Annotated in this window: 54 protein-coding genes and 3 pseudogenes (2 of these 57 running past the window's edge); 34 read left to right on the top strand and 23 right to left on the bottom strand. The window is 63.5% G+C overall.

The window, feature by feature from the left end:
- Both SIL87_RS03730 and SIL87_RS20135 read left to right on the top strand, forming a co-directional pair.
- A protein-coding gene (locus SIL87_RS03730; RefSeq protein WP_319612868.1) for a glycosyltransferase crosses the window boundary here: on the top strand, positions 1-2,305 show its 3' portion. Its footprint begins 371 nt before the window's first position; only the last 2,305 of its 2,676 coding nucleotides appear in the window; the start codon falls outside the window, past its left edge; the stop codon is at positions 2,303-2,305.
- Positions 2,305-2,538, top strand: a pseudogene (locus SIL87_RS20135) (hypothetical protein); the annotation flags it as partial. The gene SIL87_RS03730 and the pseudogene SIL87_RS20135, both read left to right, overlap by 1 nt.
- A gap of 274 nt (positions 2,539-2,812) precedes the next feature.
- Here SIL87_RS20135 and SIL87_RS03720 read toward each other — a convergent pair.
- Genes SIL87_RS03720 through SIL87_RS03710 form a run of 3 tightly spaced genes read right to left on the bottom strand, consistent with a single transcriptional unit; the run spans position 2,813 to position 5,951 of the window.
- Positions 2,813-3,805 (bottom strand): tyrosine-type recombinase/integrase, encoded by a 993-nt coding sequence (locus SIL87_RS03720; RefSeq protein WP_319612726.1) that lies wholly within the window; start codon positions 3,803-3,805, stop codon positions 2,813-2,815.
- A complete protein-coding gene (locus tag SIL87_RS03715; RefSeq protein ID WP_319612725.1) occupies positions 3,802-4,743 on the bottom strand; it encodes a tyrosine-type recombinase/integrase in 942 nt (313 codons plus the stop codon). The genes SIL87_RS03720 and SIL87_RS03715 overlap by 4 nt, the downstream gene beginning before the upstream one ends.
- Positions 4,740-5,951, bottom strand: coding sequence for a tyrosine-type recombinase/integrase (locus tag SIL87_RS03710; RefSeq protein ID WP_288006472.1), 1,212 nt, complete (start codon positions 5,949-5,951; stop codon positions 4,740-4,742). Before SIL87_RS03710 ends, SIL87_RS03715 begins: the two co-directional genes overlap by 4 nt.
- On the opposite strand from SIL87_RS03710, the gene SIL87_RS03705 reads away from it, so the two are divergent.
- The 3 genes and pseudogenes from SIL87_RS03705 to SIL87_RS03695 all read left to right on the top strand — a co-directional run.
- Complete coding sequence (locus SIL87_RS03705; protein WP_319612866.1) at positions 5,950-7,404, top strand: AMP-binding protein; 1,455 nt, start codon at positions 5,950-5,952, stop codon at positions 7,402-7,404. The genes SIL87_RS03710 and SIL87_RS03705 overlap by 2 nt on opposite strands.
- 354 nt (positions 7,405-7,758) lie before the next feature.
- A pseudogene (locus SIL87_RS03700) lies at positions 7,759-8,853 on the top strand (IS1634 family transposase); the annotation flags it as partial.
- Positions 8,854-9,881: 1,028 nt separating this feature from the next.
- Positions 9,882-10,673 (top strand): annotated as a pseudogene (locus tag SIL87_RS03695) (IS1634 family transposase); the annotation flags it as partial.
- Here SIL87_RS03695 and SIL87_RS03690 read toward each other — a convergent pair.
- Together SIL87_RS03690 and SIL87_RS03685 are read right to left on the bottom strand one after the other, a co-directional pair.
- Positions 10,663-11,652, bottom strand: coding sequence for a WcbI family polysaccharide biosynthesis putative acetyltransferase (locus SIL87_RS03690; protein ID WP_319612863.1), 990 nt, complete (start codon positions 11,650-11,652; stop codon positions 10,663-10,665). The pseudogene SIL87_RS03695 and the gene SIL87_RS03690 overlap by 11 nt on opposite strands.
- Positions 11,652-11,921: an acyl carrier protein gene (locus SIL87_RS03685; RefSeq protein ID WP_319612862.1), complete on the bottom strand. Its 270-nt coding sequence runs from the start codon at positions 11,919-11,921 to the stop codon at positions 11,652-11,654. Before SIL87_RS03685 ends, SIL87_RS03690 begins: the two co-directional genes overlap by 1 nt.
- Positions 11,922-12,421: 500 nt before the next feature.
- Between SIL87_RS03685 and SIL87_RS03680 the strand changes: the two genes are divergently transcribed.
- From SIL87_RS03680 to SIL87_RS03660, 5 genes are all read left to right on the top strand, one after another.
- A complete protein-coding gene (locus tag SIL87_RS03680) occupies positions 12,422-13,603 on the top strand; it encodes an IS256 family transposase (protein WP_319612316.1) in 1,182 nt (393 codons plus the stop codon).
- Entirely contained in the window at positions 13,596-14,186 is a 591-nt protein-coding gene (locus SIL87_RS03675) for a class I SAM-dependent methyltransferase (RefSeq protein WP_319612861.1), read from the top strand. Before SIL87_RS03680 ends, SIL87_RS03675 begins: the two co-directional genes overlap by 8 nt.
- A 58-nt stretch (positions 14,187-14,244) precedes the next feature.
- A complete protein-coding gene (locus tag SIL87_RS03670; RefSeq protein ID WP_319612860.1) occupies positions 14,245-14,631 on the top strand; it encodes a class I SAM-dependent methyltransferase in 387 nt (128 codons plus the stop codon).
- Positions 14,632-14,641: 10 nt separating this feature from the next.
- Positions 14,642-15,415, top strand: a complete 774-nt coding sequence (locus SIL87_RS03665) for a glycosyltransferase family 2 protein (RefSeq protein WP_319612859.1) — start codon at positions 14,642-14,644, stop codon at positions 15,413-15,415.
- A gap of 298 nt (positions 15,416-15,713) precedes the next feature.
- Entirely contained in the window at positions 15,714-16,640 is a 927-nt protein-coding gene (locus SIL87_RS03660) for a sulfurtransferase (RefSeq protein ID WP_319612858.1), read from the top strand.
- Here SIL87_RS03660 and SIL87_RS03655 read toward each other — a convergent pair.
- Complete coding sequence (locus SIL87_RS03655; RefSeq protein ID WP_319612857.1) at positions 16,618-17,154, bottom strand: PEP-CTERM sorting domain-containing protein; 537 nt, start codon at positions 17,152-17,154, stop codon at positions 16,618-16,620. The genes SIL87_RS03660 and SIL87_RS03655 overlap by 23 nt on opposite strands.
- A 352-nt stretch (positions 17,155-17,506) precedes the next feature.
- Between SIL87_RS03655 and SIL87_RS03650 the strand changes: the two genes are divergently transcribed.
- Complete coding sequence (locus SIL87_RS03650) at positions 17,507-18,871, top strand: purine-cytosine permease family protein (protein WP_319612856.1); 1,365 nt, start codon at positions 17,507-17,509, stop codon at positions 18,869-18,871.
- A gap of 10 nt (positions 18,872-18,881) precedes the next feature.
- On the opposite strand, the gene SIL87_RS03645 is transcribed toward SIL87_RS03650, so the two are convergent.
- From SIL87_RS03645 to ilvC, 3 genes are all read right to left on the bottom strand, one after another.
- A complete protein-coding gene (locus tag SIL87_RS03645; RefSeq protein WP_319612855.1) occupies positions 18,882-19,499 on the bottom strand; it encodes a DedA family protein in 618 nt (205 codons plus the stop codon).
- Positions 19,496-20,428 (bottom strand): cysteine synthase A, encoded by a 933-nt coding sequence (gene cysK / locus SIL87_RS03640; protein WP_319612854.1) that lies wholly within the window; start codon positions 20,426-20,428, stop codon positions 19,496-19,498. The genes SIL87_RS03645 and cysK overlap by 4 nt, the downstream gene beginning before the upstream one ends.
- Before the next feature lie 81 nt (positions 20,429-20,509).
- A complete protein-coding gene (ilvC, locus tag SIL87_RS03635; protein ID WP_319612853.1) occupies positions 20,510-21,529 on the bottom strand; it encodes a ketol-acid reductoisomerase in 1,020 nt (339 codons plus the stop codon).
- 169 nt (positions 21,530-21,698) lie between these two features.
- Between ilvC and cueR the strand changes: the two genes are divergently transcribed.
- Positions 21,699-22,124, top strand: a complete 426-nt coding sequence (cueR, locus tag SIL87_RS03630; RefSeq protein ID WP_319612852.1) for a Cu(I)-responsive transcriptional regulator — start codon at positions 21,699-21,701, stop codon at positions 22,122-22,124.
- Here cueR and SIL87_RS03625 read toward each other — a convergent pair.
- The 3 genes from SIL87_RS03625 to SIL87_RS03615 form a co-directional block, all read right to left on the bottom strand.
- Positions 22,097-24,298: an Orn/Lys/Arg family decarboxylase gene (locus SIL87_RS03625; RefSeq protein WP_319612851.1), complete on the bottom strand. Its 2,202-nt coding sequence runs from the start codon at positions 24,296-24,298 to the stop codon at positions 22,097-22,099. The genes cueR and SIL87_RS03625 overlap by 28 nt on opposite strands.
- A gap of 267 nt (positions 24,299-24,565) precedes the next feature.
- On the bottom strand, positions 24,566-25,969 hold the full coding sequence (locus SIL87_RS03620; RefSeq protein WP_319612850.1) for a sensor histidine kinase: 1,404 nt from the start codon (positions 25,967-25,969) through the stop codon (positions 24,566-24,568).
- Positions 25,970-25,982: 13 nt separating this feature from the next.
- Complete coding sequence (locus tag SIL87_RS03615) at positions 25,983-26,912, bottom strand: patatin-like phospholipase family protein (RefSeq protein WP_319612849.1); 930 nt, start codon at positions 26,910-26,912, stop codon at positions 25,983-25,985.
- Between the two features lie 202 nt (positions 26,913-27,114).
- Here SIL87_RS03615 and rpmH point away from each other — a divergent pair, with 202 nt between their 5' ends.
- The 6 genes from rpmH (at position 27,115) to argB (ending at position 31,508) form a co-directional block, all read left to right on the top strand.
- Complete coding sequence (gene rpmH / locus SIL87_RS03610) at positions 27,115-27,249, top strand: 50S ribosomal protein L34 (protein ID WP_211845547.1); 135 nt, start codon at positions 27,115-27,117, stop codon at positions 27,247-27,249.
- 65 nt (positions 27,250-27,314) lie between these two features.
- The gene (rnpA, locus tag SIL87_RS03605) at positions 27,315-27,686 is read left to right on the top strand and encodes a ribonuclease P protein component (RefSeq protein WP_319612848.1); all 372 of its coding nucleotides are present in this window, start codon (positions 27,315-27,317) and stop codon (positions 27,684-27,686) included.
- On the top strand, positions 27,683-27,940 hold the full coding sequence (gene yidD, locus SIL87_RS03600; protein ID WP_319612847.1) for a membrane protein insertion efficiency factor YidD: 258 nt from the start codon (positions 27,683-27,685) through the stop codon (positions 27,938-27,940). The genes rnpA and yidD overlap by 4 nt, the downstream gene beginning before the upstream one ends.
- Positions 27,933-29,723 (top strand): membrane protein insertase YidC, encoded by a 1,791-nt coding sequence (yidC, locus tag SIL87_RS03595; RefSeq protein ID WP_319612846.1) that lies wholly within the window; start codon positions 27,933-27,935, stop codon positions 29,721-29,723. The genes yidD and yidC overlap by 8 nt, the downstream gene beginning before the upstream one ends.
- An 8-nt stretch (positions 29,724-29,731) precedes the next feature.
- Positions 29,732-30,391, top strand: a complete 660-nt coding sequence (gene yihA, locus SIL87_RS03590) for a ribosome biogenesis GTP-binding protein YihA/YsxC (RefSeq protein WP_319615897.1) — start codon at positions 29,732-29,734, stop codon at positions 30,389-30,391.
- Positions 30,392-30,608: 217 nt separating this feature from the next.
- Positions 30,609-31,508, top strand: a complete 900-nt coding sequence (gene argB / locus SIL87_RS03585) for an acetylglutamate kinase (RefSeq protein WP_319612845.1) — start codon at positions 30,609-30,611, stop codon at positions 31,506-31,508.
- A gap of 30 nt (positions 31,509-31,538) precedes the next feature.
- Here argB and SIL87_RS03580 read toward each other — a convergent pair whose 3' ends face one another.
- Positions 31,539-32,039, bottom strand: a complete 501-nt coding sequence (locus tag SIL87_RS03580; protein WP_319612844.1) for a DUF2147 domain-containing protein — start codon at positions 32,037-32,039, stop codon at positions 31,539-31,541.
- Between the two features lie 277 nt (positions 32,040-32,316).
- Between SIL87_RS03580 and SIL87_RS03575 the strand changes: the two genes are divergently transcribed.
- The 3 genes from SIL87_RS03575 to clpA all read left to right on the top strand — a co-directional run bounded on the left by SIL87_RS03575 (position 32,317) and on the right by clpA (position 36,339).
- Positions 32,317-33,330: a lipid A deacylase LpxR family protein gene (locus SIL87_RS03575; protein WP_319612843.1), complete on the top strand. Its 1,014-nt coding sequence runs from the start codon at positions 32,317-32,319 to the stop codon at positions 33,328-33,330.
- Positions 33,331-33,464: 134 nt separating this feature from the next.
- Positions 33,465-33,794 carry an ATP-dependent Clp protease adapter ClpS gene (clpS, locus tag SIL87_RS03570; protein WP_319615896.1) on the top strand — a complete coding sequence of 110 codons (330 nt, stop codon included), beginning with the start codon at positions 33,465-33,467 and terminating at the stop codon, positions 33,792-33,794.
- Positions 33,795-34,008: 214 nt separating this feature from the next.
- Entirely contained in the window at positions 34,009-36,339 is a 2,331-nt protein-coding gene (clpA, locus tag SIL87_RS03565) for an ATP-dependent Clp protease ATP-binding subunit ClpA (RefSeq protein WP_319612842.1), read from the top strand.
- A 63-nt stretch (positions 36,340-36,402) separates the two neighbouring features.
- On the opposite strand, the gene SIL87_RS03560 is transcribed toward clpA, so the two are convergent.
- The 5 genes from SIL87_RS03560 to ykgO form a co-directional block, all read right to left on the bottom strand.
- Positions 36,403-38,142, bottom strand: a complete 1,740-nt coding sequence (locus tag SIL87_RS03560) for a hypothetical protein (RefSeq protein WP_319612841.1) — start codon at positions 38,140-38,142, stop codon at positions 36,403-36,405.
- Positions 38,143-38,265: 123 nt separating this feature from the next.
- On the bottom strand, positions 38,266-39,636 hold the full coding sequence (glcF, locus tag SIL87_RS03555; protein ID WP_319612840.1) for a glycolate oxidase subunit GlcF: 1,371 nt from the start codon (positions 39,634-39,636) through the stop codon (positions 38,266-38,268).
- 12 nt (positions 39,637-39,648) lie between these two features.
- Positions 39,649-40,827 carry an FAD-binding protein gene (locus tag SIL87_RS03550; RefSeq protein WP_319612839.1) on the bottom strand — a complete coding sequence of 393 codons (1,179 nt, stop codon included), beginning with the start codon at positions 40,825-40,827 and terminating at the stop codon, positions 39,649-39,651.
- Positions 40,824-42,287, bottom strand: coding sequence for an FAD-linked oxidase C-terminal domain-containing protein (locus SIL87_RS03545; protein WP_319612838.1), 1,464 nt, complete (start codon positions 42,285-42,287; stop codon positions 40,824-40,826). Before SIL87_RS03545 ends, SIL87_RS03550 begins: the two co-directional genes overlap by 4 nt.
- Positions 42,288-42,413: 126 nt before the next feature.
- The gene (gene ykgO, locus SIL87_RS03540) at positions 42,414-42,539 is read right to left on the bottom strand and encodes a type B 50S ribosomal protein L36 (RefSeq protein WP_076454557.1); all 126 of its coding nucleotides are present in this window, start codon (positions 42,537-42,539) and stop codon (positions 42,414-42,416) included.
- A 150-nt stretch (positions 42,540-42,689) separates the two neighbouring features.
- Between ykgO and SIL87_RS03535 the strand changes: the two genes are divergently transcribed.
- From SIL87_RS03535 to rseP, 8 genes are read left to right on the top strand one after another with little or no spacing between them, the layout of a single operon-like run.
- Positions 42,690-43,139 (top strand): hypothetical protein, encoded by a 450-nt coding sequence (locus tag SIL87_RS03535; RefSeq protein ID WP_319612837.1) that lies wholly within the window; start codon positions 42,690-42,692, stop codon positions 43,137-43,139.
- The gene (locus SIL87_RS03530; RefSeq protein WP_319612836.1) at positions 43,136-44,080 is read left to right on the top strand and encodes a D-amino-acid transaminase; all 945 of its coding nucleotides are present in this window, start codon (positions 43,136-43,138) and stop codon (positions 44,078-44,080) included. Before SIL87_RS03535 ends, SIL87_RS03530 begins: the two co-directional genes overlap by 4 nt.
- Positions 44,081-44,089: 9 nt before the next feature.
- Entirely contained in the window at positions 44,090-44,824 is a 735-nt protein-coding gene (gene pyrH / locus SIL87_RS03525; protein WP_319612835.1) for a UMP kinase, read from the top strand.
- A gap of 10 nt (positions 44,825-44,834) precedes the next feature.
- Positions 44,835-45,401, top strand: coding sequence for a ribosome recycling factor (gene frr, locus SIL87_RS03520; protein ID WP_319612834.1), 567 nt, complete (start codon positions 44,835-44,837; stop codon positions 45,399-45,401).
- Between the two features lie 8 nt (positions 45,402-45,409).
- Positions 45,410-46,147, top strand: coding sequence for a polyprenyl diphosphate synthase (uppS, locus tag SIL87_RS03515; protein WP_319612833.1), 738 nt, complete (start codon positions 45,410-45,412; stop codon positions 46,145-46,147).
- Positions 46,144-46,833 (top strand): phosphatidate cytidylyltransferase, encoded by a 690-nt coding sequence (locus SIL87_RS03510; protein WP_319612832.1) that lies wholly within the window; start codon positions 46,144-46,146, stop codon positions 46,831-46,833. Before uppS ends, SIL87_RS03510 begins: the two co-directional genes overlap by 4 nt.
- Positions 46,824-47,999 (top strand): 1-deoxy-D-xylulose-5-phosphate reductoisomerase, encoded by a 1,176-nt coding sequence (gene dxr, locus SIL87_RS03505; protein ID WP_319612831.1) that lies wholly within the window; start codon positions 46,824-46,826, stop codon positions 47,997-47,999. Before SIL87_RS03510 ends, dxr begins: the two co-directional genes overlap by 10 nt.
- A 20-nt stretch (positions 48,000-48,019) precedes the next feature.
- Entirely contained in the window at positions 48,020-49,108 is a 1,089-nt protein-coding gene (rseP, locus tag SIL87_RS03500) for an RIP metalloprotease RseP (RefSeq protein ID WP_319612830.1), read from the top strand.
- Positions 49,109-49,131: 23 nt separating this feature from the next.
- Here the strand turns inward: rseP and SIL87_RS03495 are convergent, their stop codons facing one another.
- Both SIL87_RS03495 and SIL87_RS03490 read right to left on the bottom strand, forming a co-directional pair.
- On the bottom strand, positions 49,132-49,641 hold the full coding sequence (locus SIL87_RS03495) for a DUF1269 domain-containing protein (RefSeq protein ID WP_319612829.1): 510 nt from the start codon (positions 49,639-49,641) through the stop codon (positions 49,132-49,134).
- Between the two features lie 105 nt (positions 49,642-49,746).
- Positions 49,747-50,307, bottom strand: coding sequence for a nucleotidyltransferase family protein (locus SIL87_RS03490; RefSeq protein WP_319612828.1), 561 nt, complete (start codon positions 50,305-50,307; stop codon positions 49,747-49,749).
- 109 nt (positions 50,308-50,416) lie between these two features.
- On the opposite strand from SIL87_RS03490, the gene SIL87_RS03485 reads away from it, so the two are divergent.
- From SIL87_RS03485 to SIL87_RS03465, 5 genes are all read left to right on the top strand, one after another.
- Positions 50,417-50,971, top strand: a complete 555-nt coding sequence (locus SIL87_RS03485; RefSeq protein WP_319612827.1) for a type 1 glutamine amidotransferase domain-containing protein — start codon at positions 50,417-50,419, stop codon at positions 50,969-50,971.
- 71 nt (positions 50,972-51,042) lie between these two features.
- Complete coding sequence (locus SIL87_RS03480) at positions 51,043-51,501, top strand: DoxX family membrane protein (RefSeq protein WP_319612826.1); 459 nt, start codon at positions 51,043-51,045, stop codon at positions 51,499-51,501.
- 12 nt (positions 51,502-51,513) lie between these two features.
- The gene (locus SIL87_RS03475) at positions 51,514-51,960 is read left to right on the top strand and encodes a cupin domain-containing protein (protein WP_319612825.1); all 447 of its coding nucleotides are present in this window, start codon (positions 51,514-51,516) and stop codon (positions 51,958-51,960) included.
- Complete coding sequence (locus SIL87_RS03470) at positions 51,957-52,862, top strand: SMP-30/gluconolactonase/LRE family protein (protein WP_319612824.1); 906 nt, start codon at positions 51,957-51,959, stop codon at positions 52,860-52,862. The genes SIL87_RS03475 and SIL87_RS03470 overlap by 4 nt, the downstream gene beginning before the upstream one ends.
- Positions 52,859-53,614, top strand: a complete 756-nt coding sequence (locus SIL87_RS03465) for a VOC family protein (protein ID WP_319612823.1) — start codon at positions 52,859-52,861, stop codon at positions 53,612-53,614. The genes SIL87_RS03470 and SIL87_RS03465 overlap by 4 nt, the downstream gene beginning before the upstream one ends.
- Here SIL87_RS03465 and SIL87_RS03460 read toward each other — a convergent pair.
- From SIL87_RS03460 to ugpE, 3 genes are all read right to left on the bottom strand, one after another.
- Complete coding sequence (locus tag SIL87_RS03460; protein ID WP_319612822.1) at positions 53,595-55,163, bottom strand: GMC family oxidoreductase; 1,569 nt, start codon at positions 55,161-55,163, stop codon at positions 53,595-53,597. The genes SIL87_RS03465 and SIL87_RS03460 overlap by 20 nt on opposite strands.
- Before the next feature lie 74 nt (positions 55,164-55,237).
- Positions 55,238-56,317, bottom strand: a complete 1,080-nt coding sequence (locus tag SIL87_RS03455; RefSeq protein ID WP_319612821.1) for an ABC transporter ATP-binding protein — start codon at positions 56,315-56,317, stop codon at positions 55,238-55,240.
- Positions 56,317-56,482: the 3' portion of a sn-glycerol-3-phosphate ABC transporter permease UgpE gene (gene ugpE / locus SIL87_RS03450; RefSeq protein ID WP_319612820.1), read on the bottom strand. It continues 671 nt past the right edge of the window; 166 of the gene's 837 nt are visible here — the last part of the coding sequence; the start codon falls outside the window, past its right edge — the gene reads right to left on this strand; it ends in the stop codon at positions 56,317-56,319. The genes SIL87_RS03455 and ugpE overlap by 1 nt, the downstream gene beginning before the upstream one ends.

The following is a 56,482-nucleotide window of genomic DNA, read 5'->3' as shown; positions in this document are numbered from 1 at the left end:
CGTGATGGATGCGTCCTCCTACACGGCGCGCAAGGGCAACGATGTCTTCCGCACCGTCGCGACGCGCATGGCGGCGGAAGCGCCGGGGGTGTTCCTGTTCGTGCTGAAGACCCATTCGCGGGATGCCAGCGCGCGGTCTGCCGCCCGGATTCCGCCGGATACGCTGGTGATCGATACCGTGATGGATGCGGCGGAACTGGTGGCGCTCAAATCAGCGGTCGATCTGTATTTCTCGCCGCATCGGAGCGAGGGGTTCGGGCTCAATATATTCGAATCCCTCGTGCTGGGCGTGCCGGCACTGATTTCGTCCCATGCCGGGGCGCCGGAATTGCTCGGCGAGGAGTATCCGTTGCTGATTCCGGGCCAGGCGCGCGAGGTGGGTGAGGAGCGCGGGCCTTACCGTGCGCATGCGATCTGGTTCGAGCCCGATATCGATGCCATCGTCGCGGCGCTGCATGCGTTTCCCAAGCGCGATAGCGTGGCAAAATCCGCCATGGCGGAGACCTGCGAGCGCGTTGCGGCCCGGCTCTCGCTCGATGCGGTGGGGGATGCGCTGCGCCGGGTGCTGACCGAGCGGTGCGCGTTCGGCCTCGATGTTTCGGGCTTCATGCCGGTGATCGCGTCGCCGCGCGATGAGCTTCAGGCCTTGCCGCAGGTGATGGAGCAACGCACCGCAGCGCACCGCATTGCCGAAGACCTTGTGAGGCCGGCCTTCTCGGTGATTACGCCGACCTATAATACCGATCCGGCCTGGCTCGATGATCTCTACGCCGATCTCGCGGCGCAGACCTGTCCTTCGTGGGAATGGTGCATCGCAGATGACGGATCGAGCAAACCGGCCACGATTGCGGCGCTGAACGATCTTCGGCGGCGGGATTGCCGCATCAAGGTTTCGTTTACCACGCGCAACGGCGGCATTTCGGCGGCGACCAACCGTGCTGTCATGCTGTCCTCGGCGCCCTACGTGGTGATGGTCGATCACGACGACCGGCTGGCCCCCGGGCTGCTGGCGGCCTACCTTGCCGAGACCGCGCGCCCGGCGCCGCCGGATGTGTTGTATTGCGATGAAGACAAGATTTTGTCCGACGGGCGGCGGGGCGATCATTTTTTCAAGCCCGATTTCGCGCCCGAGCATTTGATGAGCGTGATGTACGTGCTGCATTGCCTGTGTGTGCGCAAGGCGCAGTTTCTCGACCTCGGCGGTTACCGCAGCGCATTCGATGGTGCGCAGGACCACGATTTCGCCCTGCGCGCCGCCAGCGCCGGTGCGTCCTTCGCCCATGTCAGTGCGCCGCTCTATCATTGGCGGGCGGTTGAAAGCTCGACCGCCTCAAGCGTTACCGCGAAGCCCACCGCCGATCATGCGGGGCGCCGCGCGGTTGCTGCGCATCTCGAACGGCTCGGGGTCAAGGGCGTGGTCGAACCCGGTGCGTTCACCGGCAGCTACCGGGTCCGCCCGAAATTGCCCGCGGAGCCGGTGACCCTGCTGATGCTGACCCGCTTCGCCCAGGGACCGGCGGGGACGACGAAACGGGTGTGCTACGCTGAACACTTCATTGACAGCATTCTCGCGCATGATCCCGGCGCGCCGTTCCGGCTGACGCTCGTGATCGACGAGGGCGGCGAGGCGATGGCGAGCGTGCTGGCCAAGCGTGACAAGCGGATCGATGTGCTCGTGCATCGCCGCAACGGCGCTCCGTTCAACTTCGCGGCGAAGGCGAATTTCGCGGTGGAATCGGCCACCACCGAGCGGGTGGTGCTGCTGAACGACGATATGGAGGCGCTCGACGATGGCTGGCTCACCGCGATTCTCGAACCGCTGGAACTCCCCGGCGTGGGCATCGTCGGCGGGCGGTTGCTCTATGCCGATGATACGGTGCAGCACGCCGGCATCGTGCTCGGCCTGCACGGGGCGGCGGGGCATTTGTTCGCCGGCAGCAACGATGATTATATCGGCTATAACGGGTTTACCCATATCATTCGCAACTATGCTGCCGTGACCGGCGCGTTCATGGCATTCCGCCGCCGGCTGTTCGATGCGATCGGCGGCTTCGACGAGCGTTATCCGATCGATTACAACGACGTCGATTTCTGCCTGCGCGGCCTCGAAGCCGGGGAGCGCGTGGTCTATACGCCGTTCGCCCGGCTGCGGCATTTCGAATCCCGGAGTGCGCCGCGCAGTGCGGCGGATACGATCGACACCGAGCGGTTCACCAGCCGGTGGAAGGCGCTGATCGAGCGCGATCCGTATTACAACCCCAATCTGTCGCGGCATTCGTCGCTGTGCGAACCGGCGGTGGTGTGATGGGCGAGCTTCTGACCCGCGGGAGGAGTTTGGTCGACCGGCTCAGCCATGTCGCGCGCGAGCGGGCCGATCATCCGTTCATCATTCTGCATGATAATCCCGGGCATCCGGTGACGTTTGGTGAGGTGCATCGGCGGGCGGTGGGGTTTGCGGGGGCTTTTGCGGCGCGGGGGGTGCGGCGGGGGCAGGTGGTTGCTTTGATGCTGCCCACTCATCGCGATGCGGCGCCGGCGTTTTTCGGGGCGATGATGATCGGGGCGATTCCGGCGTTCTTTCCGCCGCTCAGCCCCAAGCAGGATGCCGGGATATTCTGGGCGTCGCACGGGACGTTGTTCGCGCGGATCGAGGTTGCGCTGATTGTCGCGGATGGTTTCAATATCGGGTTGATCGGTGAGTATCTGGCTGATTTTCATGATCTTTGTCATAATGCCGCGATCCGGATTATGCCGCATGGCCTCAGCTGGAGGCCGGATAGCCCGGCATTGGCCATGCGGCTGTTCGGCATAATCAGAGCGCTTCCAGGAACGCGAGGAGTTGATCGTCGGGCCGGAACCGGCCTGGCGGCGTGGCTGGGGCGGCGACGCGAGCGAGCGCCTTTTCTTTCATCCGCATGTCGGCATGGATGTAGATCTGGGTGGTCTCGATGTTTTCGTGACCAAGCCAGAGCGCGATCACCGCTTGATCGACGCCGTGGTGAAGCAGGTCCATCGCCGTGCTGTGGCGCAGCGTATGTGGCGTGACCCGCTTGGTGCCGATGCTCGGGCAGGCGCGCGACGCCGTGAGGCAATGTTTGCGGACCAGATGTTCAAGAGCGTCACGGCTCAGCCGTTCGCCCCGGATCGAGGGGAACAGCGGCTTGTCCGCATCTTTGTCGTTGCCAATCCACGCTGCCAGCAGCTTGGCTGTCTCGCGGCGAAGCGGGGTGGCGCGCTCCTTCCGGCCCTTACCCATGCAACGGATATGCGCGCCGGTCCCCAGCACGACATCGCCCTGCGTGAGACCGACCAGTTCGGAAGCCCGAAGGCCTGTCTGGATCGCGAGCAGCAGCAGAGCATGGTCGCGCCGCCCCGCCCATGTCGTACGATCCGGGGCCGCCAGCAACGCCGCCATTTCCTCGGCATCGAGGAACGTGACCGCACGCTTCACATAGCGCTTGTTGGGCATGGCGAGGATACGCTGGCAGTGCAGCAGCCAGGTCGGATCGGTCATCGCGACGAAGCGAAAGAACGATCGGATGGCGGCGAGCCGGGTGTTGCGGCTACGAGCGCTATTACCCCGCGCGGTCTCGGTGTGGGTGAGGAAGTCTGCGACCAGATCGGCGTCGATGTCTTCGACCGTCAGGTTGACCGGCGGCTTTTTGCGGCGGGCGCTCGCATATCTGAGCAGCAGCCGGAACGTATCGCGATAGCCGGCGACCGTATGTCGGCTCGCCTCCAGTTGCGTGCAAAGCCGGTCGGTGAAGAAGCGCTGGATCAGCGCGGGCAAGGTGACGGCGTTCATTGTGCCAACTCCCCGCCGCTCGCGGTGGCACGGGCTATCGCCAGATCGAGCAGTTCCGGGACCGCCTCCAGATACCAGTATGTTCCAGAGGGACTGCTATGACCCAGATAGGTCGTCAACCGGATCATCTCGCGCGCCGGATCCTTGCCGGTCCGGTACCAGTCGATCATCGTGCGCACGGCGAAGGTGTGGCGCAGATCGTGGATGCGTGGCCCTCGGCCATGCCGATGGTACTGCTGCTCGGATCGCAAGCCGATCTGCTGGCACGCCTGCGCGAAGTTGTAGCGGGCCGTGCAGTCGGTGAGCCGGGTCGCCTTGTCGGTTACGAACAGCGGCACCGCCGGATGACCGATTAGCCGATCGCGTTCGATGCGATAGTTGAGCAGTCGCTCGACGGTGCTGGGGTCGAGCGGCAGCAACCGCTCCTTGCCGTTCTTGCCCTGTCGGACGCGCAGCACACCATTATCGGCGTCGAGGTCGTTCCTATCGAGCGCGAGCGCCTCGCTGATGCGCAAGCCCGTGACCGCGATGAGCGCGAACAGCGTCGAGCAGGTCAGCCCGCGCAACCCGCAGATCGACGGCAGCGCCTTTGCGGCCGCGATAATCGAAGCGACCTCGGCATTGCTGTAGATATGCGGACGCGAGCGCATGACAGTGTCCGGCAACAGGCTCCGTGGTGGGGGTTCATGCGCCGGATCGAAGCTGCTCAGCCACTGCGCGAAGAGGCGCACGGCGGTAAGCCGCGCCGCTCGCGTCATGCCGTTGGCCTCGCCGAGCGTAGCGTGCCAACGCAGGAACAGCGCCGTGTCGATATGCGTCACACGCTCGCTGTCGGCGAACCGGGTGAAGCGGCGAAGGATGCGCTCGCTGGTGCTCAGGTCGTAGCCGAGGCGGCGCCGCACAGCCAGATAGCGGTCGAGTTGGGAGGTGAGGCTCATTGCGCGCCTCCCGCCCCGGGCCAAGGCATTGCCACTGACCGCAGCCCATCGATGTCGAGACGGGCATATATCATCGTTGATGTGCGTGAGCGGTGCCGCAGCACATCGCCCACCTCGTCGAGCGATGCACCCGAGTTCACTAACTGGGTGGCAAGGCTATGACGCAGCAGGTGCGATCCCACATAGGGCGTTACCGGCTTCTGGCCAGTCGCCTTCAGCGCATCCTTGAGAACGGCGTTGACGATCTGGCTGTCCTTGAACGGACGGTACGGCGCGCGATGGGTGACGAACATCGTGCGGCAGGACGCGGGTCCGCGTTCCTCGCGCAGATAGCGGCTGAGGGCCTCGCCAACCTCCGCGCTGATCGGCACGCGATCGTGGAGCTTCCCCTTGCCACGCACCAAGAGTTCGCCCGCGCGCCAGTTGATATCGTCCAGCTGGATCGCGATGACCTCGGCAGCGCGCAAGCCGAGCCGGGCCATGATGAGCAGCATCGCATAGTCCCGAGCGCCGTGCCGGGGGCTGTCGCGCACGCAGGCGAGCACCGCCTCGACGCCCTCGGGCGACAGATGGCGCGGCAGTCGTGCGCCCCAGCGCTTCGCCGCCCTAGGTACGCTCAGCGCCAGATTGGTCGCTGTCGCGCCGCTGCCGAACAGATATTGCAGGAAGATACGAACATGCGTTGCCACCGTTTTGTCGCGACGCGCGCCTGCCAACACATGCTCGATGAAGCTGATCACGTCGGCAGGCCGCAACCGCCCCGGATCAACTATCGCATCACCAAAGCGATGATCGAGGAACCGGTTGGCGAACCGCAGCGTGTGATAGATCGTCCGCGGACTCAGGCCGCGATGCTTGACCAGATAGGTCTCGAAGTTCGCCAGCAGGATAGCGCGCGCCTGCTGCGCCTCGGTCAACGGCACCGGCTGCGTGACGCCGATATCGAGCAGATGCTGCGCGAACCGTCGGGCCAACCTATACGGCCATACCGAGCCCGTCTTCTTGCGCGGCACCTTGCGTCCCAGATGCTCGGCCATGTCGAGCGTCAACGCCGAAGGACTGATGCCCTCGACATCCATCGCGTGCCCCACCTTCCGCAGGATCGATTGGTAGGTCTTGACCGTGCCGGCGGTGTAATTCTCCGCCGCAAAGCTCTCGGCGAACGAGTCCAGATACGGCTCGATGCAGGTCTGCAAATATTGAGGCATGATCGTCGTGCTCCATGGTTGTTGGAGCGACGAAGATTATGCCGAATGGGATTGGTGCGATCATACCGTCAACCGCGCCCTGCCGAGCAGATGCGGCATAATCCGGATCTCGGCATTATGGCCCTTATGCCGATGTCGGCATAAGAGGCATGATATCGAAACGCCGCTGCCGCCGTTCGATCCTGGGGTTGTCGTTTCGCCCGACCGGCGGGACATTGCGTTCCTGCAGCATAGTTCGGGCACCACCGGGCTCAAGAAGGGGGTGATGCTGTCGCATGGCACGGTGCTCGATCATGTCGATGCGATGGCGGAAACCCTTGGCATGACCGGGGGCGATGTGATTGCCTCGTGGCTGCCGATTTATCATGACATGGGGTTGATCGCCTGCTTCGTCGCCCCTGCCCTGCTCGGCATCAGTGTGGTCACGATCGATCCGTTCGCGTGGGTGCGCTGGCCGGCGAGCCTGCTGGAGGCGATCGGCGATTTTCGGGCGACGCTCTGCTGGTTGCCGAATTTCGCGTTTCACCATCTGATCCGGATGACGCCGCCCGAGGCGCGGTATGATCTGTCTTCGTTGCGGGCGGTGATCGATTGTTCGGAACCGTGCAAATCGGCGACGCTGGAGGCGTTCGGCAGGCATTTTGCGCCGCACGGGCTGGCGGCTGCGGCCCCGCAGGTCAGCTACGCGATGGCCGAGACCGTGTTCATGGTGACGCAGACGCGGCTTGGCGAAGCGCCGCGCATAATTTGTGCCGACGCGGAGGCGCTGGATCGCGATGGGGTGGTTCGCGCTGCGGCACCCGACGCCGCCGGACGTGATATGATTTCGTGCGGGCCGCCGATGTCAGGGGTGCGGCTGCGGATTCTCGATGCCGATGGGGCCGCCTGTGCGGATCGTGAGGTCGGGACTGTCGTGATTGCGAGTGCGACCATGTTCGACGGGTATTTCCGGCTGGAGATGCCGCCGGGCAAGCTGGAGGCCGGGTGGTATCATACCGGCGATCGGGGCTTTCTGGATCAGGGCGAGTTGTTCATTACCGGGCGCACCGATGATTTGCTGATCATTCACGGCAAGAATATTTATGCCCATGATGCCGAGTTCTGCATCAATACTCATTGTGATGTGAAACCGGGGCGGGTGGTGGCGATTGCGCCGTTCAACCCGCAGACCGGGAGCCAGTCGCTCGTGGTGATCGCGGAGGCGGATACGATGGATGTGACAGCCCGGAGCGCGCTGAGCCGCGCGATCAAATCCGCGATCAACGCCGAATTCGCGGCGACGGTTTATGAGGCGTTGATCGTCTCGCCGGGGTGGCTGATCAAGACCACCAGCGGCAAGATTTCGCGGGCGGAGAATCTGAGGCGGTATGTGGCGGAGCGGGCGGTGTTTCAGGCGGCACACGGCTCGCTGGTGAGCGCTGCCGTCACCTCGCCCGGAGAGCCGGTCTCGTAAACGCGTCCCGCCTGGCGCATCAGAATACACAGGAAATCCGCCCACTCCGACTGCGTTTTGTCGGTTTCCAACGCGCGTACCGCGACATCGATGGCTCGGTCGAGCTGACCTGTCTTCCACAGCGCAATGGCGAGGTTGATCAGGATGTCGCCTGTCGCCCCGTGGAACGCGACGATCCGTTCGATATCCGTGATTGTCGTATTAACCCATCTTTAGCACTAAAACGATCATAATTTGCAACCAAAGCGCATAACATATTGATATTGTATACTTTATGTTTTGCTTTTATTTGTAGTGCCATAATATTATTGATGATCCCTTGACCCCCCACGGCACCAGCCTCATGTCTCGGCAATGTTTATCCGCAAAACAAAAACCCGGAATAAGTCCGATAACGAAACATACTTCACCTATCGCCTCGTCGCCTCCGAGCGCATCGGTAAGCAGGTCCGCCAGATCACCCTGCTCAACCTTGGCCGCCAGTTCGACCTGCCACAGAGCGACTGGCAGGCCCTGTGCGCCAGGATAGACGCCTTGCTTGCCGGACAGGTCGGTATGCTCGCAGAACCCGAGATCATCGAGACCTTGGCTCAACGATATGCCGCCCGTCTTATTGCGGCCCAGCCAGGGGCAGCCCGATCGGATGCTGGACACCAAGCTCCACCGACCCCGTCGACCGCCGTTCAGGCATCCTTATTCCCATCACCTGCCGCGCCATCTGCAGTTTACGCCGAGGTCGACATCGCCTCGCTGCAACTCATCCGGCCCCGGTCGGTCGGGGTCGAAGCGGTCGGCCTTGCAGCGATGAACTGGTTGGGAATCGATCAGATTCTCCGCGATCTCGATTTCAATGGTGTCCAGCGAGCCGCGGTGGTCGGCAGCCTCATAGGTCGCATGGCAGCGCCGGGCAGCGAACTCGCAACCTGGCGCTGGCTGCGCGAGCGCAGTGCCCTCGGCGAACTGCTGGACGTGGACTTCGAAGCCATGCCGTTGATCCGTCTGTATCGGACCTCCGACCTTCTTGTGCGACACCGTGACAAGATCGAGACCGCACTGTTCAGCCGGATCCAGGATTTGTTTGGACTGCCGGTTACCGTCACCCTCTACGATCTGACCAACACGTATTTCGAAGGTACCGCCAGCGGTAACGCCAAGGCTGCTCGCGGTCGATCAAAGGAGAAGCGAACCGACTGCCCTCTGGTTACCCTCGGCCTGGTCCTCGATGGCAGCGGCTTCGTGCGCCGCTCAAAGATGTTCGCCGGCAATGTCGGTGAAGCCACGACCCTTGAGGAGATGCTCGACGGCCTCACCGCTCCCAAGGGGGCGCTGGTCATCATGGATGCCGGCATCGCGACCGCAGCCAACGTCGCCTGGCTCATAAAACACGGATACCGTTACTTGGTGGTCAGCCGCGAACGCACCCGCCAGTTCGATCCGGATCAGGCTGTTGGCGGCGGTGAGAATCCGCGCATAAACGGCGCGGGATAGTTACCATAGTGAATTGACTTAATGAGTGCGGGGCAGTTTGACACGGTGTGGGAGAGTTGGCGGAGGAGGCAGTGGCAGTGGGTAGCTGTCCCTCTGCTCTGAGGCTGCTGCCGTGCTCGCAGCCGTCAAGGACGCTTCGCGCCGCGCAAGAGCGCGGTGGCCTTCGGCCATCCTTGACCGCCGCTGCGCGCGACAGCGTCGGAATTCGCAGGTCGGGACGACAGGATGGCCGTGCTGATCGAACTACAGGATTGGTGTTGTATCAGTGGCGCTGGCGCTTTCAGGGTGGGCGTCGCGCGCCGGTGTCGTTTTGATCAATCCTGGCAATCCGGCTCGGGCGACGTTGAGGCCGGAGACCTGTCAAGCGCACGAAAGGTGAAACGGAGCGACCGCAACGATGACAGAGGTGATGTCCTGGGGGAGTACTGCTGGTCCAGGGCTTTCGCGAAGCCCCGGCGATTGCCAATCCACGCGAAAGCGCGGTTTCCGGTTGCTTAGCAGGACCATGATCCGTCACGCGGACCGCCCGAGCGCGGTAATGGCGATTTCTCGCCGCATGCATGACACGTCCTCGCGGGGTTGCCTGATAACGTCGGCGAGCTTCTCTTTGCCGTTCACGACGAGCTTCCCGGGCGCAAGTTCGCATGCAGTAGATCTGACCTCGGTCGCACTGTGGGCAGACAAGCACTTGGCACAGACAGCGACTGCAAACGAACATTCTGCAGATTATTCCATCAACGCCTGCGGCCGAGCATGACCTGCTGACGCAATTCACACTGTCTTTGGTCATCTGGTCCAACAACTGCTCACTTCCCCAGCTGATTCAAATCCTCGAACGTTCTGCGTTTCCTGACGGACCTCGTACCCGGCCGATCTGGTTCTCGTGTGATTTAGGCGCCGGGTCCAGGTTGCCGTAAAGGCCGGTCAGTGCCGTCCATTTAAATGGACTCGGCAGCTACGCGCCGTTTATGCGCGGATTCTCACCGCCGCCAACACAGGCGATCAGCACGCTGACCGCGTCGAACGAGACGGTCCAATTGCAACGTGTGCTGAGCGAGGATGGCACGGAGGTTCGGCTCTATTGCCATTCCGAGGGGCGCAAGACCAAGGAGACCGCAATCACTGATCGGTTCATCACCCGGTTCGAGGCCGGTCTCACCACGCTCGTCGACGGACTGGCAAAACCCCACGGACAGAAAAACCTGGCTGATATCCAGCGACGCATCGGCCGATTGATAGAGAAGAGCAGCGGCATCGGGCAACACTACGAGATCATCGTGACTCCCGATGAGACCGGAACCAAGGCCGCGTCGATCACCTGGGTCAAGGTTCCACTCGAGGGTTCAATGCTGACACATCCCGGGGTCTATTGTCTGCGCAGCAATGAAACCACCTGGGACGCCGCCACCTTGTGGCACACCTACACCATGTTGACCGATCTGGAGGCGGTGTTCCGCGGTCTCAAATCGGAACTCGGCCTCCGACCGGTGTTCCATCACAAAGCGGACCGCACCGAAGGGCATCTGTTCATCACCGTGCTGGCCTATCAACTGGTCCAGGCAATCCGGCATAAACTGAAAGCGGCAGGGGAGCCCCTGTCATGGACCCGATTGCGCGAAATCATCTCGGTGCAGCAACGGATCACCGCAACCTTCCAGCAGCGCGACGGTCGCACCCTGCATGTCCGCAAGGCCACAGTCGCCGAACCAGCCTTGCGCCGGATTTATGATGCGTTGGCACTCAATGCCTCGCCAGGAGGGATCCAGAAACTCACCGTCTGATCCCCTTTGGATATGTTTGTAGTGCCACTCGGATTTTTTTAAGAGTGTAAGATGCTGATATTATGCGGTTTATTCGAGGCACTGCTAAATATGGGTTAAGCTCGATATTGTTATGAATGTTGAAAATCAAGCGGTTGAGATCATCGTTATGTTCGAAAGTGACGTATCGGAGCGCGAACTCGCTGACGGTGAAACGCCCCTCCGGCATCATCCGGTAACGATAGCGCGGCGTCGCCCATTCAATTCCGAAATGCCGCACGATGCTGGGATGAATTGGCATATGCGCAAATCCCAAAGGTTCCTTGACGGTATCAACCGCCGCCTCGATTTCAACTTCACTCAGGCTTACGTCGAGCTGGCGCAGCGCATGGCGGCAGATATCTCGCAATAACGAACCGGCAGGGTGAAGGTAGGTCCAGAACAACGGCACATAACGAAACATGGCTTCGATCTTGGGCCACAAATCCATCGATGCCGCAGCGCCGATCCTTTGCGACTTGATCCGGTTCATTTCGAAGATCCGGTCGAGATCGACGATTTTCGCGTAATCCGCGTCCAGATAGCGCTGGACGAGGGAAGCGCTGGAATCGTGGGGGTATTCAGTCATCAGCCTGATCAATAGCTGATCACTGACCTGTCCTTCGAAATAGCCGCTCGGACAATAAGGTGTGCGGCTTTCGCTTGCACGCGGATGGGGTTTTCCTGCCCCTGGATAGAGAAAATTCACCGCGACGAGAGGAAAATAACCCGGATTGCGATAGTTTATGGCTTGATCTTGCGCACCGGGACGGCTGTTTTTGAAATCAGTGACCTGGATCAATGTCCGATCTGCTTCTGCGATGAACTGCTGGTCCACCGCGGTCGTGCTTTCATAACTCACGATGTGGCGGCAATCCAAGGACTGCGAGGATCGCAATGCCATTCGCACAACCTGTGCCACGATATCCGCATGGCAGTTGCCAATGACCGCAACACGCATCAATTTTTAGCCTCAAGCGGGGACTTATTTTTAAGCTCAATTTCGACGCAATCGATCAAATCGCCGACATTCTCTACGTCGAAGACACGATCGAGATCGAGGCGAATGCCGAAATGGCGCTCTATGGAGGACAGTAGCACTGCATGAGAGAGTGAATCCCAACCATCCACATCGGCAGCCTGAGTTTCGCGTGAAATTTTGCCGGGGTCGATGCCGAAGGTTTTGCTGATCAATCCGATGACGTCGGCGGCTACCAGATCGTGAGTCATCGACACCGTTCCTTCCCTATACCTAATTTATATATAACCCAACCGAGCATCATGAACACGACAAATCGCCGAAATAAGCAATTTTTAGTTGTGTTTGAGACCGCGTCGCGATACTGATTCATTAGCTCAAAAAACCACATACCGGCAGGAATTTTCGATGAATGTGATAAACTCCGCCTCCCATATGCCCCCCGAAGATCTACGCGCCCGTGTCAGTGGCAGTCGTGATCCTGCGTGGTTCGATCAATCGGGGAGCCTTACGGTCGGCGAATGGCAGCGCATCCTTGCCAGCCAGGGTAAAGAACTTGCGGATTTCGGTACAATCGTCGATTTTGGTTGCGGGTGCGGGCGCGCGCTGAGGCATCTCCGTGGTGGTGTAACCTGACGTCTGGAAATTCATTTTGGGTTGGGAGTTGGTGCCCTTGCCGGGGCATGCCCCGGCAAGGGCTGTTCATTCTGGTATTCCATGCAGTTGTTCACACCAACATGGAGACCGATGAATGGACGCCAAAAAGGATACGATTATCGAGGCACTTTTGGAACATCTGATCGAAAACGGCGCAGGCGATATCGCCACGGTATTTGCCAGGACCTTCGAACTCGCCATGCAGATCGAGCGCGAACGCTTCCTCCACGCCAGTCACTACGAGCGCAACCCCGATCGTCAGGGTTACGCCAATGGCTACAAGCCCAAGCGGATCGATACCCCGGCCGGGTCGATCACCGTCGATGTCCCCAAAACCGCCGGTCACGTGGGCGAACCCTTCTACCCACAGTCCCTCGAACGCGGCCGACGCTCGGTCCGCGCCGTCATGGTCGCCGTCGCCGAAATGTACATCAAAGGCGTCTCCACCCGCGACGTCGAGGCCGTCATGCGCGAATTCGGCATCGAAAGCCTCTCCTCCGCTCAGGTCAGCCGCGCCAGCAAGCTGCTCGATGACGAACTCGCCGCCTGGCGCACCCGACCCCTCGCCGAGATCCGCTACCTCATCCTCGACGCCAGATATGAAAAAATGCGCGATAATGGCGTCGTCCGCGATGCCGCCGTGCTCTCGGCCATCGGCATCGGACCCGATGAACGCCGCCGTGTCCTCGGCGTCTCGGTCGCCCTTTCCGAGGCCGAAGTCCATTGGCGTGCCTTCCTCGAAAGCCTCCATCAGCGTGGCCTGCGAGGCGTCGAATTCATCGTCTCCGATGACCATGCCGGATTGCACGCCGCACGCCGCGCCGTCTTCGGCGCCGCACACTGGCAACGATGCCAGTTCCACCTCGCCCAAAACGCCATCCACCACGCCCCCAACCACGCCATCCGCAAACGCATCGGCGCAGAACTCCGGACCGTCTGGAACGCAAATTCCCTCGCCGCTGCCCAGATCGCTCTCACAACCCTCGTCAATGCCTATCGCGACACCGCACCAAAGCTCGCCGATTGGCTCGAACGAAATATCCCCGAAGGCCTCACCGTCTTCACACTGCCAGAACCCCACCAGCGCCGGCTTCGCACTTCCAACCCCATGGAACGCGGCATCCAGCAGGAACTCAAACGCCGCACCACCAAAATCAGGGTCTTCCCCAACGAAGCCTCCCTCGAACGCCTCGTCAGCGCCGTCCTCGTCGAAATCGATGAAAAATGGGCCGCCGACACCAAGGGCTACATCAAGTGGGACTACCAGGATGCCTGACCCCCGCTCGCCCTATTTTCCAGACATCAGGTTGCTCAATCATCTCCGCCAGCTTGTGAGCTCGGAACAACGCCTTATTGGCCTTGATCCGGATCATGAAGCGATTGCATGGTTGGCAGAGAATCTGCCCGGCGTTGTTGTGCACCCGCTCTCCGATCTGCCACCCGCTGGAATGATCGAGTCCAGTTCAGTCGATCTCGTCCTCTCGCATAGTGTGTTCACCCATCTGCCTGAAGACGTCCAGTTCGCATGGTTGAACGAACTCGCCCGTATCCTAAAGCCCGGCGGACTTCTGATCGCTTCGATCCACGGGAGCAAGGTCGTGGCCGACTACGCCAAATCTCTGCTGACGATGGACCTCAATGACGAGAGCGCCCATGTCCGGTCCGAGATGGAATCAAAGGGCTTCTTCCATGTGGTCGGCAAAAATGAATTCGAAGCAGCGCTTCCGATGTATTATGGCGCCGCCTTCCACGACATCTCCTACATCTGCGAGCACTGGACGCCCGATTTGGAAATCAAGGCATGGTTTCCGGTTTTTGCACTCAAGCATCAAGATGTTTTGGTTTTGAGTAGAAGATGAATTCAGTTTCAGGTCCAATGATTCTTCAAGTTTTTACAAATTGAAATGTCAGAATATTTTGGCTGTTGTTATTGTGATAAATGCTGACTGGCACATCTTTTACCAACCCAAAGACGTGGGCCGTTATAATATCTTGATCTTTGGCGCAATCCTAGTCCATCTTTCGAACCCGTTCCAGGCGCTGCGGGAGGCGGCGGCGCTGATCCGGGATACCATGATCATCACCGACCTCGTGTCTTTGCCACCGATCCCACAATTGCCGGGTCTTATGCAGATTGGCACATCGGACCCGCCAATCGGCCACATTCATTGGTGGAATTATTCGGCAAGCGCATTCGAAATCATGCTCAGGCGTCTCGGGTTTGGGCGGCAGGCGATGACGCTGCATTCACCGAAAGCCATGGCGGACAGGCCGCCGATGGTAACGATCGTGGCGCACCGTTAGGACCTGCAAGGTGCGCATCGGTGTCGGCGTCGCAACCTTTAATCGCTCGAAGAAGCTGAAGGTAACATTGGAGAATATTCTTCTAAATACGCCGACCGATGTTGACATCGTAGTGGCGGACGACGGATCGAGTGATGACACAATGCACGTCATCGAACAATTTGGCACTAGAATTTCGAACACAATAACGGGCCGCAACCACGGTGCCGCTTGGAACAAAAACCGACTGTTATTTTATCTAGATCGAGTTTGTCGAGCCGACGTGTGCATAATATTGGAAGATGATACTTACCCGATTTCGCAGGATTGGGAATCGTCGTGGGTGGACGCAGCTTCGCGACTGGGACACGTTGGCTACGCTGCCCCATGGTTTGCTAACAGCTTTGTTGGTGGCGATGGCAGTGCGATATCGCCATACGAATCGTGTAATACCACAGCGCAATGCGCGGCATTTTCGTCTTACGCGCTAAGCTACGTGGGGTACATGGACTCAAGATTCGGAAAGTTGGGAGGAGAACATGTTGAGCATTCAATGAGATTTGTTAGAAACAGGTTTGGAGGCTATTCGATTTCAGAGACAGAATTTACGCCTATGTACTATCTACTCAGTGGAAACTTCGTTGTTAGCGCCGAAGAAAGCTACTTTACCGACGAAAAAAAAATTTCTGACAGCATCAAGATGGTTCATGACCTTATTGACGGCCCGGATTTTCGTTTGCCTTGGTCTGATAATGCTCAGGCAGTAGAATTTCGTTCTGAGATCGAAAGTTCACTGAATAAGTAGTTTTATAGTTGTGGAAGTATTTTTGCGGCAATTCGTCCAGTCTATTGGCCATTTTATAAATCAATTTATAAAGTTTTTTGCTTCTTTTTACAAAAAAGAAGTTCTTTATGTTCTTGTTCATGCGTTTGGGTTCTCATTCAGTCCGACGGGTAGGCCCGTCCACGATGTCCGATCACTATCATTTGTTGGGGGGGGCGGGCGCTTCTGGTGACAAAAGTTGTGGCTTGCGAGATGCGTGGCAGTTACCTTTTCGGTTGGGCATGCCATTTGAGCGATATCCTCATTCGGAGTTCAGCGTTTGTCCCTCTTGAAGTTTCTGAGCCTTGTTTTGATTGCCGTGGTTGCGCTGGTGCCGTGGGGGGCCAGTGCGGCGGTGAGTTCACAGCCGTTGGTTTCGGCGGGGTGGCTGCGGGCGCATGAGGGGGATGCGGGGGTTGTTGTTGTCAGTATCGATGCGAGCGGGGCGGCTTATCGGGGTGGGGGGCATATTCCGGGGGCGCGGTTGTGGGATACGGCGCGGCTGGGGGGTTATGTCGATCTGCCGGGGGGTCGTCGGGCGTGGCCGGGGGATCGGGGGGTGACGGCGGTGGTGGATCGGTTGGGGTTGAGCCCGTCCGATCATGTCGTGCTCACCACGGCCGATGACAGTATTTACAGTGCGGGGCTGGCGGCGCGGGCGTTTTTGATTCTGCGCGCTGCGGGGTTCGGCGATGTTTCGCTGCTCGATGGCGGCACCGGGGGATGGGTGCAGGCGCGGTTTCCGCTCAGCCATGCGGCGCCGCCGGCGGTGACGCCGAGCGGGTTTCGCGACACGAGGGCGGTGCCGGGGTGGATCGATGGGACGGCGCGGGTTCACCGGATCTGGCAGGGGCATCGGGTTTTGTTCGTCGATGCGCGGGCGGGTTCGGGGTATCGCGCCGGGCATATTCCGGGGGCGATCGATGTTCCGAGCGGGTTACTGTTCGACGAGCAGCCGACATTCGACCAGACGTTTCCGACGTTTTATGCGTACCGGCCGGTTGCTGCGCTGCGGTCGCTCTACCGGGCGCATGGGCTTACGCGCGGGCGGACCGTGATGTTTTATTGCGGCTCGGGGTTGCTGAGCGCTGAGCAGGTGTTCGTGGCGCGGTATCTGCTCGGCCGGGGCACTGTCGATTATTACCCCGGCTCGATTGCGGCATGGGAGGCAGCGCACCTGCCGATCAGGCGCGGGGCGGCACCTTAGCCTGACGGCGGCGCAGGATCAGCGCCAGGCCGAGCAGGCCGGTGCCGAGCAGGGCGAGGGAGCCGGGCTCCGGAACATCGAGCGGGGTGAATGTGATGCCGCTGACGCCGTCGTTGTTTAAGACCGAACCGGTCTCGGTGGTGAGCCCGTTGAGACCGAGGTAGTTGAAGAGCAGATCGTAGCTGCTATCCGCAGTGCCGGCGAAATATATAAAATCCGTGATGCTGCCGCTTGTAACCTGGAAAGAATTCAGTCCGGAGAAGACGTCACCGACGGTATTGTACGGTTGGATGAATGGAAAGCCGATCGTGTCGGAGGTGATGATCACGGCACTTGCGGCGGTGGTGGCGTTGTTGGTCAGTCCTTCGATTTCGCCGGTCACGCTGCCCGGATTTGTGCCCGTGCCGGTGATCGAGAAGGCGAAATTCAGCGGCCCTGCCGATGCGCTCGACATGCCGGCCAGCGCGGCGATGGTGCCGGCGGCGACAATCGCCAAAACTGGTTTGAAGTTCATTTGCCGCTCCTTGGGGTGGTCTGTAGAAATGATACGAGAGTCACGAACCGAATAGTCTTGTCCATAGTCCGTCCTTGTGATCATAAAGCAATAATTGTGCCAAAATAAATATCACGCCAATTCAGTGTCTTGCAGTTTCGGCTGGGAGGCGGTGTAAAATATCCTGACAAGCCGAACCGGGCGGCGGGATGGATCTGAGCAATTTCCGGGCAGGGACTGGCGCTGGTTTAACCATTTTGTCATGATCGGGGGCCGATTCCGCCGCGCGGGCTGCAGATTGGCAGGCACGATTTTTGCTTTGGACTTTCTGGATTTTTATCGCGCTCCCGTACCCTCGTCGCAAGGATCAATCATGGCAGATACCGCACCCCTGACCGTCGAATCCAAGGGCATCATGCCGGTGACCGCTGCGGAATCGCATGGCCGGCCACGCGCGTTGTTCGGGTTGTGGATGGCGGCCAATGTGGAATTCGCGACGATTACCACCGGGGCGCTCGCGACCGGGGTGTTCGGGCTTTCCGCCACCGATGCGATCAGCGCGATCGTGCTCGGGAATATCATCGGGGCCGTGTTGCTCGCCGCGTTTTCGACCTTCGGGGTGGAATACGGGCTGCCGCAGATGATCCAGGGCGCGGCGTGGTTCGGGCGGAAGGGCAACAAGCTGCCGTCGTTTCTGAATTTTTTCGGCGGGTTCTCGTGGTTCGGGGTCAATACCATCATCGGCGGTTACGCGCTCCAATACATGCTGCATACGCCGCTGATCCCCGATATTCTGGTGCTCTGCGTCGTGCAGGTGGCGATTGCGGTGATCGGCCATGATCTGATCCATGCCGCCGAGAAGTATTTTTTCTACCTGCTGGTCGCGATCTTCGTGGTGCTGAGCGTGATCGCCGCCACCCATATTGGCCATCTGCCGGCGGCACAGCCCAAATTGCTGAAAAACGTCGGCGGGACTTCAGGGGCGTTCATTCTCACGCTTTCGGTCGTGGTTGCTTATGTGCTGGGCTGGATTCCCTATTCATCGGATTATACCCGCTATCTGAAGCATCAGGGCGAGATCGGCGCGACCAAGCGGGCGGTGTTCGTCAATGCGTTTGCCGGTACGCTGATCTCGTGCATCTGGATGGAAGTGCTCGGCGCGATCATCGGCGCGACGGTGGCGCTGAGCAAACCATCCGACCTGTTCACCAGCTGGATGCCGGGGTGGTTTCATGCGCCGCTGATCATTGCCATCGTGATCGGGACGATCAGCGCCAATATCCTGAATATCTATTCGGCGACGCTGTCTTCGCTCGCCCTCGGGGTGCGGTTGCGGCAGTGGCAGGCGGCATTGGTGTGCGGGGCGATCGGGACGGTGATCTCGGTGCTCGCGGCAACCAATTTCATCAAGAATTATCAGGATTTCCTGTTCTTTCTCGGCTATTGGACCGCGCCCTGGATTGCGGTGACGCTGATCGGTCATTTCGGGCGGCGTCATTCGCGGCTCAATGCGGTCAGCGCCGGGTTTCTGGCCTGGATCATCGGGATTGCGGCGAGCGTGCCGTTTTTCAACCAGTATCCGCTGTTCGTGGGCGCGTTCGCGGCGACCCATCCCGGGTATGGCGATATTTCGTTCGCGGTTTCCGCCGTGGTCGCCTCGATCGCTTATCTGGCATTGAGCACATCGGACCAGACCGCCGCGCGCTTCACCACGCCGCAGGAGGCGATGCGCGTGTGAATAGCGCGGCTCAGCGCGCCGGGCGGCGGCGCCAGAGCCGGAGCGCGTACCAGGCGGCGAAGGCCGCGAGCACCGCAACGGTTGCCAGGGTGAAGATGTGCATGACGCTGTGCAGCTGCGGGTTGGTCTCCCAGGCGCGGCCGAGACGCAGGCCGACATAGGCGAGGGCGAGGCACCAGGGAAGCGAGCCGACGAAGGTGTAGATTTCGAATTTCCAGATATTCATCCGCGCGACCCCGGCGGGCAGGGCGATGTAGGTGCGGATGACCGGGAGCATCCGGCTGATCAGCACGGTGAGGCTGCCGTAGCGGGCGAAGAAGGTTTCGACGCGGGCAAGCTCAGTCTGGTCGAGCAGGATGTAGCGGCCGAACCGGTCGACCAGAGGCCGCCCGCCCGCATAGCCGACGGCATAGGCGAGGGTGGAGCCGATGTTGCAGCCGATCGCGCCGACGATGGCGACGATCCAGAGATCGAAGCGTCCGGTCGAGACCAGATATCCCGCGAAGGGCAGGATCACTTCGGAGGGGATCGGGATGCAGGCCGATTCGAGCGCCATCAGCACCGCAACCCCGGCGTAGCCGAGCGATGAGATGGTCGCGATGACGAGGTGAGCGAGGGCTGCGATCAATCGGTCAATCCGGCGAAGAGCGGGGTGGAGAGGTACCGCTCGCCGTAGGAGGCCATGATCGCGACGATCAGCTTGCCTTCGCTGTCGGGCCGCTTCGCGATCTCGATCGCGGCCCAGAGGGCGGCGCCGGAGGAGATGCCGACCATCAGCCCTTCCTCGCGCGCGGCGCGGCGTGCGGTTTCGTAGGCGTTGTCGTTGCTGACGCGGATGATCTCGTCATAGATTTCGGTATCGAGGATTTCCGGCACGAAACCGGCACCGAGGCCCTGAAGTCCGTGCGATCCCGGCGCGCCGCCGGAGAGCACCGGCGAGGCTTCGGGTTCGACCGCGATGCAGCGGAAGCCGGGCTTGCGGGATTTGAGCACTGTGCCGATCCCGGTGATCGTGCCGCCGGTGCCGACGCCGGCGACCAGGATATCGGCGGTGCCATCGGTATCGCGCCAGATTTCCTCGGCGGTGGTGCGCTTGTGGATCGCGGGGTTGGCGGAATTGGTGAATTGCTGGGGCATGAAATATTGCGGCCCGGACGCGACGATGGCCTCGGCCTTGCGGATCGAACCGGAAATGCCCTCCGATCCGGGGGTCAGCACCAATTCGGCGCCGTAGCCGCGCAGCACCGCCCGTCGTTCCCGGCTCACCGAATCCGGCATCACGATGATGCAGCCATAGCCGCGGGCGGCACACACCATGGCCAGCGCGATGCCGGTATTGCCGGAGGTCGGCTCGACGATCACGCTGTCCTGGTCGATCAGGCCTTCACGTTCGGCGGCATCGATCATCGCGACGCCGATGCGGTCCTTGACCGAATTGGCCGGGTTGAAGAATTCGAGCTTCGCCACGATCTGGCCCGGCAGGTTGGCTGCGAGCCGGTTGATCCGCACCAGCGGCGTGTTGCCGACCAGTTCGGTCGCGTCCCTGGCAATCCTCATCGATTGTCCCTCCGGAGCGGAAAGTAAGCGGTCCTTTTTTGCAAAAAAGGACCGGCAGACTTTTGGTCGAACGGCGTAGACTCAGTTTTTGGCCTTATCGACCAGCGCGCCCTGCTTGATCCAGGGCATCATCGCGCGCAGCTTTTCGCCGACCTGCTCGATCGGGTGGGCGGCGTTGGCACGGCGCATCGATTTGAAGTTGGTCTGGTTGACCCGGTTTTCGAGCATCCAGTCGCGGGTGAAGCGGCCTTTCTGGATATCGTCGAGCACGCGCTTCATTTCGGCCTTGGTCTCGGCGGTGACCATGCGCGGGCCGGTGACGTATTCGCCGTATTCGGCGGTGTTGCTGATCGAGTAGTTCATGTTGGCGATGCCGCCTTCATAGATCAGGTCGACGATCAGCTTCACTTCGTGCAGACACTCGAAATAGGCCATCTCCGGCGCGTAGCCGGCCTCGACCAGGGTTTCGAACCCGGCCTTGATCAGTTCGACCAGACCGCCGCACAGCACCGCCTGCTCGCCGAACAGGTCGGTCTCGCATTCCTCGCGGAAGCTGGTTTCGATGATGCCGGCACGGCCGCCGCCGATGGCGCTGGCGTAGGAGAGCGCGATGTCGAGCGCGTTGCCCGAAGGGTCCTGCGCCACCGCGACGAGGCAGGGCACGCCGCCGCCGCGCAGATATTCCGAGCGCACCGTGTGACCGGGGCCTTTTGGTGCGATCATGAACACGTCGATGTCCGCGCGCGGCTCGATCAGGTTGAAATGGATGTTCAGACCGTGGGCGAAGGCGATCGCCGCACCCGGCTTGAGGTTTTTGGCGAGGCTGTCGCGATAGAGGTCGCCCTGGCCTTCGTCCGGCGTGAGGATCATGACGACGTCGGCCCATTTCGCGGCTTCGTCGGGGGTCATGACCTTCAGGCCGGCGGCCTCGGCCTTGGCGATCGCCGACGATCCCGGACGCAGCGCCACCGCGAGTTCCTTGAGTCCCGACTCCTTGAGGTTGAGCGCATGGGCGTGGCCCTGGCTGCCGTAGCCGACGATCGCGACCTTCCTGGCCTTGATCAGATTAACATCGGCATCGCTGTCGTAATAAACCCGCATGTTCGGTCTCCCTTGGGCGTCGATCTGTGATGGGCGATCGCATGAGCGAAATCCGGCGGTTTTGCAACCGGGTCCGGGCAATTGTGAGCCATGCGGAGTGCGGGAGACGGAACAATGTTGCGTTGCGATGGCGGTTGTCAGCCCGCTGCGGCAGGCATAATCTGTGGCGATGGGTGCGCATATCACGATCAGCGAAGCGTCGGCCCGCAGCGGCGTGTCGGCGAAGATGATCCGGCATTACGAGCAGATCGGCCTGATCGATCCGCCGGTGCGCGGCGAGAACAATTACCGGTTCTACGACCCGCGCCTGATCCACGAACTCGGCTTTATTCACCGCAGCCGGGATCTCGGCTTTTCGATCGCCGATATCCGGGCGCTGCTCTCGCTGTGGCGCGACCGCAAGCGCCCCTCCGCCGAGGTCAAGGCCATCGCCCTCGCCCATATCGCGGAACTCGATGAAAAAGCCGCCGCTTTGCAGGCGATGAGCCGCCAGCTGCGCCACCTCGCCGCCAACTGCCACGGCGACGACAAGCCCGATTGCCCGATCCTCGATAATCTCGCCGCCGTTCAGTCCAGCGTGCAGTCGAGGAAGTAATCCCCCGCCTCGTCCTTGCGGACGCCGTGGATGTCGGTCTCGAAGCCCGGAAACTTGCGGTCCCATGCCGATGCGAAGCGGAGATATTCGACGATCAGCGGTGAGGAGACCCGCTCGCCCGGCACGATCAGCGCAATTCCCGGCGGGTAGGGCACCACCATCCGCGCCAGCACCCGGCCCTGCAACTGATCGAGCGGGACCAGTTCGATCCGCCCGCCGGCGAGTTCGGCATGGGCCTGCTGCGGCGTCATCGCCTGCTCGGGCAGAGTCTCGAACATCGCGTTCTGGATCGCGAGGACATCGCCCTCACGGTAGGCGCGGTGCTGGGCTTCGCACAGGTCACGCAGGCCCATCCGCTCGTAGGCGCGGGATTCGCGGACCAGTTCGGGCATGACATCCGCGAGCGGGGTATTGGCCTGATAATGCGCGCGGAACGCCAGCAGTTCCGTCACCAGATTGCTCCATTTGCCGCGCGAGACGCCCAGGGTGAACAGGATCAGGAAATGATAGGTTCCGATCTTTTCGACCACGATGCCGCGCGACCACAGGAATTTCGCCACGATCGGCGCGGGAATGCCCTCATCGTCGCCCCGATCGGGGCTGAGACCGGGGCAGAGACCCGGGCACAGAATAGTCACCTTCATGGGGTCGAGCAGGGAAAACCCGGCGGTGACATCGGTGAAGCCGTGCCACGCATCGCCCGGCTTCAGCACCCAGTCGGCCTGGTCCAGCCCGGCGCCCTCGGGCTCCCAGAGCCGGAACCACCACTCTCCCCGGTCCGCGAAACTCGCGCCCAGCGCCGCGATGCTGCGCCGGAACGCCGCCGCCTCGCGCAGGGTTTCATCGACCAGGGTGCGCCCCGCTGCACCCCGCATCATCCGCGCCGCGACATCGCACGAGGCGATGATGCCATACCAGGGCGAGGTGCTCGAATGCATCATGAACGCCTCGTTGAAGCGCTCGGGATCGAGTTTATGCACCGTCCCTTCCCGCAGATGCACCATCGAGGCCTGCGAGAACGCGGCGAGCACCTTGTGGGTCGACTGGGTCGAGAAGACCAGCGGTTCGACCGGCCCCGCCCCGCCGCTCATGGCATAGAAACCGCGATAGAATTCGTGGAAATGCGCCTGCGCCAGCCACGCCTCGTCGAAATGGATCGCATCCGCCACCGGAGCGAGCGCCTGCTTCACCGCGTCGGCATTGATGCACAGGCCATCATAGGTCGAGTTGGTGATCGTCGCGATCCGCACCCGCCCGCCCGCCTGCGCGGCGACATCGGCGGCATCGAACTGCGCGCTGGATATCGGGCCGATGATGCCGTAGGCGTTGCGGCTCGGCCGCAGATAGATCGGCCGCGCCCCGGTCATGATCAGGGCATGGACCAGCGATTTATGGCAGTTGCGGTCGACCAGCACCGCATCGCCCGGCCCGACCAGCCCGCTCCAGACGATTTTATTGGCGCTCGACGTGCCGTTGGTGACGAAAAAGGTGGAATCCGCGCCGAAACTCTGCGCCGCCTCGCGTTCGGCCTCGCGCACCGGCCCGGCATGATCGAGCAGCGATCCCAGCTCCGGCACCGAGACCGACAAATCCGCCCGCAGGGCGGTTTCGCCGAAAAACCGGTGGAACGCCTGCCCCACCGGCGAGCGCATGAACGCAACCCCGCCACCATGACCGGGCGTGTGCCAGGAATACTTCGCCGCATCGGTATACCGCGCCAACGCCTTGAAGAACGGCGGCAACATCGCATCGAGATACCGATGGATCGCACTCGACACATACCCGGCCATGAACGCCGGACTGTCCTCATGCAGGTATAGATACCCGTCGATCCGCTCCATCAGTTCGACCGGCGGATCATCCGGCATCCGGCGCTCGCCATACAGAAATACCGGCAGATCCGGCGCACGCGCCAAAGCCAGCGCCACAATCCGGTCCAGCGCCGCAATCAACGCCTCACGGTCGGCAAACCCGTCGATCGAAACCAGCACCGCCGAGAGACCGGTATAAAGCACCCTCCCCGCCTGAGCGTCCTCCACCGTCAATCCCGCCAGAACCGCATGACCCCGCGCCTCGAACGACGCTACCAACGCCCGGATCACCCGCCCCGCCGCACTCTCGGCCCCATAATCGTCATCGACCACCGCAATCGGATAATCCCGCATCTCACGCATCACGACGCGCTCCCGGGTTCGGTGATTTCGAGGTGGGACGGCAAGGCCAGGGGGCGCTGCCCCCTGGACCCCCGCCAAAGGCGGAGCCTTTGGAATCCACTAGTTTAAGGCGAGAGGAGGGCTGTCCAGGCGAGATCGACGGAACCACCGGGGCCGCGCCCTCCTCTCGCCTTAAACTCAAGGGTTCTAAGGGCCGCGCCCTTAGCGGGGTCGAGGGGCAGAGCCCCTCGCCTTCTCTTCCCCACTCCGACATCACCGAACGCGGGATCATGTGATGTCCTGGGGGATGGTGATGCGGAACAGGGTGCCGCGGACGCTGGTGGCGACGAGGTCGAGTTCGCCGCCGTGGGCGCGCACGAGGTCGCGGGCGATGGCGAGGCCGAGGCCGGTGCCGCCGCGCCGGGCGGAGCCGGTGAAGGGGCGGAACAGGTTGGCGTGGGCTTGTTCGGGCAGGCCGGGGCCGTTGTCCTCGATATCGATGGTGGTGGTTCCTTCGGCGCAGGCGGCGCGGACGGTGATGAGGCTGGCACCGGCTTCGGCGGCATTACGCATCAGGTTGAACAGGGCGCGGAACATCTGGGTCCGGTCGAGCGGGATGGCGAGGCCCGGCGTGACCACGGTTTCGATTCGCAGGGTTTCGGACTGGGTGCTGAGCTGGTCGGCGACTTCGGTGATGAGGTCCGCGAGGGGGAAGGCCGCGCGCAGGACGGGGGGCGGGCCTTCGCGGGCGAAGCTGAGGGTGCGGGTGACGAGGTCGGTCGCGCGTTCGACGGCGGTGACCAGTGTGGTGGCGGCGCGGCGGGTTGCGGGATCTTCGCTGCCGGAGAGCCGGTCCGCGACCAGGAGGGCGGAGGAGAGGATGTTGCGCAGATCATGGCTGATTTTGGCGACGGCGGTGCCGAGGGCGGCGAGGCGGGCGTTGCGCCAGAGGGCGGCGCGCAGTTCGGTTTGCATGGTTGCGAGTTCGCTGGCGGCGAGGGCGATTTCATCGTCGCGGGCGCGTTTGCGGCGCGGAAGGGCGAGGGGTGCGGCGTGTTCGGGGTCGGCGCGGAAGGTGGTGATGCTTTCGGTGAGGCGGCGGATCGGCAGGACCAGGATACGGTCGAGAGCGAGGTAGATCATCAGGCCGGTGAGCAAAGCGACGGCGAGCGAGAGTGCGGCGATGTGTTCGACGTAGCGGCGCAGGTGGTCGGCGAGGGTGGGGTTGTGGACCACAATCTGCACGATCACGCCGCGTTGCAGGGGGCTGGGCGAGGTGACCAGGATATCGTCGGGTTCCATGCCGAGCAGGACCGCGACGGCCCGGAGCATGGAGCCGATCAGGGTTTCGTGGGCGATGTTGATATGGCCTTCGGCCCGGACGATGCCGCGCGGGGGCAGAACGAGGATGCTGCGGCCGCCTTCGACCAGGCGGATCGCTTCGGTGCCCGACAGGCGCAGCAATTCGTTGCGGGTCGAGAGATCGACCACGCCGTGCGGGGCGGTGGACACGGTGAGGGCGGCGAGGTGGGCTTCGGTGACGCGGTTGGTGAGCCATGCCATGCGCTCACGCCCGAGGCTGGGCAGCAGGATCATGACTTCGACGATGAGGGTGACCGCGACGGTAAGCCAGAGCAGCCGGGCGGACAGGCTCTGGCGGACCCGGCGCGGGCGCTGGTTCGGCGCGGGCATCACGTGGCGGATGTCATGCCGCGCTCGGGCGGCGCGTGGCGGCGCGCCCGGCGGCGAACAGACGGTCGAGAAAGGCGCGGTCGGTATTGGCGCGGGATTCCGGGGGGAGGCCGGCGAGGGCGTCATCGGCGGGGTATTCGATGAAATCGAGGCTGGCGGGCAGCATGGCGCATTCCGCGTCGATCGCGGTCTGGAAGGCGATTTCCTGGACGCGGTTGAGAATGTCGTTCTGTTGGGCGGGCACGCCGGCGCGCAGGCGGCTTTGGGCGCGGATCAGGACGAGGCGGGCGGGATCGAGGGCGAGCAGCGGCGCGAGGGGTGGGTTACCGGAATACGCGCCGTCCCAGTAGGCGATACCGTCGATCGTGACGGGGGGGAACAGCATGGGCAGGCAGGAGGAGGCGAGCAGGGCATCGACCGTGATGTCGCGATTGGGGAAAATCCGGGGACGGCCTGATTCGACGGCGGTTGCGGCGATGAACAGGCGGGGGGCGCGCCGGTCGGAGAGGGCGGCGGGGTCGAGCAGGTCTTCGAGGATCGGGCGCAACGGGTTGTGGCCGAGCGGGTTGAGCGCGCCGGCGCCGAACAGGTTGACCATGGCCGACATGCCCTGCATGGCGAGGGAGTTGCCGAAGGTGCGGCCGATTTCGAATCCGGGCATCCAGCGGTCGAAATGGCCGGTGAGCGGGGCGAACATGTTGGTGGCGACCAAGCGGTCCCAGAACTGGGCCATGGCGGCGCGGGCACCCTCGGCCCCGGCGCGGACCTCGCCCTGCACTGCCATCGCGGCAAGGATCGCGCCGGAGGAGACGCCGCAGACCGCATCGTAGCGGAAACCATCGGCGAGCAGGGCATCGAGCACGCCCCAGGCGTAGGCGCCGTGCGATCCGCCGCCCTGGAGGGCCAGCACGGTGCCTGCGTGACCTGATGGCGTTGTCGTCATGATCCTAGTGTGCGTGGCGGGCGGGGATTCGGCAAGGCGGGGCCGGCGCGCGGTTGACCCGTTCCGGTTTCATTGACGCGGGCGGCGTGTGATGCTTAAGACACCGCGAGACGCAGGCTGCTCCTCCCGGAACGCGGCCGCGTGTCTGTTGTCGTAATATTCATGACGCATCGTCATACCCGGAATTGTTGGAGCAGAGATCGTGAAGCGCACCTATCAGCCATCCAAACTCGTTCGCAAGCGCCGCCATGGTTTCCGCTCGCGGATGGAAACCGTCGGCGGCCGCAAGGTGATCGCCAACCGTCGCGCCAAGGGCCGCAAGCGCCTTTCGGCCTGATCGTCGTTCGCCACTGGCACCCTGTTCGGTGGCCTGTTTTTCACCATCGGGTTCCATACTGACCCATGCCGCGCGCGAAACCTGAAACCCTGCCGAAACGTGCCGATTTCCTGCGCGCCGCCGCGCGGGGGCGCAAATCGGCGCGTCCGGGGTTCGTGGTTCAATTGCTCGCGACCGCGCCGGATGCGCCGGTGCGGCTCGGCCTGACCGCGAGCCGCAAGGTGGGTAATGCGGCTCACCGCAATCGCGCCCGCCGCCGGCTTCGGGCCGCGGCGCGGCTGGAACTCGCGGCGCGCGAGATTGCGGGTGTCGATATCGTGATGATCGCGCGCAAGGATAGCGGCAGCGTGGATTTCGTGCGGTTGCGCGCCGAGCTCGGTGATATTCTCGACCGCCATGCCGAAATGCGGGCGGCACCACGGGATGGTGCGCCATGAACCCGCAGACCCGGGCGTTGCGCGGCGCGGTGCGCGCCTATCAACTGATCGCTTCGCCGGTGCTCGGCGGGCAATGCCGGTTCTATCCCTCATGCAGTGCCTATGCGATGGAGGCGCTGGCGGTTCACGGCGCGGCGCGCGGCAGTCTGCTCGCGGCGAAGCGGGTGTTCCGCTGCCATCCGTGGCATCCCGGCGGCATCGATCCGGTGCCTCCAGCCGACCCTCAACAGGACGAAATGACGCTTCATGGATAATCGCCGGCTGCTGTTCGCAATCTCGATCTCGTTGGCGATCCTGGTGATCTTTCAGGTGGTGGGCGGCTATTTTCTGCCCAAGCCGCCGCCGAAGCCGCTGGTGCAGCATGCCCAGACCTCGGCCCAGAGTTCGGCCCAGAGTTCGGCGGCAACTGCCGCGAATGTCGCGGCACCGGGAGCGCCCGCTGCGGTGACCACGGTTGCGGCGGCGGCAGCGCCGCGCCTGAAAATCGATGCACCGGCGATCAGGGGGTCGATGAGCCTGCTCGGCGCGCGGCTCGATGACCTGGTTTTGACCAGCTATCACCAGACCGTGTCGAAGACCTCGCCGCTGGTGCAGCTTCTGTCGCGCCCGACCGGCAAAAAATCCTATTACGTCCAGTTCGGCTGGGATGCCGCTCCCGGCTCAAGCCTTGCCGTGCCGGGACCGCAGACTCTCTGGAAAAGTTCGGGCGGGGCGCTCTCGCCCAACCATCCGGTCACGCTGACGTGGAATAACGGCGCGGGCGTGACCTACGAACTGCTCCTCGCGGTCGATACCGAATACATGATCACGGTGCAGCAGCGGGTGGTTAATGACGGGAAGGCACCGATCGCGGTGTTTCCATGGTCGCGGATCCGGCGGGATTATCTGCCGGCGGTCGAAGGTTCGTTCACCCTGCACAAGGGGCCGATCGGCGTGTTCAAGGGCACGCTGCACGAGATGGATTACGACGGGGTGAAATCGGGCGGCAAGCACCCCGAGGCCGGGCGCGCGCCGGGCACCGCGTTCGAGGCGACCAATCTGGGCGGGTGGGCCGGGATTACCGGCAAATACTGGCTGACCGCGCTGATCCCGAGCCAGGGCACCGAAATGACCGGCGCCTATCGGTATCTCGCCCGGCCCGGTCATCCGGATCATGGCGCGTGGCAGGTCGATTACATGACGGCGAAGCCGATCGACGCTGCCCCCGGCGCGGCGGCGGAGACCACGCTGCACGTGTTCGCCGGGGCCAAGGTGCTGCATATTCTCAACGGCTATGAGCGGAAATATCACATTCCGTTGTTCGAGCGGGCGATCGATTTCGGGTGGTTCTTCTTCCTGACCAAGCCGATTTTCATTGCGCTCGACTATCTGGCCTCGATTTTCGGCAACATGGGTGTCGCGATCATCGTGTTCACCGTCATGCTGAAGCTGGTGCTGTTTCCGCTGGTCGCGAAATCCTACCGCTCGATGGGGCGGATGCGCGCGGTGGCCCCGAAGGTCGCGGCGCTGCGCGAGCGGCTGAAGGACGATACGGTCCAGCAGCAGAAGGAGATCATGGCGCTCTACAAGTCCGAGGGCGTCAACCCGGCGGCGGGCTGCCTGCCGATGCTGCCGCAGATTCCGATTTTCTTTTCGCTCTACAAGGTGATTTTCATATCGATCGGGATGCGGCATGCGCCGTTCGTGTTGTGGATTCACGACCTCTCGGCGGAAGATCCCACCAATATCTTCAACCTGTTCGGGCTGCTGCCGTTCCATCCGAGCCGGTTTTCGCCGTTCCTGCATCTTGGCGTGCTGCCGATCATCATGGGGCTCACGATGTGGGGCCAGCAGAAGATGAACCCGCCGCCGCCGGACCCGACCCAGGCGAAGATGATGCAGTTCATGCCGGTGATCTTCACCTTCATGCTGGGCCGGTTCGCCGCGGGGCTGGTGCTGTATTATTGCGTCAACAACAGCCTGACGATTTTGCAGCAATGGCTGATCATGCGCAGCACCAACACCAGACCGCGCCGCCCCGCCGATGCGAAGGCCTGAGCATCACCATGCCCGATGTCGCCCCGCCCGACCCTGCGATTACCGATGCCGAGGCGCTCGAAGCCGGGCGGCTGCTGTTCGCGCAGAACACCCAGTTCGTTCACGCTGCCCAGACGGTCGAAGGGCTGCTTGAGGCACGCGGCATCGAGGTTGCTCTCGCGGGGCGTTCCAACGTCGGTAAATCGACGCTGATCAACGCGATCACCGGCCATGTGGCCCTTGCGCGTGTCGCCCAGGCGCCGGGGCGGACCCGGCAGCTCAATTTTTTCCAGGTTGGCGAGGGTCGTCTTTCGATCGTAGATATGCCGGGCTATGGCTATGCCGAGGCGCCCAAGGCGGTGAAGCGGGACTGGCAGGGGCTGATGTTCCGCTATCTGCGCGGCCGGCCCAACCTGCGCCGGGTCTTGCTGCTGATGGATGCCCGGATCGAGGACAAGCCGGCGGATCACACGATCATGGGCATTCTCGACAAGGCGGCGGTGGCGTTTCAGATCGTGCTGACCAAGGCCGACAAGATGAAGCCCGAACTACTGGCGCGCAAGCATGAGGCGATCCTTGCGATTGCGCGCAAGCATCCGGCGGCGCTCAATGATGTCATCGTGACATCGAGCGAAACCGGGCTGGGGATTGCCGAATTGCGGGCGTCGATCGCCGCGCTGGTGGTTTGACGCCGGGCAGGTAAGGACTTATTTTTTTTGTAAAAAAAGAAACAAAAAAACTCTTGCTCGTTTGGTTCGTACTCGTGAACACGCCCCTGCCCCAGATCAAAAAAATTTTTTGCTTCTTTTTTACAAAAAAGAAGCGCTTCCTTCCCCCATTCCCACCACACTTGACCTCAAGCGCCGCCCGCCATAGACGGCCCCGAACCTCTGGGATCTCGCGCCGATGATCAATACCGACCGCCACGCCGACGCCGCCGAACAGGCCCGGATCGTGGCTCTCGCTTTGCCCTATCTGCGCCGTTATGCCGGGGCCACAATCGTGGTGAAATATGGCGGCCATGCGATGGGCGAGGAGGCGCTGGCCGATGAATTCGGCCGGGATATCGCGCTGCTCAAGCAGGTCGGGATCAATCCGGTCGTGGTTCATGGCGGTGGGCCGCAGATCAATGCGATGCTGTCGCGGCTGAAAATCCAGTCCACCTTCGTCGATGGGTTACGGGTGACCGATGCCGCGATGGTCGAGGTGGTCGAGATGGTGCTGGCGGGGACCGTCAATAAAATGGTTGCCGGGCTGATCAATCGGGCCGGGGCGCTGGCGGTGGGGATCTGCGGCAAGGATGGCGGATTGATCCGCGCGCGCAAGCTGACGCGCAACCGGCGGGCGCCGGAGGGGGCGATCGAGCATGCGCTCGATCTCGGGTTCGTGGGCGAGCCCGAACATGTCGATGTCCGGGTGATCCATGCGCTGACCGGGGCCGGGCTGATCCCGGTGATCGCACCGGTGGGTGTGGGCGCGGATGGGGCGACCTACAATATCAATGCCGATACCGTGGCCGGAGCGATTGCCGGGGCGCTGGGGGCGAACCGGTTGCTGATGCTGACCGACGTGCCGGGGGTGCTCGATCGCGATGGCCGGTTGATGGCGGATCTGACAGTCGAGCAGATCGATGCGATGCGCGAGGACGGCACCATTTCCGGCGGCATGATCCCGAAAGTGGAGACCTGCATCGCCGCGATCCGCGACGGGGTGAAGGGGGCGACCATTCTCGATGGCCGGGTTCATCACGCCTGCCTGCTCGAACTGTTCACCGAAGGCGGGATCGGGACGCTGATCCACGCCTGAGCGGCGGGGCGTCCCGATCGGTGCGTTCGTTCAGTCGTTGCCGTCGATGACGGGCTGGTTGGACTGGGCCATCTGGGCCTGATTGATCCGGCACGAGGACGGGACCGTGCCGGAATAGCGCATCCAGTGCTGGGTCTGGCCGAAGATCGGCAGGCCGAGATAGCCGCGCAAGGCGAGTTCACCGGCGCGGGTGACGTGAAATTCCGCGTGGTATTGATTGCCGTTGCGCGGATCGACGATGCCGCCGTGCCAGGTGGCGCCGCGCGGGGCCGAGGGGCGGATCAGTTCGAAGCCGCACTGTGGCTGCCCCCGGTAATCGGTCGGGATTGCCGCGCCATGATCGAGCATCAGCCCGACGATATGGCCGCAGAGGCCGCCCTGGCTGGTGCAGGGCGCGATCTGGACCACGGCACCGCCGCGCCCGGTCAGCCAGTCGCCGACGGGGGAGTTCGCCGGGGCCGGGGCCGCGAGGGCGGCGCCAGCCCAGAATGTGCCAAGGATGAATGTTGCAGTCGCGAGCAAGCGTTTCATGACTAAAGTCCGTTATTCCTGTAAACCGTCCGAAAGAGTGGACGAGCGTCGGGTTAACCTGAGTTAACTTCGCTTTCGAATGATAACTTACTCTACGATCGACGAATTGGAACGGATGCAAACCTCATGGGTTCCATGCATTCATTGCGGAGGTTTCGATCACGCTGTTGCAGAATCCTCACAGACGGGCTTGCTTCCGGCCATTGGCGGACCAATAAAGCTAACCGCATCTCCATTTTTCGGGCGGCGGCGTCCGATATCAGTTAGGACTTCCTGTATGACCCGATCGCTGCCGATGATTGCCCTGTGCGCCGCTTCGCTGTGCTATGCGGCTTCAGCTGCGGCGCAGACCACCCCCTCTTCGACCTCGGGGTTTCCTTCCGGTACCTGGACGATCCAGGATGAGAATGCCTCGATCAGCACCCAGAGCCTGACCGATCGCTATTACGTCAATGGAGTGCACATCGGGTTCACCTCGCATGTCGGCGATGTGCCGGATGCGGTGGCGAATTTCGGGCATGATCTGGTCGGTGCCGGCGACCAGCGGATCAGCATCAGCCTGACGCAGAAGCTGTTCACGCCCAATTCGACCAATCTGATCGATCCGCCGACCAATCAGGAGCCGTATGGCGGCTCGCTGCTCGGGACGTTCGAACTGATTCAGGACACTTCCGGCAGCCGCACCGTTCTCGGCTTCGATGCCGGGGTGGTCGGGCGCGATGCCGGCGGCGAGATTGTCCAGAACGGGTTCCATTCGATCATCGGGCAGAGCGGCACCCATGGCTGGGCCTATCAACTGCCTTCGGAACCGGCGTTCGATGTGCTCGCCTCGCGGACGTGGCGGGTGGGCATGGCGAAATTCGGCAACGGGCTTGAAATCGACGCCCTGCCGCAACTCGCCGGTGAGGTGGGCACCACCGAGGCGTATATCGAACCGGCCATGACGTTGCGGATCGGCGAGGGGCTGAATTCGGATTTCGGCGCGCCGCTGCTCCGTCCCGGCCCTTCGGGCTCGGATGCGTATCGTCAGACCCGGCCTCTGGTGTGGTACGTGTTCGGCGGCGTGGCGGGCAAGTTCGTCGGGCATGACACGTTCCTGTCGGGGGCGGATTTCCAGTCGAGTCGCGCGGTCAACCCGACCCATGCGGTGGGACAACTCGACGCCGGCATTGCGGTGATCTGGCATGGGGTGCGGTTCAGCTACACCCAGGTGTTCCAGACCCGGCGCTATGTCGGTCAGGTCGGTGGCATCCACGAGTACGGATCGCTCGCGGTTTCGGCCAAATTCTGAGGCCCGGGCCGGCAGATCCCGCCGGATGTGGCGCTTCCGTTCACGGATAATCGAGCGTCATGCGCAAATTTCCCCTTCCCCATCGGGGCGAGGTGTGGATATGCTGCGTTCAGGTATGGATAGAGATAAGGTTGATGTCTGGCTCTGATCGTCGTGGCACTGGCAATGGTCTTGGAACCGGGGTGGCAACCCGGACACGGACCAAGACGCGCAAACCGGCCCTCTACAAGGTGCTGATGCTCAATGACGACTATACGCCGATGGAATTCGTGATCCATGTGCTCGAGCGGTTTTTCTCGAAGAGCCGCGAGGAAGCGACACGGATCATGATGCATGTGCACCGCCGCGGCGTGGGCGTGTGCGGGGTGTTCACCTACGAAATCGCCGAGACCAAGGTGACCCAGGTGATGGATCTGGCCCGGCAGAGCCAGCACCCGCTGCAATGTACCATTGAAAAAGAATAGACTTTTGGAAAAGACCGCGACCGCCGATATTTTTGCAGATGTGATCCAGGTTTGGTCATCATTGCGAAAGATTTGCGCGGTATCATGTGTCTGTTCTGATACGCTGACACGACTGCCGACAACGACTCGTGATTTCGCGGCGGACCCGCCGTATCGGGCTTGACCAAGGCGGCATGGGCCGCTTGCCGGAAGCCCGGCTAGGAGTGAATTGGATATGCTGTCTCGCAACCTGGAACAAACCCTGCATCGCTCTCTGGCATTTGCTGCCGAGCGGCGCCATGAATACGCCACACTCGAACATCTGCTGCTCGGCCTGATTGACGATGCCGATGCGCTCACCGTGCTGCGCGCCTGCGGTGTCGATATCGAACGGCTCCGCCGGGAGACGACCGAATTTCTCGACAAGGACCTTGCCGGGCTGGCGACCGACCGTGCCGGTGACCCCAAGCCCACCGCCGGCTTCCAGCGCGTCGTCCAGCGCGCCGCCATCCATGTCCAGTCCTCCGGCCGCGACGAAGTGACCGGCGCGAACGTGCTGGTCGCGCTGTTCTCCGAGCGCGAGAGCCATGCGGTGTATTTCCTGCAGGCGCAGGACATGACCCGGCTCGATGCGGTGAATTTCATCAGCCACGGCATTGCGAAATCGCCGGGGCGCTCGGTGCCGCGCACGCCTTCAGGCAGCAGCGCCGAAAATCCCGAGGCCGAGACCGAGCAGAAGCCCAAGCGCGGGCAGGACGCGCTGGCCAATTACTGCGTCAACCTCAACAAGAAGGCCCAGTCCGGCAAGATCGATCCGCTGATCGGGCGCGAGATGGAAATCGAGCGCACCATCCAGATCCTGTGCCGCCGCTCGAAAAACAATCCGCTGTTCGTGGGCGATCCCGGTGTCGGCAAGACCGCGATCGCCGAGGGGCTGGCCAAGCGCATCGTCGATGGCGATGTGCCGGAGGTGCTGGCCAAATCCACGATCTACTCGCTCGATATGGGCGCTCTGCTCGCCGGAACCCGCTATCGTGGCGATTTCGAGGAGCGGCTGAAGGCGGTGGTGTCCGAACTCGAAGCGTTGCCGGGGGCGGTGCTGTTCATCGATGAAATCCACACCGTGATCGGCGCGGGTGCCACGTCGGGCGGGGCGATGGATGCCTCGAACCTGCTCAAACCGGCTTTGTCGTCCGGGGCGCTGCGCTGCATCGGATCGACCACCTACAAGGAATTCCGGACCTATTTCGAGAAGGATCGGGCGCTGGTCCGGCGGTTCCAGAAGATCGATGTCAACGAACCCTCGATCGACGATGCGGTGAAAATCCTGCGCGGACTCAAGGGCGTTTACGAAAAACACCACAAGGTCCGCTATACCGACGATGCGATCCGCGCCTCGGTCGAGCTTTCGGCGAAATACATCCACGACCGCAAATTGCCGGACAAGGCGATCGACGTGATCGACGAGGTCGGGGCTTCGCGGATGCTGCTGCCGGAAAACAAACGGCGCAAAACCGTGACCTTGCGCGATGTCGAGGAAATCGTCGCCAAGATTGCGCGGATTCCGCCCAAATCGGTCTCGGCGGACGACAAGGAGACGCTGCGGACTCTGGAGCGCGACCTCAAATCGATGGTGTTCGGTCAGGATTCCGCAATCTCGGCGCTCTCCGCCGCGATCAAACTGGCCCGCGCCGGGCTGCGCGATGCCGAAAAGCCGATCGGGTGCTACCTGTTCTCCGGCCCCACCGGCGTCGGCAAGACCGAAGTGGCGCGGCAGCTTGCGAGTACGCTCGGGATCGAACTGACAAGGTTCGACATGTCGGAATACATGGAGCGGCATTCGATTTCGCGGCTGATCGGCGCACCGCCGGGCTATGTCGGGTTCGATCAGGGGGGCATGCTGACCGATGCGATCGATCAGCATCCGCATTGCGTGCTGCTGCTCGATGAAATCGAAAAGGCCCATCCGGATCTGTTCAACATCCTGTTGCAGGTGATGGATCACGGCAAGCTGACCGACCATAACGGCAAGAATGTCGACTTCCGCAACGTCATCCTGATCATGACCACCAATGCCGGGGCGGCGGACATGGCCAAGGCCGCGATCGGGTTCGGGCGCGAGGTGCGCGTGGGCGAGGATGAAGAGGCGATCAAGCGGATGTTCACGCCGGAATTCCGCAACCGGCTGGATGCGATCATTCCATTCGCTGGCCTGACGCCGGAGATCGTGGCGCAGGTGGTCGAGAAATTCGTCATGCAGCTCGAGGCCCAGCTGGCCGACCGCAACGTGACGATCGAGCTTTCCTCCGCGGCCAAGGAATTCCTGGCCGAACGCGGCTACGATCCGCTCTACGGCGCGCGGCCATTGGCCCGGGTGATCCAGGAGCTGATCAAGAAGCCGCTGGCGGAGGAACTGCTGTTCGGCAAGCTGGCGAGCGGTGGCGCGGTGAAGGTGAGTTTCCGCGATGGCGCCCTGGCGTTCGATATCGCCGAGGCACCGAAGGCGGCCTTGCCGAAGCCGGAAAGCGATCAGGAAGAACAATCCCCGCCGCAGGAAGTTCAATAATCCTACGGCAGTACGGCAAAGGACCGGTCGTGGCGCAGGCTGCGACCGGTTTTTTTTGCGTGGTCAGCGCAGCGGTGGGGTGCGGACCCGGTAGAGGCTGAAACCGGCGGCGCGGTCGGTCCCGGCGGGTTTCAGCCATATCGGGATGTGATGATGGGCGAGCATCGTCCATAGGGCCGATCGCGGCGCGCCGGTAAGCGGCGGCGGATCGGGCGAGTCGTTGCAGAAAAGGACGAAGCGGGCATCGGTGGCGCGAACCGCAGCGGGCAATCGCCCCGCCGCATCGGCGCGCCACGCGTGATACGCCAGAAGATAGAACGCCACGCCATGCTGATAGAGCGACCCGACGCCAATCATCCGGCTGCGGTAGAGCAGTTCCGGCACATCCTCGACCGGGGCAAGCACCACCGCTCCCGCTGCGGGGCGGAGCAAAGGGCCGATGTGGCGGAGATGGCAGGCGTTCACCGGAGCAGCGGGTGGGATGCTGGCGAAAGCCGGCGTGTAGGGGGCGAACAAGGTGACCGCGATCATCGATACCCGGGCGAGAGCGGCGCGGCGAGGCTGGCGCGACCAGCGGGCCGAAGCGTCCGCGAGGGCAACGGGCAGGAGCAGGGCAGCCGCAGCGGCGGGGTAAGGCGCGAAAATCACGAACTGCGCCGTCAATCCCAGGGCAAGGCCGGCGCCGAGGGCGCCGATCAGCCAGACACCGCAGGCGGCAGGTGAATGCCGGTTGCGCGCCACATTCAGGAGCGCATAGGCCAGGGCGAGGCCGCCGGGACCGAGCAGCATCGCCGCCTGGACGAACCCGTGCACCGGCTGGGTTTCCGACATGTTGCCGAAGAAGACGCGCATTTGGTCGGCGGGGATCAACCCATACGGCCCGAGGGCGACGGTGGGAAACCGTGCCAGCCAGAGGGCGAAGGCGAGCAAGGCACCGCCGAGCCCGAGGATCGCGCGGGGTAACGGCGGGTGATTGCGGCGATCGAGCCAGGCGAGCCAGAGCCCGGCGAGGGCAACGGCGATGCCGAGCGCGGCATAGACGATCGAGAGCCGATCGATCTCGGGGACCAGCGGACCGCCATGGGGTGGATCGATGACCAGAGCAAGCGCGAGGGTGGCGGCAAACCCGCCGCCGAGCCGGGCGATCGCCCCGCCGATCGGGCGGAACAGCCACAGATAGCCGAGTGCCACGAAGATCAGGAGCACGAACGGCATGGTCTCCGGCATCATCCAGATGGCCAAGCCGCCCGCAATGCCGCCGCTCAGGCTCGCGGCGGAACGGGCAGTTCCCGACTGGCCGAGTCGCAGTGCGTATCCGCCGGTCAGGGCGACGAGCGCGATCTGGGCGATGTGGTAATGGATGATGCCGAACGTGGCGAAGCTGCGGAGTCCCGGCAGGAGCAGGCCGATGATCGGGACCGTCCAGAGAAATGAGGCGCGAGGGCCATGCAGCCGGGTGAGTGGCGCCGCCGCAAAGGCGATGCTGACGGCGAGGGCGGCGACCGAGAGCGGTCCCGTGGCGACACCTGCGACGAACAGCGCCCGGTGCCACCCCAGCCACGGCACCAGCGGCGCCGCGAGACCGACGATGAGCGCATCGAACAGGCGCGACCATTCGATCAGCAGGGGCGTACCGAGATCGTCGCGCTGCACCATGTTGACCAGATGGCCGATGCGAAGCCCCTGCTCGATGCGAACGAGGCGCATGAAACTGTCGGGGTCGATCAGCCCGCCGCGCAGGACCGCCGGGACCGAGCGCGCGCTGGTCAACAGATTGATCGCGACCGCGACGAGCGCGAGCAACCCGTAAGCGCGAGCATTTGCGCGTGATGCTGTTCCGGATACTGTTCCGGATGCTGTTCGGGGCGGCGACCTCTCCATCGGCCCAGTCTGTCACCGACAGGTTGAGGCGGGGTTAACGCCGCATCAGGTCCAGGTCGATTCCTCATCCATGAAGGCCGCGGCAACCGGGCGGGTCGCCTCGATCGCCGCGTCGCTCGGCAGGGCGGCGGGACGGGGACCGCCCGCCATCCAGTCGAGTAACGCGACGGTATGGATCGTCGGCAGACCGGCCCCGCCGAGCTGGGTGAGGCAGCCGATATTGCCGCCCGCGATCGCGTGGGGTTTCAGCGGCATGATGGTATCGAGTTTGCGCTGGCGCAGCTGACCGGCGATTTCGGGCTGCAACAGATTGTAGGTTCCCGCTGAACCGCAGCACAGATGCGGATCACGCGGCTCGACCACGGTGAAACCGGCCCGCCGCAGCAGGGATTTCGGCGCATCCGTGACCCGCTGGCCGTGTTGCAGCGAGCAGGCGGCGTGATAGGCGATCACGATCGGGCGCTCCATCGTCCGGCTCGGCTGGTAATCGAACCTTGCGAGCAGTTCGGTGATGTCGACCGCGAGGGCGGCGATCCGCGCCGCCTCGGCGGCGAGGGGCGTCTCGCGCAGCAGGAAGCCGTAATCCTTCAGCACGGTGCCGCAGCCCGATGTGTCGGTGACAATTGCATCGAGGCCGGTGGTGTCGAGTTCGCGCGTCCAGGCAGCGACATTGGCGCGGGCGAAATCGAGTGCCGCCGCATGCTTGCCGAGATGATGGGTGAGCGCGCCACAACACCCGGCCCCTTTGGCCACCACCACCTCGATCCCCATGCGGGTCAGCAGGCGGATGGTGGCGTCGTGGATTCCGGGGTCGAGCACCTGCTGGGCGCATCCCGCGAGCAGGGCGACCCGGGCGCGGCGTTCCCCGATCGCCGGGAACACGCCGGGCCGCTCGGTCGCGCCCGCCGGGGGCAGGCGACCCGGCGCGAGTTTGAACATCGCCCGGAGCCGCTGGCTCATCACGCTGCTTCCGCCGATCAAACCGGCTGCGATACCGCCGATCGCGGCACCCCGAAGCGCGAGGCGTAGACGGTCGGGATAGGGCAGGATCGCGGCAAGGACGGCTCGCAGCAGCCGGTCGTGCAGCGGGCGCCGGTAGGTGGTTTCGACGACGACGCGCGCATGGTCGATCAGGTGCATGTAATCGACGCCCGAGGGGCACGTGGTCATGCAGGCGAGGCAGGACAGGCAGCGGTCGAGATGGAACGCGACCGGCGTGCTGGCCGGGGCGCCGGTTTCGAGCATGTCCTTGATCAGGTAGATCCGGCCACGCGGGCTGTCATCCTCGTCGCCTACCGTGACGAAGGTGGGGCAGGTCGCGGTGCAGAAGCCGCAATGGACGCAGGAGCGCAGGATTTTATCGGCGACCGCAATCTCGGGGTCGGCCAGTTGGGCGGCGGAGAAATTGGTCTGCATCGGATTCCGGTTTCAGGCCGCGAACATGCGCCCGGGGTTGAGGATGCCGGCGGGATCGAAGGCGGCGACGACCCGCTGACGGATCGCGGCGAGGCCGGGCGGGATGCGCGGCATGGCATCCTCGCTCAGGCGCAGGCGCTCCGGGGCGCGTAACAGCCACCATTCGCCCTTCGCACGGCGCGCGGCGGCGATCACGGCGGCATGGGCTTCATCGGTGGCAGGGCCGGTGAGGAACACGAGGCCGCCGCCCCAGTCGAGATAGCCGAACAACCCGGCGGCGTGGCCGGCATGGAGGATCGAGGCCCCATAGGAGGGACGGACCGATATTTTCCAGACCGCATCGCCCGGCTGGATCGGCAAAGGTTCGGCGTCACGCACCGCGCGCCAGAGGGTCAGGCTGGCCGGCGTGTCGAGGATGTCGGCGGGGCCGAACTTTTTCAGCAATCCTGCCAGCGCCTCGGTGCGGTAGGCGACCGAGGCGGCGAAATCCTCGATCCGGGCGATGGTGACGGTGTTTTCGAACCCGACCGCCATGGCGGCTTCCTGCGGCAGGTAGGCGGCGCCGGAGACCGAGAACGGCGATCCAAGCGCCACCGACAGGGCGCGTACCGCATCGTCCGGGCGCAGGCCGCGTATCATCACCGTACCGGTGGCCTCGGGCTTCGGCAGGATTTTGAGAGTGAGTTCGGTGATCACGCCGAGCGTCCCGTAGGAGCCGGCGAACAGCTTGCACAGATCGAGACCGGTGACGTTCTTGAGCACCCGCCCGCCGGAGCGGATGATCTCGCCACGCCCGGTGGCCGCGCGGATGCCCATCAGGTGATCGCGCATCGCGCCCCAGGCGATGCGGCGCGGTCCGGACAGATTGGCTGCGACGATGCCGCCGATCGTCTGGTCCGGTGCGTCGAGAAACGCGTACTGAGGCGGCTCGGCAATGAGGTGCTGGCCGCCCTCGTCGAGTTTCGCCTCGACCGCCGCGAGCGTGGTGCCGGCGCGGGCGGTGATGATGAGTTCCTGCGGCGCGTAGAGCGGAATCCCGGCGAAGTTGCGCGTGCTGAGCGTGTCGGCGGTCTGGGTCGGACGCAGGAAGCCGCCTTTCGAGCCGAGTCCCTCGATCGTGAGCGGCGTGCGCGCGGCCGCTGCAGCATCGATCGCGCTGGCGAAACCCGCCTCGTCCCCGGGGGCGATCATGCGGCCTGGGGCAAGGCATCCGGCCCTGCGGACGCTGTGCCGGGCTGCAGGGGAAAGACCTTCGCGGTGTTCAGCAGCCATTCGGGGTCGAACGCCGATTTGACCCGGCGCTGCTGTTCGAGCTCAATTTCGGTGAACTGCACCCGCATCAGATCGCGTTTTTCGACACCCACGCCATGCTCGCCGGTCAGGCAGCCGCCGACTTCGACGCAGAGGCACAATATGTCCGCACCGAACGCCTCGGCCTTGTGCATGCTGGCGGGATCGTTCGCGTCGAACATGATCAGCGGGTGGAGATTGCCATCCCCGGCGTGAAAGATGTTCGCCACCTGCAGCCCGTATTGCGCGCTCATCTCGCCGATCCGGCGCAGCACCAGCGGCAGCGTGCTGGTCGGGATGGTGCCGTCCATGCACAGATAATCGGGCGAAATCCGTCCCACCGCGCCGAACGCGCCCTTGCGGCCCTTCCAGATCGCCGCCGATTCCTCGGCCGATTGCGATACTTTCAGGCTGATCGGGTTGAAGCGGGCGCAGATTTCCTTGATCCGGCCCAGCAGCCAGTCCTGCTCGGCGACCGAGCCCTCGACCTCGATGATCAGCATCGCCTCGGCATCGAGCGGATATCCGGCATGGGCGAAGGCCTCGCAGGCGTGGATTGCCGGGCGATCCATGAATTCGAGCGCCACCGGGATGATGCCCGAGGAGATGATCGCATCGACACAGGCCCCCGCGACCTCGTTGCCGTCGAACGCCGCGAGCATGGCACGGGTGCCTTCCGGCGCGCGCAGGATGCGCACGGTGATTTCGGTGGCGATGCCGAGTTGACCTTCGCTGCCGATCACGATGCCGAGCCAGTCATACCCGGCGGTGTCGAGATGGGTGCCGCCGAGTTCGAGGATCTCCCCCTCGATGGTGACCAGCTTGATGCCGAGCACATTGTTCGCGGTCACGCCATACTTCAGGCAGTGCGCCCCGCCGGAATTCATGCCGATATTGCCGCCGATCATGCAGGCGAGTTGGCTCGACGGGTCGGGTGCGTAGAAAAATCCATCCGCCTCGACCGCCTTGGTGATGCCGAGGTTGGTGACCCCCGCCTGCACCACGGCGTAGCGGTCGCGATAATTGACCTCGACGATCCGGTTCATCCGCATCATGCCGATCACCACGGCATCCTCCAGCGGCAGCGCCCCGCCGGCGAGCGAGGTCCCTGCCCCGCGCGGCACCACGCGGACGCCGTTTTCGTGGCAGAAGCGGAGGATCGCCGCGACATCCTCGGTGGTTTCGGGCAGCACCACGGCGAGCGGCATCTGGCGATAGGCGGACAGACCGTCGGTTTCGTAGGGTTTCAGCTTGGTCGGGTCGGTGATCACGCCACGATCGCGCATGATGGCGCGAAGCCCCTGATGCACGGCATCGCGCCGCGCGAGCACATCAGCCTTGGGTTTTGGTAGCGAAATCATTGGGACCACCCTTCAAACGAGGGTTGTATCATCCACAACGTGTAACGCAAAGCATTCCCGAACTTCGGCCGGCGCATAAGTCCAGCCGGTCGCGATGCGGCGTCCGCAGGGAACGCCGCGCTGTCTTCAGCCCTGGCGGGCTTTCATCCGGGGGTTCTTTTTGTTGATCACGTAGACGCGACCATGACGGCGGACAACGCGGCAATTCTTGTCGCGGGCCTTGGCGGAACGGAGGGAGTTACGAATTTTCATGATATCTGTCTCGGGTCTGTGCGTTCGGGTTGCGCGGCTTATGGAAAGACGGGGCCGATCTGTCAACCGGGCGGGCTGGGACCGGGTGCCCCGGATTGACGGCGCGGGCACGGGGTCGCATGGAATGGCGTTTACCGATGGAGCGATGGAATGGCGGCGCGCGAGCGAATTTCGGGCCAGCGGATCGGCATGATGCTGACGGGATTTCTGATGATCACGCTGATCGGGGTGTTTGCGACCTATGCGTCGCCGATCCCCGGAATGCGCGGCGTGATCGTCGAGGCACAGCTCGCGCAGGCCGCCGCCTCGGGCGATGCGGGCACGATGCGGGCGGCACTGGTGGCGACCAAGCCGCTGCTCGGGATCAACGGGCAGAAGACCCTGGCTACCTTGTCCCCCGACCCAGCCGGCATGGCGCGGGCCGCCGTGGTGCTGAACCACGCGACCTTGCAGGCGAGCAACCTCGTGTCCTACCGCATCCGCCTCATGGTGATCGTGATCGGTATCCTCGCCGCGGCTTTCGGCATCGCCGTGCTCGGCATTCGCGACAGCGGCCCGATGAACCCGGTGGCCGTTCCGCCGGAGGCGACCAAGCCATGAGCCGGATCGCCTATGTCAATGGACGGTACTGCGCGCAGTCCGAGGCGTCGGTGAATATCGAGGACCGGGGCTATCAGTTCGGCGACGGGATCTATGAAGTGATCCATATTCATGAGGGGCGCTTCGTCGATACCGACCTGCACCTCGCGCGGCTGGCGCGCTCCCTGCGCGAAATCGCGATCCCCGCGCCGATGGACGATGCCGCATTGCTGGTGGTGCTGCGCGAGGTGGTCCGGCGCAACCGGGTGCATGAGGGGATCGTCTATATGCAGATCACGCGCGGCGTGGCCCGGCGCGATCATGCGTTTCCGCGCCATGTCAGGCCCGCGCTGGTGATCACCGCGCGTCACGGGGCGGCATTTCCGCGCGATCTGGCGTCCTGGGCGGGCAGCGCGATCACGGTGCCCGACATCCGCTGGGGCCGCTGCGACGTGAAGACCGTCAACCTGCTGGCAAACTGCCTCGCCAAGCAGAAGGCGCGCGAGGCCGGATGCTACGAGGCGATCCTGATCGATCGCGACGGCATGGTGACCGAAGGCTCCTCGACCACGGTGTGGGCGGTGGATGCGGCGGGCGTGCTGCGGACCCGGCATCTCGACGACCATATCCTGCCGGGGTGCACCCGCGCCGCCCTTACCACATTGTTGCACGAGGCGGGCATCGGCTTCGAGGAGCGCGGCCTCACCGAGGCGGAGTTCCGCGCGGCGCGCGAGATATTCCTCACCAGCGCCACTTCGTTCGTCAAACCGATCGTCAGGCTCGACGGCGCACCGGTCGCCGATGGCGCACCGGGTCCGGTCACCGCGCGCCTGTTCGAGCTGTTTGCCCGTCACGCCGATGGCCCCGCGCATAACACGGCCAACCGGCTTGCGCCGGACGCGACTGGCCGGCTTGCGACCGATGCCGCTGGCCGGCTTGCGCCGGCGGCCGGAATCGGATGAAACGCCCCCATGATCACCAATGAAGCCAAACCGCACTATCGTCGCGCGCTGCTGAAAATCTCCGGCGAGGCCCTGATGGGCAAGCGCGACTACGGGCTCGACACCGAAACCGTCGCCGCTATCGCGCAGGACGTGGCCGATGTGGTGGCGACGCGGGCGGAGGTCTGCCTCGTGATCGGCGGGGGCAATATTTTTCGCGGGATTTCCGGGGCCGCCGGCGGGATGGATCGCGCCCAGGCCGATTATATCGGCATGCTGGCCACCGTGATGAATGCGCTCGCCATGCAATCCGCCCTCGAAAAATGCGGCGTGCCGACCCGGGTGCAATCGGCGATCCCGATGTCGGCGGTGTGCGAACCCTATATCCGCCGCCGGGCCGAGCGCCATATGGAAAAGGGCCGCGTGGTGATTTTCGCCGCCGGCACCGGTAATCCGTTCTTCACCACCGACACTGCCGCGGCATTGCGCGCCACCGAAATGAAGTGCGACGTGCTGCTGAAAGGCACCCAGGTGGATGGCGTCTATTCCGCCGATCCGCGCAAGGTCGCGGATGCCGAGCGCTATCACGAACTGACGTATCTGGAAGTCCTGTCCCGCGATCTTTCGGTGATGGATGCGGCGGCCATCAGCATCGCCCGCGAGAACGACCTGCCGATCATCGTGTTCAACATCCGCGCCCCGGGCGCCTTCGCCGCCGTGATGCGCGGCGAGGGCAAGTTCACCCGCATCTTCGAACAGCACTAGGAAGCCGCCCATGCCCGTCGATCTCGACAGTATCACCCAGGACCTGTCCCGCCGGATGGACGGCGCGATGGACACGCTCAAGCGCGAATTCTCCGGCCTGCGCACCGGGCGGGCCAACCCTGCCTTGCTCGAACCGGTGAAGGTGGAAGCCTACGGCACCATGATGCCGCTCAATCAGGTCGCGACCATCGCTGTGCCGGAATCGCGGATGCTGACGGTGCAGGTCTGGGATCGCTCCATGGTGAACGCGACCGTCGCCGCGATCCGCGATTGCGGCCTCGGCCTCAACCCGCAGCCGGACGGCCAGATGATCCGCGTGCCGCTGCCCATTCTCACCGAGGAACGCCGCAACGAACTTGCCAAGGCCGCCGGCAAATATGCCGAGGGAGCCCGCATCGCGGTGCGCGGCGTGCGGCGCGACGGGATGGAAACCATCAAGGCGCTCGAAAAGAAGCACGAGATCGGCGAGGACCAGATGCGCGACTGGTCGGACGCGGTGCAGAAACTCACCGATGCGATGATCAGGAAAATCGACGAATTGTTGGTTGAAAAGGACAAGGATATCCGTCAGGTCTGATCCCCGACATGTCGAGCCAGCCGCCGCCGCTGATCCCGCGCCACATCGCCATCATCATGGATGGCAATGGCCGCTGGGCCGCGCGCCGCAGCCTGCCCCGCGCCGCCGGCCATCGCGAGGGGGTGCGCGCGGTGCGGCGGACCATTGAGGCCTCGATCGATCACGGCGTGCGGTGGCTCACCCTGTTCGCGTTTTCCTCGGAAAACTGGCGGCGTCCCGTGGATGAGGTAACCGACCTGACGTTTCTGCTGCGGCATTATCTGCGCTCGGAACTCAAGGAACTGGCCGAGGCCGGGGTGCGGCTCCATGTGATCGGCGAGCGCGACCGGTTCGGCCCGGCGCTCGACCAGGAACTGGCCGATGCCGAGGCGCGGACCGCGGGCAATGAGAGGTTGAATCTCGTGATCGCCCTGTCCTACGGGGCGCGCGCCGAGATCGTCGCGGCGGCGCGGCGCATCGCGCTCGAAGCGCGTGCCGGCGCGCTCGATCCCGCCGCCCTCGATGAGGAAGGTTTTACTGCCCATCTCGCGACCTCCGGCATGCCGGACCCCGACCTCGTGATCCGCACCAGCGGGGAGCAGCGCCTGTCGAATTTTCTGCTCTGGCAGGCCGCCTATGCCGAGCTGATTTTCGACGATACGCTCTGGCCCGATTTCGGCCCGGCCAATCTCGCCGCCGCGATCGCGGAATACGCCCGGCGCGATCGCCGGTTCGGCGCGCGGCCCGCCCCTGTCGCGGCGCGATGAGTGCCCAGCTGACCGCCCCCGTATCCCGCAAGGCGAAGTTCCAGGATCTCGGCATCCGCACCGCCTCGGCGGCGGTGCTGATCCCGGTGGCGCTGTTCGGGCTGATCATGGGCGGCTGGGTCTGGGCGCTGCTGATTCTGGTGTTCGTGGTGGGCATGCTGCGCGAGTGGCGGGCGTTGAGCCATCATGTGCCGCCGCCGCGCACGGGGTTCCTGCTCGCGGGCCTGCCCTACGCCATCGTGCCGGCACTGTCGCTGCTCTGGCTGCGGATGCAGCCGGATACCGGGCTGGACGATGTGCTGTTCCTGCTGCTCGTGGTGTGGCTGACCGATATCGGTGCCTATATCGTGGGGCGCATCGTCGGCGGCCGCAAACTCGCCCCCGCGATCTCGCCGGGCAAAACCCTCAGCGGCGCGATCGGCGGGCTCGTCATCGGCTGCCTCGCCGGGATGATTTTTGCCGGCGGGCCGCTCGGCATTCTCCCCGCCGCCGTTCTGTCGGTGGTCTCGCAGATCGGCGATCTGGCGGAAAGCGCGTTGAAGCGGCGGCTCGGCGTCAAGGATTCCGGCAACACCATTCCCGGCCACGGCGGTCTGTTCGACCGGCTGGACGGGGTTCTCGCGGCGGCTCCGGTTGCCGCCCTGCTCGCAGCACTGGCCCAGGGAGGCTTACCGCTATGGCGGTGAAAACCGTGACCATCCTCGGCTCGACCGGCAGCGTCGGCACCCAGACGATCGACCTGCTGATGGCCGAGCCGGACCTTTACCGGGTCAACGCGCTGATCGCTGGGCGTAATGCGACCCTGCTGGCCGAACAGGCCCGCGCGCTGCGCCCCGATGTCGCGGTGATCGCCGATGAAGCGGGCTACCCAGCCCTGCGCGATACTCTCGCTGGCAGCGGCATCCGTGCCGAAGCCGGGCGGGAGGCGGTGATTGCCGTATCGGCGGTGCCGACCGACTGGACCATGGCGGCGATTACCGGCACCGCGGGGCTGGAACCCACCCTCGCCGCCGCGCGCAATGGCAGGGCGATCGCGCTGGCGAACAAGGAAGCGCTGGTTTCCGCCGGGGCGGTGTTCCTGCGCGCCATCGCCGATGCCGGGGCGATGCTGCTGCCGGTCGATTCCGAGCATAACGCGATTTTCCAGTCCCTCGCCGACGGCAATCGCGCATCGCTCGAAAAGATCATTCTCACCGCATCGGGCGGACCGTTCCGGGACGCGAGCCTCGCCGAAATGCGCGATGCGCCCCCCGAGCGGGCGCTCAAACACCCGGTCTGGTCGATGGGGGCCAAAATCTCCATCGATTCCGCCACGCTGTTCAACAAGGGGCTCGAAGTGATCGAGGCGGCGCGGATCTTCGCGCTCGCGCCGGATGAAATCGAGGTGCTGGTCCATCCGCAATCGATCATCCACGGCATGGTCTGCTACCGCGATGGCAGCGTGCTCGCGCAGATGGGCGCGCCGGACATGCGCATCCCGATCGCCCACACCCTCGCCTGGCCCGCGCGGGTCGCCACCACCTCGCCCCGGCTCGATCTGGCCGCCGCCGGGCAGTTGAGTTTTTTCGCGCCGGACCCGATCCGGTTTCCCGCCCTTCGCCTCGCACGCGAAGCCCTCGAAGGCGGCGAGGGTGCCTCGACCGTGCTGAACGCCGCCAATGAAATCGCGGTGGCGGCGTATCTGGCCAAACGCATCGGATTTCTCGACATCGCCACCTTGGTCGAACGGGTGATGCAGCGCCTCGGCGCGCCGCCTCTGGCCGACCTTGCGGCGGTGCTCGCGCTCGATGCCGAGGCGCGCGCCATCACGGAATCGGAACTCACGACGAAATTCGCCTCCCGCGCGGCCTGAACATCCTATATAGCGGAGGAATGATCGAATTTTTCCGCGCTGTCGTCGCCTTCATCGTCGTGCTCGGGGTGCTCGTGACCGTTCACGAACTCGGGCATTATCTGGTCGCGCGCTGGCGCGGGGTCGCGATCGAGACGTTTTCGGTCGGGTTCGGCCCGGCGCTGCTCTCGCGCACCGACAAGCACGGCACGGTCTGGAAGCTCTCGGCCATTCCGCTCGGCGGCTATGTCCGCATGAAAGGCTGGGCCGAACTGGGCGGCGAGACCAAGGGCGAAGTCGCACCGGACAGTTTCCGCACCAAATCCCTCGGTTCGCGCGCCGCCATCGTCGCCGCCGGGCCGGCGGCGAACATGGTGCTGGCCTTCGTGCTGTTCAGCGCGATATTCGCAACCTCCGGCGCGCCCACCGTTCTGCCGGTGGTCAGTCAGGTGATGCCGCACACGCCGGCGGCGGCGATCGGCATCGTCAAGGGCGACCGGATCACCAGCGTCGACGGGCAGAAGGTTTCGAGTTTCGAGCAGATCGAGCGGCTGATCGCGCCGCGCCCGGATGACCGGATCGCGATCACCTATACCCGGGACGGCGTGGCCAAGGGTGCGAACCTGACCACCGCCTCGCGGATGGATCATGGCCAGCGGATCGGCGAGCTTGGTATCGTGGGTGCCGATGTCGCGTTCCGCCGCCTGTCCCCGCCGGCCGCGATGCGCGCCGGGGCGATCGAGACCTATGCCGCGACCGCCGCGACGCTCGACGGGTTGTGGAAACTCGTCGCTTACCAGAAAGGCGTAAAAAATCTCGGCGGCCCGATCCGGATCGCCCAGATTTCAGGCAAGGCGGCTTCGCTCGGCCTCGCCGATTTCGTGTCCTTCATCGCGCTGCTCTCGCTCAATCTCGGCCTGATCAACCTGATCCCGATTCCGATCCTCGATGGCGGTCATTTGCTGTTCTACGCCGCCGAAGGGCTGTATGGCCGCGCTTTGCCGCGCAAGGCCCAGGAAATCGGCCTCCAGATCGGAGCCGCGATTTTGGCCAGCCTGATCGTGTTCGTCACCTGGCACGATCTGGCCCATGTCGGGCTGTTCCACTTCGTCTCGCATCTTCTCGGCTGAACAGCCCGTCGCACGTCGTTCGATCAGGCGCCGACGTCGATCGTCGCGCGGTGGCCGGCCAGTGCGTCGCGCAGCGCGGTCTCCTTGGTGTGATCGAGCGAGGTGCGCAGCACGGTGCCGCCCGCGCCCTGAAGATCGGCGAACACCTTGTCCGCCGTCATCTTGCGGATCAGCAGGAACAACGCGGCCCCGCCCGGCGGCAACGCCTCGGACAGATCCTTCATGAACCGGTCGTTGATCCCGAAATCGGCCAACGCGCCGCCGAGCGCGCCGGCACCCGCCCCGATCGCCATGCCGACCAGCGGCATCAGGAACAGCAGCCCGATCAGCAGGCCCCAGAATCCGCCCGAGGCCGCCCCCACCGCCGAGGGATGGAAAATCTGATGCAGTTTGACATGGCCGTCCGGCTGTTTGACCGCAACCACGGCGTCACCGAGTTCGATCAGGTATTCCTTCTGCAATGACATGACCTTGAGGCGGGTTTCCTCGGCCTGGGCTTCGGAGGGAAAGGCAATAACGATCAGATCGCTCATGAACGCTCCTTGATGGTTGTGACGATGGGGAAATGACTCCTCATGAACATGGTGGCGGCCACCCCCCGATCCGCATCACGATTTGTTGGTCCTCGCCCGGATCGGTCAGCGCGACTCGATATGCAGCCAGGGCCAGCGCGCCTGGTAGGACTGCGCCTTGACCATGTACCGATCGAGGCTCGGCGCATGAGGATTGGGGCGCAGGATGCCCCGCCAGAGGTCGGCAAGACCATACGGGGCATGGACGGCGTGATCGGCTGCCGCAATGCCGATACAGGTGCAGGCGACGAGATACCGGTCGATCCCGTCCGCAGCGGTGGTCAACATCGGATAGGGGCTGCCGAACCGGGAAGGGTACCACAGATGCACCCGCGCCTGATTACGCAGTTCGATCCGGGCCGGGAGGTCGGCGAACAGTTTAGCGGCGCGGCGGATGAGGCGGTCTTCCGCCTCGTATGACAGGTCGGGGTCGAAATAGGCGATATCGTAATCGGCGACAGCATGCGCCGGATCGGCACCGGTGCGATGATTCCAGACCGCCTGAAACACCGACCCGGCGACGAGATAGGCCTGATCGAGCGCGAGTTCGGGCAGGCGTTCGAGAATGGTCCGGTTGACCGGATTGAGCAGGGCGATCTCGCGGACCGCAGCGGGGGTCGGGTCCATGCCGGTTTCCATCGGGCGGGTGAAGAATGAGACATGCGGGGCGATACGGGTTGCACACGTCGCACCAACGCATGACCTTTCGATCGAACTAACTGGAAAGGAGAATCACATGTCTCTCGATTCGATCAAAGTGGCTATTCTGGCGTCCGACCGGTTCGAACTGGCGGAGCTTGAACAACCCCTGAAAGCGTTGAGACAGGCGGGGGCGACCGTGTCGGTCGTATCACCGCATGGGGGTGAGATTCAGGGCATGAACCATCATGATCTTGGCAACAAGGTGAAGGTTGATCGTGCCCTGAGCGATACCAGACCCGATGAGTTCGATGCGCTGATGCTACCTGGCGGCGTCGCCAACCCCGATGAGTTGCGGACCATGCCGCGCGCGGTCGCGTTCGTGAAACACTTCGCCGATGCCGGCAAACCGATCGGGGTGATCTGCCACGGATCGTGGACGATGGTGGAAGCCGATGTGGTCAAGGACCGTCATATGACCTCATGGCCCTCGCTCAAGACCGATCTGTTGAACGCGGGAGCCCGCTGGGTCGATCAGGAGGTCGTGGTCGATCAAAATCTGGTCTCGTCGCGCAAGCCGGATGATCTGCCCGCCTTCAACAAGGCGTTCATCGAGCTGCTCGAACATCGTGGCGTGCGCAAGGCGGCGTGATCGCAGCCTCGCTTGTCCCCGACTGCGCGGCTGGCCATATCCTTCGGAAGAGTGGTGAAGGATGAACGATCATGTTGATAACCCTGGCGGTGCGGTTTCTGTTGGTCGTGCTGTTTTTTCCCTTCAGCGCACTCGACAAGATGCTGAACTTCAAGGGGGCGGTCGGTCAGGCGCAGCAGTTGTTCGGGCGCAATGTGCTCGCCACGCTGTCGATCCTGATCGGCCTGTTCATCGAGATCGTGATGTCGCTCGGGGTGATCACCGGCGTGGCGGATCGTCTGGCCGCGTTGATTTTGGCCCTCTATTGCATGGCAACCGCCGTGCTGTTCAAGCAGTTCTGGGCTCCAGGCGATTTCTGGCATCGCGGCGAGAGCAAGGGGCGCGATCTGTTCTGGGATTTTCTCAAGAATTTCTCGCTCGCCGGCGGGTTCCTGCTGATCACCTTCGGCACGACGATGCACGGCACCGGCGCGATCCTTGCCCATCCGTTCGGTTCGACCCACCCCTATGCGGCTGTCAGCCGCTCCTGAGAGGAGCCGACCATGTCGGATGACGCCCCCACCATTCCCTACTGGCACCTCTGGACCGACGCCGACGGCGTCAGCCACCAGACGAAATGCGCCCTGACCCATTTCGAGATGAAGGCGATGGGCGCGGGTGCCGCGCCGCAATGGCAGGGCAGCCGGACCCATGACGGCATGACCGTGATGGTCACCGTCCAGCCTGTCGGCTGGGTCGGGGAATGGCATGAGAACCCGCGGCCGCAATGGATCATTCCCCTGTCCGGACGCTGGTTCGTCGAATCGATGGACGGTACCAGGGTCGAGATGGGCGCGGGCGAAATCTCGTTCGGCGAGGATCAGAACACGACCAGAACCAACGGACGAACCGGGCATAAATCCGGCACCATCGGCGATCAGCCGGCGGTGCTGATGGTGGTGCAGTTCGATTCACCCCCAACCGTCGGGCAACCCTGCCGCTTCGCATGAGCGCCATCGAAATCATCGATCCGCGCTTTTCCCGCTATATCCTCGATAATGCCGAGCTTGAAGTGCTCGCCTCCGGCTTTCGCTGGATCGAAGGGCCGGTCTGGATGGGGGACGCCGATTGCCTGCTGTTCCAGGACCTGCCGCGCAACCGCACGATGCGCTGGAGCGAGGATCACGGCGTTTCAGTCTATCGCGCCCCCTCGGATTACGCCAACGGTCAGACGCGGGATTTGCAGGGGCGATTGGTTGCCTGCTCGCATCATGGGCGGTGCCTGTACCGGACCGAGCATGACGGGTGCGTGACCCGACTGGTCGCGCATCACGCGGGCAAGCGGCTCAACGCGCCCAACGACGTCGTCGTGAAATCGGACGGCAGCATCTGGTTCACCGATCCGCTCTATGGCCTGCTCACCGATTACGAGGGCGGCCGCCAGACCTCGGAACAACCCCCGGCGGTCTATCGGTTCGATCCCGAACGCGGCGATATCCGCGTCGTCGCCGATGATTTCGACGGGCCGAACGGCCTCGCCTTTTCGCCTGACGAGCGCATCCTCTACATCGCCGAAACCGGCGATCAGACCCAGAAGGCGCCCCGACAGTTCATCCGCGCTTTCGATGTCGCTCCGGATGGGCGATCCCTCGGCGAAGGCCGGTTCTTTCATCAGGTCACCCCGGGCTACGCCGACGGGTTCCGCCTCGATGAGGACGGCAATCTGTGGAGCAGCGCGGCGGATGGGGTGCATTGCATCGCGCCGGACGGCACGCTGCTCGGCAAGATCCGCCTGCCCCATCGGGTCTCGAACCTCACCTTCGGTGGGTTGCACAAGAACCGCCTGTTCATCGGCGCGTCGCACACGCTCCATGCGATTTTTCTCAACACGCGCGGGGTGCAGCAGCCATGAAACCGGTCTTGCACGGCATGCGGCTGATGACGCGCGACAGGGTCGCCTGCACCGACTTCTATTGCACGGCGCTCGGCTGTTCCGCCGATCAGGACGGGCTCCGCCTCGGTGAGCAGCGCATCTGGCTCGAAGTGGCAAACGGCGCGGATTATCCGCAACCGCGCGCCAGCAACGACCCGTGGTTTCAGCACTTCGCCATCGTGGTCAGCGATATCGGCGCGGCGTTCGAGCGTGCCTCGCGCCACGGCGCAACCGCGATTTCAACCGTCGGCCCCCAGCTTCTGCCCGCTTCCTCAGGCGGCGTGACGGCCTGGAAATTCCGCGATCCCGAAGGTCATCCGCTTGAATTCCTGCAATTTCCGCCCGATGCCACGCCAGCCCACTGGCAACACCGCAGCGGCCTGTTCCTCGGGATCGACCACACCGCTATCGTGATTGCCAACACGCTTGCAAGCGAGGCCTTCTACCGCACACTGGGCTTCGAGCGGCTCGCGCAGACCCATAATCACGGCCCGGCCCAGGCCGCGCTCGATGGGCTGGCGGCACCGCAGGTGCTGGTCACCGCCATCGGCATTCCGGGTCAGGCCGCCCCGCACCTCGAATTGCTGGATTATTTCAGCCCGGCCGCCGCAACCGGCAGTTGGACCGAGGCCGATGTTGCGGCAACCCGCATCGTCGTGAACGGGGCGCCATCGCTCACCCGCGACCCGGATGGGCATTTCATCGAAAGCATCAGCCCAGCCGCTCCTTGATCCGGTCAGCCATCCGCAACGCGTTGGCGATGATGGTCAGCGTCGGGTTGACCGAACCGATCGAGGGAAAAAACCCGGCATCGGCGACGTAGAGATTATCGATCTGATGGGTCTTGCAGTCGAGGTCGAGCACCGATTGCGCGGGGTCGGTGCCGAACCGCAGCGTGCCCGCCTGATGCGCCGTGCCGCCCACCGGAATATTCTTGCCGAAATAGAGCGAACGATCGAGCATTGCGAGGTTGGGACCCGCCTTGGCCATCGCCGCCTCCAGCTTCTTTTTCAGCCGGTGATGCGCCTCCATGTTGTTCGGCACCAGATCGAGGAACACCTTGCCGCCCCGGTCGATCGTGATGCGGTTCTCGCCACGGGGCAGATCCTCGCTCGACAGCCAGAAATCCATCGAATGCCGCGCCATGGTCTCGAACGGCATTTCCGGCAGGAAGCTCAGCCAGGACGGCAGCGATTCCCCCCTGATCTGATCAGGATGCGAGGTTGCGCACATCTGGATCAGCCCGAGCGGATAATCCCAGTCATCGGCGCCGAAATAATAGTCGCTCACCGCCAGGGTCTTCTGGAACACGGTGTCGTTGGGTTCGCGCAGCAGCGCCATCAGCACCGACTGGTTGTGCCGCATATAGTTGCGCCCGACCTGATCCGACCCGTTGGCAAGACCGGTCGGATGGGCATCGTTCGCCGAACGCAGGAACAGCAGCGCCGAACTCAGCGCGCCGCACGCACTCACCACGATATCGGCGGATAGTCGTTGGCGTACCCCCTGATGGACCAGATTGACGCCGGTGATGCTGCGCCCCTTCGGATCGGTCTCCAGCGTATCGACATAGGCATCGGTCAGCAGCGTCACGTTCGGATGCATCGCCAGCGTCGGGTCGATGCACATGACCTGCGCATCCGCCTTGCCGTTCAGCAGGCAGGGAAACCCGTCGAACGCATCACAGCGGATGCAGGTGCTGGTCGGCGTCGGTTTGCCGTCTTTCTCATCGAGCAGAATACCGAGCGGCAGATGGAACGGATGCAGACCATCCCGGGTGAAACTCGCCGAAAGCTCCTCGATCCGCGTCTCGTGGGTAACCGCCGGATAAGGGAAATCGCCGCTCGACCATGGCTCGTTCGGGTCCTCGCCGCGCTTGCCGTGGACATGGAACAGCCGCTCGGCCTCGGCGTAATACGGCTCGAACACATCGTATTTCAGCGGCCATTCCGGGGAAATGCCATCCTTGTGCACGATGGTCTCGAAATCCCGCTCGCGCAGGCGAAACAGCGCCGCCCCGTAAACCTTCGAATTGCCCCCGACATAATAATGCAACCCGGGCTGGAAGGTATCGCCCTTGCGGTTATGCCAGACGTCCTTGGTCTGATACGCGCCATCGACGAAGACGGTCTGCGAATCCCAGTTCTTCTGGCTGCGTGGCAGATAGCCGCCGCGCTCCAGAATCAAAATCCGCTTGCCGGTCGGCGCAAGGCGCTGGGCGAGCGACGCCCCGCCCGGTCCCGAGCCGATAACGATGACGTCGTAATGGTCCTGCGTCATGCCGATCCTTTCGCGCGAAGCTGGTTGCCGCGCACAGATGGGCACGGCACAGGCTCAAAACGCGGTTTTCGGCTTCACGAAATTGTGGGATCGATCCGATGCGTCGTTACCGGGTCGAACACATGCAGATGCGACGGCGGCAGAACCACCGGCACCACCGCCTCGCCGGTTGCCGGGCTGGCCACCCGGACGAGAAACACGCTGCCATCCGGCGTCGTGCCATGGAGCAGAGTCTCCGAGCCAAGCGGCTCGACCAGATCGATCGCCAGCATCGTGCTCTGCGGGCCGGTGCCGATCGTGACATGCTGGGGGCGGATGCCGATGATCAGCTTGCTGCCATCCGGCAGATCCCGCCGCCCATCGGCGAACACGAGCGTCGGACCCGCCGCCAGCACCGCCGCCGTGCCGCCCTGCGCCAGAGTGGCGGCACAGAAATTCATCGCCGGCTCGCCGATGAAACTCGCGACATAAGTCGTCGCCGGCCGGTCGAACACCTCGATCGGCGTCGCGATCTGCGCGGCACGACCTTCGTGCATCACGATCAGCCGATCCGCCAAGGTCATCGCCTCGATCTGGTCATGGGTCACATACAGGCTGGTGATGCCGAGGGATTTCTGCAGCTTGCGGATATCTGCCCGCACCTGCACCCGCAATTTCGCATCGAGGTTCGAGAGCGGTTCATCGAACAGGAACAGCTTCGGCTCGCGCACGATCGCCCGCCCCATCGCAACGCGCTGGCGCTGCCCGCCGGATAATTCGCGCGGCTTGCGGGTCAAAAGACCTGTGAGCCCCAGCGTGGCCGCCGCCGTCTCGATCTTGGTCCTGATCGTGGCGCGATCGACGCCCTTGAGCTTCAACCCATAGGCCATGTTGTCGAACACGCTCATATGCGGATAGAGCGCGTAATTCTGAAACACCATTGCAATGTCGCGCCGCGCCGGTTCGACATCGGTGATATCCCGCCCATCGAGCAGAATCCGCCCCGCACTCGGCACCTCCAGCCCTGCGACCAGCCGCAGCAAGGTCGATTTACCGCAGCCCGAAGCGCCCACGATCACCAGCATCTCGCCATCGGCCAACATCAGGTCGATCCCATGCAGGACCGTGGATTTTCCGAAGGATTTGGCCAGCCCCTCAAGCTGAAGCGTCGCCATTACTTATCCACCTCGGTCAGCCCGCCGACGAACCAGCGCTGCATCGCCACCACCACCACCACCGGCGGAATGATCGCGAGAATCGTGGTTGCCATCACCAGATTCCATTGCGGCAGCTGATCGGTCGTGATCATCTGCACGATGCCGAGCACGATCGGATCGAGC

Source organism: Acidiphilium acidophilum, from assembly GCF_033842475.1.
GTDB classification, from domain to species: domain Bacteria; phylum Pseudomonadota; class Alphaproteobacteria; order Acetobacterales; family Acetobacteraceae; genus Acidiphilium; species Acidiphilium acidophilum.
Note: the sequence above shows the minus strand (reverse complement) of the source record. Positions and strands in the feature narration are given on the sequence as shown.

Coding starts and splice junctions, on each gene's coding strand:
- SIL87_RS03720 (WP_319612726.1), bottom strand. CDS start 3,805: ATGAACGCCGTCACCTTGCCCGCGCTGATCCAGCGCTTCTTCACCGAC.
- SIL87_RS03715 (WP_319612725.1), bottom strand. CDS start 4,743: ATGAGCCTCACCTCCCAACTCGACCGCTATCTGGCTGTGCGGCGCCGC.
- SIL87_RS03705 (WP_319612866.1), top strand. CDS start 5,950: ATGATCGTCGTGCTCCATGGTTGTTGGAGCGACGAAGATTATGCCGAA.
- SIL87_RS03710 (WP_288006472.1), bottom strand. CDS start 5,951: ATGCCTCAATATTTGCAGACCTGCATCGAGCCGTATCTGGACTCGTTC.
- SIL87_RS03690 (WP_319612863.1), bottom strand. CDS start 11,652: ATGCGTGTTGCGGTCATTGGCAACTGCCATGCGGATATCGTGGCACAG.
- SIL87_RS03685 (WP_319612862.1), bottom strand. CDS start 11,921: ATGACTCACGATCTGGTAGCCGCCGACGTCATCGGATTGATCAGCAAA.
- SIL87_RS03680 (WP_319612316.1), top strand. CDS start 12,422: ATGGACGCCAAAAAGGATACGATTATCGAGGCACTTTTGGAACATCTG.
- SIL87_RS03675 (WP_319612861.1), top strand. CDS start 13,596: ATGCCTGACCCCCGCTCGCCCTATTTTCCAGACATCAGGTTGCTCAAT.
- SIL87_RS03655 (WP_319612857.1), bottom strand. CDS start 17,154: ATGAACTTCAAACCAGTTTTGGCGATTGTCGCCGCCGGCACCATCGCC.
- SIL87_RS03650 (WP_319612856.1), top strand. CDS start 17,507: ATGGCAGATACCGCACCCCTGACCGTCGAATCCAAGGGCATCATGCCG.
- cysK (WP_319612854.1), bottom strand. CDS start 20,428: ATGAGGATTGCCAGGGACGCGACCGAACTGGTCGGCAACACGCCGCTG.
- ilvC (WP_319612853.1), bottom strand. CDS start 21,529: ATGCGGGTTTATTACGACAGCGATGCCGATGTTAATCTGATCAAGGCC.
- cueR (WP_319612852.1), top strand. CDS start 21,699: ATGGGTGCGCATATCACGATCAGCGAAGCGTCGGCCCGCAGCGGCGTG.
- SIL87_RS03625 (WP_319612851.1), bottom strand. CDS start 24,298: ATGCGTGAGATGCGGGATTATCCGATTGCGGTGGTCGATGACGATTAT.
- SIL87_RS03620 (WP_319612850.1), bottom strand. CDS start 25,969: ATGCCCGCGCCGAACCAGCGCCCGCGCCGGGTCCGCCAGAGCCTGTCC.
- SIL87_RS03615 (WP_319612849.1), bottom strand. CDS start 26,912: ATGACGACAACGCCATCAGGTCACGCAGGCACCGTGCTGGCCCTCCAG.
- rnpA (WP_319612848.1), top strand. CDS start 27,315: ATGCCGCGCGCGAAACCTGAAACCCTGCCGAAACGTGCCGATTTCCTG.
- yidD (WP_319612847.1), top strand. CDS start 27,683: ATGAACCCGCAGACCCGGGCGTTGCGCGGCGCGGTGCGCGCCTATCAA.
- yidC (WP_319612846.1), top strand. CDS start 27,933: ATGGATAATCGCCGGCTGCTGTTCGCAATCTCGATCTCGTTGGCGATC.
- yihA (WP_319615897.1), top strand. CDS start 29,732: ATGCCCGATGTCGCCCCGCCCGACCCTGCGATTACCGATGCCGAGGCG.
- argB (WP_319612845.1), top strand. CDS start 30,609: ATGATCAATACCGACCGCCACGCCGACGCCGCCGAACAGGCCCGGATC.
- SIL87_RS03580 (WP_319612844.1), bottom strand. CDS start 32,039: ATGAAACGCTTGCTCGCGACTGCAACATTCATCCTTGGCACATTCTGG.
- SIL87_RS03575 (WP_319612843.1), top strand. CDS start 32,317: ATGACCCGATCGCTGCCGATGATTGCCCTGTGCGCCGCTTCGCTGTGC.
- clpS (WP_319615896.1), top strand. CDS start 33,465: ATGTCTGGCTCTGATCGTCGTGGCACTGGCAATGGTCTTGGAACCGGG.
- clpA (WP_319612842.1), top strand. CDS start 34,009: ATGCTGTCTCGCAACCTGGAACAAACCCTGCATCGCTCTCTGGCATTT.
- glcF (WP_319612840.1), bottom strand. CDS start 39,636: ATGCAGACCAATTTCTCCGCCGCCCAACTGGCCGACCCCGAGATTGCG.
- SIL87_RS03550 (WP_319612839.1), bottom strand. CDS start 40,827: ATGATCGCCCCCGGGGACGAGGCGGGTTTCGCCAGCGCGATCGATGCT.
- SIL87_RS03545 (WP_319612838.1), bottom strand. CDS start 42,287: ATGATTTCGCTACCAAAACCCAAGGCTGATGTGCTCGCGCGGCGCGAT.
- ykgO (WP_076454557.1), bottom strand. CDS start 42,539: ATGAAAATTCGTAACTCCCTCCGTTCCGCCAAGGCCCGCGACAAGAAT.
- SIL87_RS03535 (WP_319612837.1), top strand. CDS start 42,690: ATGGCGGCGCGCGAGCGAATTTCGGGCCAGCGGATCGGCATGATGCTG.
- SIL87_RS03530 (WP_319612836.1), top strand. CDS start 43,136: ATGAGCCGGATCGCCTATGTCAATGGACGGTACTGCGCGCAGTCCGAG.
- pyrH (WP_319612835.1), top strand. CDS start 44,090: ATGATCACCAATGAAGCCAAACCGCACTATCGTCGCGCGCTGCTGAAA.
- frr (WP_319612834.1), top strand. CDS start 44,835: ATGCCCGTCGATCTCGACAGTATCACCCAGGACCTGTCCCGCCGGATG.
- uppS (WP_319612833.1), top strand. CDS start 45,410: ATGTCGAGCCAGCCGCCGCCGCTGATCCCGCGCCACATCGCCATCATC.
- SIL87_RS03510 (WP_319612832.1), top strand. CDS start 46,144: ATGAGTGCCCAGCTGACCGCCCCCGTATCCCGCAAGGCGAAGTTCCAG.
- dxr (WP_319612831.1), top strand. CDS start 46,824: ATGGCGGTGAAAACCGTGACCATCCTCGGCTCGACCGGCAGCGTCGGC.
- rseP (WP_319612830.1), top strand. CDS start 48,020: ATGATCGAATTTTTCCGCGCTGTCGTCGCCTTCATCGTCGTGCTCGGG.
- SIL87_RS03495 (WP_319612829.1), bottom strand. CDS start 49,641: ATGAGCGATCTGATCGTTATTGCCTTTCCCTCCGAAGCCCAGGCCGAG.
- SIL87_RS03490 (WP_319612828.1), bottom strand. CDS start 50,307: ATGGACCCGACCCCCGCTGCGGTCCGCGAGATCGCCCTGCTCAATCCG.
- SIL87_RS03485 (WP_319612827.1), top strand. CDS start 50,417: ATGTCTCTCGATTCGATCAAAGTGGCTATTCTGGCGTCCGACCGGTTC.
- SIL87_RS03480 (WP_319612826.1), top strand. CDS start 51,043: ATGTTGATAACCCTGGCGGTGCGGTTTCTGTTGGTCGTGCTGTTTTTT.
- SIL87_RS03475 (WP_319612825.1), top strand. CDS start 51,514: ATGTCGGATGACGCCCCCACCATTCCCTACTGGCACCTCTGGACCGAC.
- SIL87_RS03470 (WP_319612824.1), top strand. CDS start 51,957: ATGAGCGCCATCGAAATCATCGATCCGCGCTTTTCCCGCTATATCCTC.
- SIL87_RS03465 (WP_319612823.1), top strand. CDS start 52,859: ATGAAACCGGTCTTGCACGGCATGCGGCTGATGACGCGCGACAGGGTC.
- SIL87_RS03460 (WP_319612822.1), bottom strand. CDS start 55,163: ATGACGCAGGACCATTACGACGTCATCGTTATCGGCTCGGGACCGGGC.
- SIL87_RS03455 (WP_319612821.1), bottom strand. CDS start 56,317: ATGGCGACGCTTCAGCTTGAGGGGCTGGCCAAATCCTTCGGAAAATCC.